Annotated in this window: 49 protein-coding genes, 4 tRNA genes and 1 pseudogene (1 of these 54 cut by a window edge); 18 read left to right on the top strand and 36 right to left on the bottom strand. The window is 37.9% G+C overall.

The window, feature by feature from the left end; genetic code table 11:
- The 17 genes from rplX to rpsL all read right to left on the bottom strand — a co-directional run.
- Positions 1 to 195, bottom strand: the 5' portion of a protein-coding gene (gene rplX / locus ME1_RS00275) for a 50S ribosomal protein L24 (RefSeq protein WP_004861873.1). It extends 120 nt beyond the left edge of the window; only the first 195 of its 315 coding nucleotides appear in the window; its start codon is at positions 193 to 195; its stop codon lies off the left edge, out of view.
- Positions 196 to 205: 10 nt separating this feature from the next.
- On the bottom strand, positions 206 to 574 hold the full coding sequence (gene rplN / locus ME1_RS00270) for a 50S ribosomal protein L14 (RefSeq protein ID WP_004859184.1): 369 nt from the start codon (positions 572 to 574) through the stop codon (positions 206 to 208).
- Between the two features lie 144 nt (positions 575 to 718).
- Positions 719 to 958, bottom strand: a complete 240-nt coding sequence (rpsQ, locus tag ME1_RS00265) for a 30S ribosomal protein S17 (protein WP_004861871.1) — start codon at positions 956 to 958, stop codon at positions 719 to 721.
- Between the two features lie 11 nt (positions 959 to 969).
- Positions 970 to 1,170 (bottom strand): 50S ribosomal protein L29, encoded by a 201-nt coding sequence (gene rpmC, locus ME1_RS00260; RefSeq protein WP_004861868.1) that lies wholly within the window; start codon positions 1,168 to 1,170, stop codon positions 970 to 972.
- 12 nt (positions 1,171 to 1,182) lie between these two features.
- The gene (rplP, locus tag ME1_RS00255) at positions 1,183 to 1,596 is read right to left on the bottom strand and encodes a 50S ribosomal protein L16 (RefSeq protein ID WP_004861866.1); all 414 of its coding nucleotides are present in this window, start codon (positions 1,594 to 1,596) and stop codon (positions 1,183 to 1,185) included.
- Between the two features lie 36 nt (positions 1,597 to 1,632).
- The gene (gene rpsC, locus ME1_RS00250) at positions 1,633 to 2,343 is read right to left on the bottom strand and encodes a 30S ribosomal protein S3 (protein WP_004861864.1); all 711 of its coding nucleotides are present in this window, start codon (positions 2,341 to 2,343) and stop codon (positions 1,633 to 1,635) included.
- Entirely contained in the window at positions 2,343 to 2,732 is a 390-nt protein-coding gene (rplV, locus tag ME1_RS00245) for a 50S ribosomal protein L22 (RefSeq protein ID WP_004861862.1), read from the bottom strand. Before rplV ends, rpsC begins: the two co-directional genes overlap by 1 nt.
- 2 nt (positions 2,733 to 2,734) lie before the next feature.
- Entirely contained in the window at positions 2,735 to 3,013 is a 279-nt protein-coding gene (gene rpsS, locus ME1_RS00240) for a 30S ribosomal protein S19 (protein WP_004855734.1), read from the bottom strand.
- Between the two features lie 15 nt (positions 3,014 to 3,028).
- A complete protein-coding gene (gene rplB, locus ME1_RS00235; protein WP_004861859.1) occupies positions 3,029 to 3,862 on the bottom strand; it encodes a 50S ribosomal protein L2 in 834 nt (277 codons plus the stop codon).
- A gap of 21 nt (positions 3,863 to 3,883) precedes the next feature.
- Positions 3,884 to 4,177, bottom strand: coding sequence for a 50S ribosomal protein L23 (locus tag ME1_RS00230; protein ID WP_004861857.1), 294 nt, complete (start codon positions 4,175 to 4,177; stop codon positions 3,884 to 3,886).
- Complete coding sequence (gene rplD / locus ME1_RS00225) at positions 4,174 to 4,794, bottom strand: 50S ribosomal protein L4 (RefSeq protein ID WP_035009263.1); 621 nt, start codon at positions 4,792 to 4,794, stop codon at positions 4,174 to 4,176. The genes ME1_RS00230 and rplD overlap by 4 nt, the downstream gene beginning before the upstream one ends.
- Entirely contained in the window at positions 4,794 to 5,534 is a 741-nt protein-coding gene (gene rplC, locus ME1_RS00220) for a 50S ribosomal protein L3 (protein ID WP_004861851.1), read from the bottom strand. The genes rplD and rplC overlap by 1 nt, the downstream gene beginning before the upstream one ends.
- 27 nt (positions 5,535 to 5,561) lie before the next feature.
- Complete coding sequence (gene rpsJ, locus ME1_RS00215; protein ID WP_004855744.1) at positions 5,562 to 5,870, bottom strand: 30S ribosomal protein S10; 309 nt, start codon at positions 5,868 to 5,870, stop codon at positions 5,562 to 5,564.
- 66 nt (positions 5,871 to 5,936) lie between these two features.
- Positions 5,937 to 7,112, bottom strand: coding sequence for an elongation factor Tu (gene tuf / locus ME1_RS00210; protein ID WP_004861849.1), 1,176 nt, complete (start codon positions 7,110 to 7,112; stop codon positions 5,937 to 5,939).
- A gap of 61 nt (positions 7,113 to 7,173) precedes the next feature.
- Positions 7,174 to 9,258, bottom strand: coding sequence for an elongation factor G (gene fusA, locus ME1_RS00205; protein ID WP_004861844.1), 2,085 nt, complete (start codon positions 9,256 to 9,258; stop codon positions 7,174 to 7,176).
- Between the two features lie 26 nt (positions 9,259 to 9,284).
- Positions 9,285 to 9,755, bottom strand: coding sequence for a 30S ribosomal protein S7 (gene rpsG / locus ME1_RS00200; protein ID WP_004861835.1), 471 nt, complete (start codon positions 9,753 to 9,755; stop codon positions 9,285 to 9,287).
- An 18-nt stretch (positions 9,756 to 9,773) separates the two neighbouring features.
- Complete coding sequence (gene rpsL / locus ME1_RS00195) at positions 9,774 to 10,145, bottom strand: 30S ribosomal protein S12 (RefSeq protein ID WP_004859227.1); 372 nt, start codon at positions 10,143 to 10,145, stop codon at positions 9,774 to 9,776.
- 512 nt (positions 10,146 to 10,657) lie between these two features.
- Between rpsL and xth the strand changes: the two genes are divergently transcribed.
- The 5 genes from xth (at position 10,658) to ME1_RS00170 (ending at position 14,793) form a co-directional block, all read left to right on the top strand.
- Complete coding sequence (gene xth / locus ME1_RS00190) at positions 10,658 to 11,440, top strand: exodeoxyribonuclease III (RefSeq protein ID WP_035009314.1); 783 nt, start codon at positions 10,658 to 10,660, stop codon at positions 11,438 to 11,440.
- 132 nt (positions 11,441 to 11,572) lie between these two features.
- Positions 11,573 to 12,478 (top strand): transporter substrate-binding domain-containing protein, encoded by a 906-nt coding sequence (locus tag ME1_RS00185; RefSeq protein WP_004861828.1) that lies wholly within the window; start codon positions 11,573 to 11,575, stop codon positions 12,476 to 12,478.
- A gap of 84 nt (positions 12,479 to 12,562) precedes the next feature.
- On the top strand, positions 12,563 to 13,315 hold the full coding sequence (locus ME1_RS00180; RefSeq protein WP_004861823.1) for an amino acid ABC transporter permease: 753 nt from the start codon (positions 12,563 to 12,565) through the stop codon (positions 13,313 to 13,315).
- 2 nt (positions 13,316 to 13,317) lie between these two features.
- Positions 13,318 to 14,034, top strand: coding sequence for an amino acid ABC transporter permease (locus tag ME1_RS00175; RefSeq protein ID WP_004861821.1), 717 nt, complete (start codon positions 13,318 to 13,320; stop codon positions 14,032 to 14,034).
- A 12-nt stretch (positions 14,035 to 14,046) separates the two neighbouring features.
- Positions 14,047 to 14,793, top strand: coding sequence for an amino acid ABC transporter ATP-binding protein (locus ME1_RS00170; protein WP_004861818.1), 747 nt, complete (start codon positions 14,047 to 14,049; stop codon positions 14,791 to 14,793).
- A 98-nt stretch (positions 14,794 to 14,891) separates the two neighbouring features.
- On the opposite strand, the gene ME1_RS00165 is transcribed toward ME1_RS00170, so the two are convergent.
- From ME1_RS00165 to ME1_RS00140, 6 genes are all read right to left on the bottom strand, one after another.
- Entirely contained in the window at positions 14,892 to 15,683 is a 792-nt protein-coding gene (locus ME1_RS00165) for a tetratricopeptide repeat protein (protein ID WP_004861815.1), read from the bottom strand.
- A gap of 481 nt (positions 15,684 to 16,164) precedes the next feature.
- Entirely contained in the window at positions 16,165 to 18,888 is a 2,724-nt protein-coding gene (locus ME1_RS00160) for a valine--tRNA ligase (RefSeq protein WP_004861813.1), read from the bottom strand.
- Between the two features lie 161 nt (positions 18,889 to 19,049).
- The gene (locus ME1_RS00155; RefSeq protein WP_004861811.1) at positions 19,050 to 19,616 is read right to left on the bottom strand and encodes a DUF2497 domain-containing protein; all 567 of its coding nucleotides are present in this window, start codon (positions 19,614 to 19,616) and stop codon (positions 19,050 to 19,052) included.
- A 256-nt stretch (positions 19,617 to 19,872) separates the two neighbouring features.
- On the bottom strand, positions 19,873 to 21,198 hold the full coding sequence (locus tag ME1_RS00150; RefSeq protein ID WP_004861809.1) for a TolC family outer membrane protein: 1,326 nt from the start codon (positions 21,196 to 21,198) through the stop codon (positions 19,873 to 19,875).
- A gap of 33 nt (positions 21,199 to 21,231) precedes the next feature.
- Positions 21,232 to 21,906, bottom strand: a complete 675-nt coding sequence (locus ME1_RS00145) for a protein-L-isoaspartate O-methyltransferase family protein (protein WP_004861805.1) — start codon at positions 21,904 to 21,906, stop codon at positions 21,232 to 21,234.
- Between the two features lie 209 nt (positions 21,907 to 22,115).
- Positions 22,116 to 22,189 (bottom strand) — tRNA-Cys (locus ME1_RS00140).
- Positions 22,190 to 22,377: 188 nt separating this feature from the next.
- Between ME1_RS00140 and ME1_RS00135 the strand changes: the two genes are divergently transcribed.
- A tRNA-Asn gene (locus ME1_RS00135) sits at positions 22,378 to 22,452 on the top strand.
- A gap of 753 nt (positions 22,453 to 23,205) precedes the next feature.
- On the opposite strand, the gene ME1_RS00130 is transcribed toward ME1_RS00135, so the two are convergent.
- From ME1_RS00130 to ilvA, 3 genes are all read right to left on the bottom strand, one after another.
- Positions 23,206 to 24,588, bottom strand: coding sequence for a DEAD/DEAH box helicase (locus ME1_RS00130; RefSeq protein ID WP_196792803.1), 1,383 nt, complete (start codon positions 24,586 to 24,588; stop codon positions 23,206 to 23,208).
- Between the two features lie 309 nt (positions 24,589 to 24,897).
- Complete coding sequence (locus ME1_RS00125) at positions 24,898 to 25,428, bottom strand: hypothetical protein (RefSeq protein WP_004861799.1); 531 nt, start codon at positions 25,426 to 25,428, stop codon at positions 24,898 to 24,900.
- A gap of 47 nt (positions 25,429 to 25,475) precedes the next feature.
- Positions 25,476 to 26,753: a threonine ammonia-lyase IlvA gene (gene ilvA / locus ME1_RS00120; RefSeq protein WP_004861797.1), complete on the bottom strand. Its 1,278-nt coding sequence runs from the start codon at positions 26,751 to 26,753 to the stop codon at positions 25,476 to 25,478.
- 147 nt (positions 26,754 to 26,900) lie between these two features.
- Here ilvA and ME1_RS00115 point away from each other — a divergent pair.
- Positions 26,901 to 26,986 (top strand) — tRNA-Leu (locus tag ME1_RS00115).
- Positions 26,987 to 27,288: 302 nt separating this feature from the next.
- Here the strand turns inward: ME1_RS00115 and ME1_RS00110 are convergent.
- The 3 genes from ME1_RS00110 to ME1_RS00095 all read right to left on the bottom strand — a co-directional run bounded on the left by ME1_RS00110 (position 27,289) and on the right by ME1_RS00095 (position 31,559).
- Positions 27,289 to 28,152 carry an outer membrane protein gene (locus ME1_RS00110; protein ID WP_004861794.1) on the bottom strand — a complete coding sequence of 288 codons (864 nt, stop codon included), beginning with the start codon at positions 28,150 to 28,152 and terminating at the stop codon, positions 27,289 to 27,291.
- Between the two features lie 771 nt (positions 28,153 to 28,923).
- Positions 28,924 to 29,196 carry a hypothetical protein gene (locus ME1_RS00100; protein ID WP_004861792.1) on the bottom strand — a complete coding sequence of 91 codons (273 nt, stop codon included), beginning with the start codon at positions 29,194 to 29,196 and terminating at the stop codon, positions 28,924 to 28,926.
- Positions 29,190 to 31,559: a mechanosensitive ion channel domain-containing protein gene (locus ME1_RS00095; RefSeq protein WP_004861789.1), complete on the bottom strand. Its 2,370-nt coding sequence runs from the start codon at positions 31,557 to 31,559 to the stop codon at positions 29,190 to 29,192. The genes ME1_RS00100 and ME1_RS00095 overlap by 7 nt, the downstream gene beginning before the upstream one ends.
- A gap of 182 nt (positions 31,560 to 31,741) precedes the next feature.
- On the opposite strand from ME1_RS00095, the gene ME1_RS08205 reads away from it, so the two are divergent.
- The 4 genes from ME1_RS08205 to ME1_RS00075 all read left to right on the top strand — a co-directional run bounded on the left by ME1_RS08205 (position 31,742) and on the right by ME1_RS00075 (position 37,527).
- Entirely contained in the window at positions 31,742 to 32,116 is a 375-nt protein-coding gene (locus tag ME1_RS08205; RefSeq protein ID WP_004861785.1) for a hypothetical protein, read from the top strand.
- 74 nt (positions 32,117 to 32,190) lie between these two features.
- Positions 32,191 to 34,704, top strand: coding sequence for a protein translocase subunit SecD (secD, locus tag ME1_RS00085; protein ID WP_004861783.1), 2,514 nt, complete (start codon positions 32,191 to 32,193; stop codon positions 34,702 to 34,704).
- Positions 34,705 to 34,804: 100 nt separating this feature from the next.
- The gene (locus ME1_RS00080) at positions 34,805 to 36,577 is read left to right on the top strand and encodes a cation:proton antiporter domain-containing protein (protein ID WP_004861780.1); all 1,773 of its coding nucleotides are present in this window, start codon (positions 34,805 to 34,807) and stop codon (positions 36,575 to 36,577) included.
- Complete coding sequence (locus ME1_RS00075; protein ID WP_004861777.1) at positions 36,574 to 37,527, top strand: lysylphosphatidylglycerol synthase transmembrane domain-containing protein; 954 nt, start codon at positions 36,574 to 36,576, stop codon at positions 37,525 to 37,527. The genes ME1_RS00080 and ME1_RS00075 overlap by 4 nt, the downstream gene beginning before the upstream one ends.
- A 328-nt stretch (positions 37,528 to 37,855) precedes the next feature.
- Here the strand turns inward: ME1_RS00075 and ME1_RS00070 are convergent, their stop codons facing one another.
- The gene (locus tag ME1_RS00070) at positions 37,856 to 39,409 is read right to left on the bottom strand and encodes a TerC family protein (protein ID WP_035009256.1); all 1,554 of its coding nucleotides are present in this window, start codon (positions 39,407 to 39,409) and stop codon (positions 37,856 to 37,858) included.
- Between the two features lie 455 nt (positions 39,410 to 39,864).
- Between ME1_RS00070 and ME1_RS00065 the strand changes: the two genes are divergently transcribed.
- Positions 39,865 to 39,940 (top strand) — tRNA-Lys (locus ME1_RS00065).
- Between the two features lie 321 nt (positions 39,941 to 40,261).
- Here ME1_RS00065 and ME1_RS08200 read toward each other — a convergent pair.
- Together ME1_RS08200 and ME1_RS08195 are read right to left on the bottom strand one after the other, a co-directional pair.
- Positions 40,262 to 40,686: pseudogene (locus tag ME1_RS08200) on the bottom strand (late control protein); the annotation flags it as partial.
- Between the two features lie 660 nt (positions 40,687 to 41,346).
- Positions 41,347 to 41,775, bottom strand: coding sequence for an MFS transporter (locus tag ME1_RS08195; protein ID WP_004861769.1), 429 nt, complete (start codon positions 41,773 to 41,775; stop codon positions 41,347 to 41,349).
- Between the two features lie 682 nt (positions 41,776 to 42,457).
- Here ME1_RS08195 and ME1_RS00055 point away from each other — a divergent pair.
- From ME1_RS00055 to parE, 4 genes are all read left to right on the top strand, one after another.
- On the top strand, positions 42,458 to 43,102 hold the full coding sequence (locus ME1_RS00055) for a LemA family protein (protein ID WP_004861762.1): 645 nt from the start codon (positions 42,458 to 42,460) through the stop codon (positions 43,100 to 43,102).
- On the top strand, positions 43,102 to 43,953 hold the full coding sequence (locus ME1_RS00050; RefSeq protein ID WP_004861759.1) for a TPM domain-containing protein: 852 nt from the start codon (positions 43,102 to 43,104) through the stop codon (positions 43,951 to 43,953). The genes ME1_RS00055 and ME1_RS00050 overlap by 1 nt, the downstream gene beginning before the upstream one ends.
- A 147-nt stretch (positions 43,954 to 44,100) precedes the next feature.
- Complete coding sequence (gene lipB / locus ME1_RS00045) at positions 44,101 to 44,838, top strand: lipoyl(octanoyl) transferase LipB (RefSeq protein WP_004861756.1); 738 nt, start codon at positions 44,101 to 44,103, stop codon at positions 44,836 to 44,838.
- A gap of 80 nt (positions 44,839 to 44,918) precedes the next feature.
- On the top strand, positions 44,919 to 46,985 hold the full coding sequence (gene parE / locus ME1_RS00040) for a DNA topoisomerase IV subunit B (RefSeq protein ID WP_004861752.1): 2,067 nt from the start codon (positions 44,919 to 44,921) through the stop codon (positions 46,983 to 46,985).
- Between the two features lie 19 nt (positions 46,986 to 47,004).
- Here parE and recJ read toward each other — a convergent pair whose 3' ends face one another.
- Complete coding sequence (recJ, locus tag ME1_RS00035; protein ID WP_004861747.1) at positions 47,005 to 48,789, bottom strand: single-stranded-DNA-specific exonuclease RecJ; 1,785 nt, start codon at positions 48,787 to 48,789, stop codon at positions 47,005 to 47,007.
- A gap of 292 nt (positions 48,790 to 49,081) precedes the next feature.
- Between recJ and rplM the strand changes: the two genes are divergently transcribed.
- On the top strand, positions 49,082 to 49,546 hold the full coding sequence (rplM, locus tag ME1_RS00030; RefSeq protein ID WP_004861744.1) for a 50S ribosomal protein L13: 465 nt from the start codon (positions 49,082 to 49,084) through the stop codon (positions 49,544 to 49,546).
- 2 nt (positions 49,547 to 49,548) lie between these two features.
- Positions 49,549 to 50,034 carry a 30S ribosomal protein S9 gene (rpsI, locus tag ME1_RS00025; protein ID WP_004861743.1) on the top strand — a complete coding sequence of 162 codons (486 nt, stop codon included), beginning with the start codon at positions 49,549 to 49,551 and terminating at the stop codon, positions 50,032 to 50,034.
- A 314-nt stretch (positions 50,035 to 50,348) separates the two neighbouring features.
- On the opposite strand, the gene ME1_RS00020 is transcribed toward rpsI, so the two are convergent.
- The 3 genes from ME1_RS00020 to ME1_RS00010 all read right to left on the bottom strand — a co-directional run bounded on the left by ME1_RS00020 (position 50,349) and on the right by ME1_RS00010 (position 56,455).
- A complete protein-coding gene (locus ME1_RS00020; RefSeq protein ID WP_004861740.1) occupies positions 50,349 to 50,714 on the bottom strand; it encodes a response regulator in 366 nt (121 codons plus the stop codon).
- Positions 50,715 to 52,596: 1,882 nt separating this feature from the next.
- A complete protein-coding gene (locus tag ME1_RS00015) occupies positions 52,597 to 55,317 on the bottom strand; it encodes an autotransporter family protein (protein WP_004861732.1) in 2,721 nt (906 codons plus the stop codon).
- A gap of 724 nt (positions 55,318 to 56,041) precedes the next feature.
- Complete coding sequence (locus ME1_RS00010; RefSeq protein WP_004861727.1) at positions 56,042 to 56,455, bottom strand: hypothetical protein; 414 nt, start codon at positions 56,453 to 56,455, stop codon at positions 56,042 to 56,044.
- Positions 56,456 to 57,671: the final 1,216 nt, after the last annotated feature.

Genomic DNA, 57,671 nt, shown 5'->3' with positions numbered 1-57,671 from the left:
TAGATGAATTGGAGCTTCTTTAGAAACAATTCCAGCTTCTTGCTTTTGCGTTTGACGTTGATGACGTTTAATCATATTAACCCCACGAACAAAAGCTTTATTCTCCTTTGGATTCACCTTAATTACTTCACCACTACATCCTTTATCCTTACCGGATAAAACAACGACTTTATCACCTTTTCGAATCTTTTGCATAACACACTCCTTATAAGACTTCAGGAGCGAGCGAAATGATCTTCATATGATTCCTACCACGAAGTTCGCGAGGAACTGGTCCAAAGATACGCGTACCGATCGGCTCTTTCTTATTATCCACTAAAACAGCAGCATTCCCATCAAAACGAATAACACTACCATCTGCGCGACGAATATCTTTAGCAGTACGAACCACTACAGCTTTCATCACATCACCTTTTTTAACACGGCCACGAGGAATAGCATCCTTAACCGAAACAACAATAATGTCGCCGACCGAAGCATATTTTCGCTTTGAACCGCCTAACACCTTGATGCACATGACACGACGGGCACCGGAATTATCGGCAACGTCGAGGTTTGTTTGCATCTGAATCATGACTGGCCACCTTCTCTTAACATTTATATCCGGTCATGCCTCTAACACCCCGGATTTGCCTGCCAAATAACGATAAAGCTATTGCTCTAAATCTATCAACGGAAAAAGTCCACTGTTAAATTTTACAACAATAAACCTAATGAACTACGCTACATTGCTTTTAACAACAATCCAACGTTTATCTTTCGAAATTGGTTTAGATTCCTGAATAGAAATTTGATCCCCAATCTTGAACTGGTTGTTCTCGTCATGCGCCTTATATTTCTTAGACTGCCGAACAGTCTTTTTAAGAAGCGGATGAGAATAACGGCGCTCCACTTTAACAACGACAGTTTTATCACTCTTGTCACTAACGACAACACCCTGCAAAATGCGTTTAGGCATCTCTTGTTTCCTTAAACCTTACTTTCGTTTATCTTCTGACGAAGAAAAGTTTTAACACGCGCAATATCACGACGAACCTGCCTAACACGTGCAGTCTTTTCCAATTGACCTGTTGCCTTTTGAAAGCGCAAATTAAATTGCTCTTTCTTTAACTTAGCCAATTCATCTTTCATTTGGTCGAGCGTTTGCGCCCGAAATTCTGTGGCTCTCATCGCTTAACCTCTTTATTCAGCAATACGCTGTACGAAACGCGTCTTAATAGGCAATTTTGCAGCACCCAATCTTAATGCTTCACGCGCTACATCTTCAGGAACCCCATCAAGCTCAAACATGACGCGCCCAGGCGCAACACGCGTAGCCCAATAATCAACGCTTCCCTTACCCTTACCCATACGTACTTCGGTCGGCTTAGATGTGACCGGAAGATCCGGAAAAATACGAATCCACACACGACCAGAACGTTTCATATAACGCGTAATCGCACGACGCGCTGCCTCAATTTGGCGGGCAGTAATTCTCTCCGGCTCAACAGCCTTCAAACCGTAAGCACCGAAATTCAAATCCGTACCACCTTTCGAAACACCGTGAATACGGCCTTTGAACTGTTTACGGAACTTTGTGCGCTTTGGCTGCAACATTGCTCTCTACTCCAAATTCTAGTTCATTCACAAAAACTAAGCACTTTCGCGGCGACGATTCGATGAAGAACCAGAATGATCAGCCTCCGTAGCACGACGCTCTGAAGCCATCGGATCATGCTCGAGAATCTCACCTTTAAAGACCCACACCTTAACACCACAAATACCATAAGCAGTCTTAGCTTCTGCTGTACCGTAATCAACATCAGAACGCAAGGTATGAAGTGGAACACGACCTTCACGGTACCACTCCATACGAGCAATTTCAGCGCCACCAAGACGACCAGAACAGTTGATACGAATTCCCTCTGCTCCAAGACGCATAGCTGATTGAACTGCTCGCTTCATTGCACGTCGAAAAGCAACACGACGTTCTAACTGCTGAGCAATTGATTGCGCAATAATCGTAGCATCAATTTCAGGCTTACGAATTTCCACAATATTCAATGAAGTCTCAGCATTTGTCATTTCTGAAAGCTTACGGCGAAGCTTTTCGATATCAGCACCTTTTTTACCAATAATCAAGCCCGGACGAGCCGAATGAATCGTCACACGACATTTCTTATGAGGACGCTCGATAACAACCTTAGAGATAGCTGCTTGCTTCAACTCTTCAAGCACATACAAGCGAATTTTTAAATCCTCATGAAGAAGACGTCCATACTCACCACTATCAGCATACCAACGGGAATCCCAGGTCCGATTAACTCCAAGACGAAGTCCTATTGGATTGATCTTCTGACCCATTATGCGGCCTCCACTTTTTCGGTAACTTCACGAACAATAATAGTAAGATGCGAAAACGGACGTTCAATCCGACTAGCGCGTCCACGACCACGAACATGGAAACGCTTCATCACTATCGACTTACCAACATAGGCTTCTGCAACAATGAGCGAATCAATATCAAGATCGTGGTTATTCTCTGCATTTGCAATCGCCGATTCAAGAGTTTTTTTCACAGTCCCAGCAATACGTTTACGTGAGAACGTCAAATCAGCTAGCGCCATATTAACTTTCTTACCACGAATCATCGCAGCAACTAAATTAAGCTTTTGCGGACTAACACGAATTGTCCGCGTGACGGCTTTTGCTTCATTATCCTTAAGCTGGCGCGGAACTTTAGCTTTTCCCATTCCTACTTCCTCTTCGCTTTCTTGTCTGCACCATGCCCATAATAAGTCCGGGTGGGAGCGAACTCACCAAATTTATGACCAACCATCTCTTCAGAAACAGAAACAGGAATATGCTTATTGCCGTTGTAAACACCAAAAGTTAAGCCAACAAATTGTGGTAAAATAGTAGAGCGACGACTCCATATTTTAATGACCTCATTGCGCCCACTTGCACGGACCTTTTCTGCTTTTCCAAGAAGATAGCCGTCAACAAACGGACCTTTCCAAACTGAACGAACCACTTCAGACTACCTTTCTCATTTCTTGCGCTGATGACGCGTACGCATAATAAACTTATCAGTGGCTTTATTGGAGCGCGTACGCTTACCTTTCGTAGGTTTACCCCAAGGAGACACTGGATGACGCCCCCCTGATGTACGACCTTCACCACCACCATGTGGATGATCAACGGGGTTCATAGCAACACCACGAACATGTGGGCGCTTACCACGCCAACGTGACCGACCTGCCTTACCATCATTAATATTCCCATGATCAGGATTTGAAACAGCGCCAACAGTTGCAAAACAACTACTAGATACCAAACGCTGTTCTCCAGAATTCAAACGAAGAATAGCCATCCCCTGATCCCGTCCAACCAATTGCGCATAAGTACCAGCTGAACGAGCGATTTGACCACCCTTACCCGGTTTCATTTCAACATTATGAATAATTGTACCCACCGGCATATTACCAAGTGGCATAGCATTGCCTGGTTTAACATCAACATTTGAACCAGCTATAACCGAATCACCAACACCAAGACGCTGTGGCGCAAGAATATAACCTAATTGTCCATCCTCATAGCGAATTAACGCAATAAAAGCAGTCCGATTTGGATCATATTCCAAACGCTCTACTTTTGCAGTAACATCACGTTTAAGACGCTTAAAATCAACAAACCGATAACTACGCTTATGTCCACCACCCTGAAAACGAGCAGTAACTCGGCCGCGATTATTACGGCCACCTTTTGATGATAAGCCCTCAGTTAACGCTTTTACAGGCTTACCTTTATAAAGGCAAGAACGATCCACAATAACAAGTTGACGTTGCCCGGCTGTAGTTGGATTAAAGTGCTTAAGTGCCATTATTCTTATCTCCGAGCCTCTTTAAAGACCTGTCGAAACGTCGATAGACTGACCACTGGCCAGTGTCACGATCGCTTTTTTGACATCACTCTGCCGACCAACAATACCTTTGAAACGTTTCACTTTACCCTTTCGGACTATTGTGTTGACTGCCTTAACTTTAACGCTAAAAAGCGCTTCAACAGCAGCTTTAATTTCAGGCTTTGTTGCTTTCGGCGCGACATTAAAAGCAACTTGATTATACTCAGAAATCATAGTCGACTTTTCAGTAATAATTGGACTAACAATTATATCATAGTGGCGAAGATCTGTCATTTAAAACGCTCCTCAAGAGCCTCGACAGCTGCTTTTGACAAAACAAGTTTGCTGCGACGCAAAATATCATAAACATTAATCCCCTGAATTGGTAAAACATCAATATTAGGAATATTAGATGCTGCGCGAGAAAAATTAATATCAATCTCTTTGCCACCAACTAAGAGAGCATTATTGAATCCAAGCTTAGAAAAACTGGAAACAAGCATCTTTGTTTTAGCATCCTTAACACTTAGATCATCAACAACAATTAAATCATTTGCCTTTAATTTTGCTGACAATGCAAGACGCACTCCAAGTGCACGAACTTTTTTAGGAAGATCACACGCATGACTACGGAATACCGGACCATGTGCCTTACCACCACCTCGAAACTGTGGTGCACGAGCAGACGAGTGTCGAGCACGACCAGTTCCCTTTTGTTTAAACATCTTTGCCCCTGTTCGTGAAACATCAGACCGCCCCTGCGATTGATGTGTTCCCTGTTGACGACGTGCAAGCTGCCAACGAACAACACGTTGCAAAATATCCTCACGCGGAACAAGACCAAAAATACCCTCAGAAACTTTTAACTTACCAGCTTCATTACCATCAAGGGTTTTAACTACAATATCCATCATTCGGCTCCCTCAGTTTCAGAGGTTTCCATCACTGGAGCAACCATTTCTGTTTTTTCTTTCGCAAGATGGCGAATACCAGCAGGCTTAGGCGCATTATCAGGAAGAGGTCTTTTTACAGCATCCCGCACCAAAATCCAAGCACCCTTAGAGCCGGAAACAGCACCACGCACTAAAAGCAAACCACGTTCAACATCCGTAGAAACAACCTCAATATTCTGTGTTGTTACACGGACCTGCCCCATATGGCCAGCCATTTTTTTACCTTTAAACACCTTACCTGGATCCTGACACTGTCCTGTCGAACCATGAGCACGATGTGTGATTGAGTTACCATGAGAAGCACGATGTCCACCAAAATTATGCCGCTTCATAACACCAGCAAAACCTTTACCGATACTCGTACCTGTTACATCAACCCTCTGCCCCGGAACAAAATGTTCCACTGTAATCTCAGTACCAACATCAAGAAGATTGTCGGGACTCACACGAAACTCTGCTATTTTAGCTTTTGGCTCAACCGAAGCCTTAGCAAAATGCCCACGAAGAGCTTGCGTAGTATTCTTAACCTTGGCAAAGCCTACACCTAACTGAACAGCAGTATAGCCATTCTTCTCAACTGTACGCTGAGCAATAACTTGACAATTCTCCAAACGAAGTACTGTTACCGGTACATGCTCACCAGCTTCATTATAAATACGGGTCATGCCCAGCTTCTGTGCTATTACACCTGAACGCATCGGGTCTGTTCCTTCTGTCCTCAAACCTCAGAGCTTAATCTCTACATCCACACCAGCAGAAAGATCGAGCTTCATAAGCGCATCCACTGTTTGCGGTGTTGGATCAACAATATCAAGAAGACGCTTATGTGTACGCATTTCAAATTGCTCACGACTCTTCTTATCGATGTGCGGCCCACGATTGACTGTAAACTTCTCAATCCGCGTTGGTAGCGGAATAGGACCACGGACATTTGCACCAGTACGCTTTGCAGTCGACACAATCTCGCGTGTCGATGCATCAAGAATTCTGTGATCAAATGCTTTCAAGCGAATGCGGATATTTTGACTGTTCATGCTCTTTTATTTCCTTGTCACGCAAAACGCCTTTTACAACAAAGACGTTTTATCAATAACCATTCCTTACTCAATGATCTTAGAAACGATACCAGCACCAACAGTACGACCACCTTCGCGAATAGCAAAACGAAGCTTTTCTTCCATGGCAATCGGAACTATCAAAGAAACATCCATCGCAACATTATCTCCAGGCATAACCATTTCTGTTCCTTCTGGAAGCGTTACTATCCCCGTCACATCCGTTGTACGGAAGTAAAATTGAGGACGATAATTCGTGAAAAACGGTGTATGACGACCACCTTCATCTTTCGTTAAGATGTAAGCTTCTGCTTTAAAGCGCGTATGAGGAGTAACTGATCCAGGCTTCGCAAGAACCTGTCCACGCTCAATCCCTTCGCGATCAACTCCACGAAGAAGAGCGCCAATGTTATCACCAGCTTGACCTTGATCTAAAAGCTTGCGGAACATTTCAACGCCGGTAACCGTCGTCTTTGAAGTAGGACGAATACCTATAATCTCGATTTCTTCGCCAACTTTAATAATACCACGCTCAACACGACCAGTTACAACCGTACCGCGTCCAGAAATCGAAAAAACATCTTCAATCGGCATCAAAAACGGCTGATCAACAGGACGCTCTGGTGTTGGGATGTAATTATCAACTTCACTCATCAAAAGACGAACCGCATCTTCTCCAATGCTTTTATCTTTATCTTCAAGAGCTGCCAATGCAGACCCCTTAACCACTGGGATATCATCTCCTGGGAAATCATATTTTGACAAGAGTTCACGAACTTCAAGCTCAACAAGCTCCAGAAGCTCAGCATCATCAACCTGATCAACCTTATTAAGAAAAACAACAATCGCTGGAACACCAACTTGGCGCGCAAGCAAAATATGCTCACGTGTCTGAGGCATAGGACCATCCGCAGCAGAGACAACCAAAATCGCTCCATCCATTTGTGCTGCCCCTGTGATCATGTTTTTCACATAATCCGCGTGACCTGGGCAATCAACGTGCGCATAGTGCCGGCTCTCTGTTTCATACTCAACATGTGCCGTAGAAATAGTAATCCCACGCGCTCTTTCTTCTGGTGCCGCATCAATTTGGTCATACGCTTTAAATTCACCAAAATATTTCGTAATCGCTGCTGTTAATGACGTCTTGCCATGATCAACGTGACCAATTGTTCCGATATTAACATGTGGCTTCGTACGTTCAAATTTGCTCTTTGCCATTTGAGCTCTCCATTTTCTATCCAAATAAAGGACTAAGTTAAAAATTAATTATATAATCAAATTACGCGTATTTCTTTTGAATCTCCAAAGCAACAGCCGAAGGAACAGGCTCATAATGATCAAACTGCATTGTATATTGCGCACGCCCCTGACTCATCGAACGAAGAGTATTCACATAACCAAACATATTGGCCAAAGGAACCATTGCATTCACAACTGTAGCAATACCACGCGCCTCAGTCCCTGAAATTTGACCGCGACGAGAATTGAGATCACCAATAACATCACCAACATAATCTTCCGGCGTTACAACCTCTACCTTCATAATCGGTTCGAGAAGCTGCGCACCAGCTTTCTTTGCTCCATCACGAAAAGCCGCACGAGCAGCAATTTCAAAAGCCAAAACGGAAGAATCAACATCGTGATAACCACCATCAATCAGTGTAGCCTTTACACCAAGCATAGGGAAACCCGCAAGAGGCCCTGATCCCATAACGCTCTCGATACCCTTTTGAACACCAGGAATATATTCCTTAGGAACAGCACCACCAACAACCTTTGACTCAAAGACAAAATCATCACCGTCATGAGGTTCAAAAATAATTTTAACGCGAGCAAACTGCCCAGCACCACCAGATTGCTTCTTATGTGTATAATCAATTTCCGCCGTTTTGGTAATCGATTCACGATAAGCAACCTGAGGCTGCCCAATATTCGCTTCAACCTTAAATTCGCGCCGCATACGATCAACAATAATATCAAGGTGAAGCTCACCCATTCCAGCTATAATGGTTTGTCCTGATTCTTCATCAGATTTCACACGGAATGAAGGATCCTCAGCAGCCAAACGATTGAGAGCAATACCCATTTTTTCTTGGTCTGCCTTCGTTTTAGGTTCAATCGCAATTTCAATAACAGGCTCAGGAAAATCCATCCGCTCCAAAATAATAGGCTTTAAAGGATCGCAAAGGGTATCACCTGTTGTAGTCTCTTTAAGTCCTGCGAGAGCAACAATATCACCAGCAAACGCCTCCTCAATATCCTCACGAGAATTTGAGTGCATTTGAAGCATACGCCCCAAACGCTCTCTCTTTTTCTTCACGGTATTTTCGAGAGAAACACCTTTTTGAACCTTACCAGAATAAATGCGACAAAAAGTCAATGATCCCACAAACGGATCATTCATAATTTTAAAAGCAAGCATAGAAAGCGGAGCATCATCTGAAGATTCACGGGTTGCTTCAGACTCAGTTTTCACATCAACGCCACTAATTGCAGGAACATCAACCGGAGAAGGAAGATAAGAAACAACAGCATCCAAAAGCGGCTGAACACCTTTATTCTTAAAAGCAGTACCACAAAGAACTGGATGGAACTGAACCTCTATCGTCCCCTTACGAATAAGAGAAACAAGCTGCTCATTTGTTGGCATAACACCTTCCAAATAAGCCTCTGTTGCAGCCTCATCAACCTCAACTGCCATCTCAATTAATTTCTCGCGATACTCTTCTGCCTTCTCTTTCAAATCGGATGGAATCTCACCAACAACCGCCGAAGCACCAATGGAGCCATCCCATTTCAATGCCTTCATCTCAACAAGATCAACAACACCTTCGAAATCATTTTCAGCACCAATTGGCAATTGCAAAACAAGTGCTTTAGCCCCCAATCGCGAACCAACCATTTCTACACTGCGATAAAAATCAGCACCTATCTTATCCATTTTATTAACGAAGACCATACGCGGCACACGGTACTTCTCAGCCTGTCGCCAAACAGTTTCCGTCTGAGGTTCCACACCAGCATTTGCATCTAACAATGCTATCGCACCATCAAGAACTCGCAAAGAACGCTCAACTTCAATCGTAAAATCAACGTGCCCCGGCGTATCAATGATATTAAAACGCCGCTTCCGCCCATCACGCCCTTCCCAGAAGGTTGTCGTCGCAGCAGATGTAATCGTAATACCACGCTCCTGCTCTTGCTCCATCCAATCCATTGTAGAAGCACCATCATGGGTTTCACCAATCTTATGATTCTTACCCGTATAAAACAAAATACGCTCAGTCATAGTGGTCTTACCCGCATCAATATGCGCCATAATACCAAAATTACGATAATCTTCAATTTTATATTCGCGAGCCATTATACTTGCCTTATCCTTAAACACGCCTACCAGCGATAATGAGCGAATGCACGATTAGCCTCAGCCATACGATGAACATCCTCACGCTTCTTTACCGCAGAACCGCGATTATTAGCCGCATCCATCAACTCACCAGAAAGACGATCAATCATTGTCGTCTCATTCCGTCCACGAGCTGCCGAAATCAACCAGCGAATAGCAAGCGCCTGACGACGATCAGGACGAACATCTATCGGAACCTGATAAGTAGCACCACCAACACGCCGTGAACGAACCTCAATATGAGGAGAAACATTCTCCAACGCCTGATGAAACAGAGCCACAGGATCCGTCTTCACCTTCTTTTCCACAACCTCAAGCGCACCATAAACAATACGCTCAGCAACTGATTTTTTACCATCAAACATAATGGCATTCATAAATTTCGTAATAACCAAATCACCAAACTTGGGATCAGGATTAATTTCACGTTTTTCTGCTCTATGGCGACGGGACATTAGCTTTGTCTCTCAATATTATTTTGGACGCTTCGCGCCATATTTTGAACGACGCTGTTTACGATTCTTGACACCCTGCGTATCAAGCAAACCACGAATAATGTGATAACGAACTCCTGGCAAATCCTTCACACGACCACCCCGAATCATTACAACAGAGTGCTCTTGAAGATTATGCCCCTCTCCAGGAATATAACCTATCACTTCAAATCCATTTGTCAAACGGACTTTAGCAACTTTACGAAGTGCAGAATTCGGTTTTTTCGGTGTCGTTGTATAGACACGCGTACAAACCCCACGTTTCTGCGGATTCGACTGAAGAGCAGGAACCTTATTACGCTTAACTGGCGCTACACGCGGCTTGCGAATCAACTGGTTTACGGTAGGCATACAACCTTCCTCTTTTTGATCTACGTTCGTTTTGCCCAATTGGGCTTTTCTACATTCCATTTATTTCGACAGAATCAAAATAAACACCTAAGCTTACACACAAAATCGGGCACGCCTGTTATAAACAGCTTACCCGATTACAAGCAGAGAAGGCACGAGCCTTTTGCACTGGCATTTGCTTTTAATCTTTTATAAAACCCGTTTAAATGACTTCTCGAGTAAAGCCCCGAAATCACCAATCACTCTCACACTGGTTATAGTGATCTCTAATAGCGAGAACATATACATTCGTCAAGAACTAAACATCAGAAAGTTTAAAAATAAAAAAATAAATTAAATTATAAGACTTTAGTTTGGATTTTACAGAAGTTCTTGATAAATTAAATTCCCATAGTAGTATCTCTACACAAAGAAGAACAGCAATGTGATTAAAGAGTACAAGTCTTGGAGATATTTATAGGACATTTTAACGATGCAAAAAAACAGCACCGATAATATTTAAGATGAGTGCCATGAAAATAGTAACGTGGAATATTGCTGGAATAAAAGCGCGGCATGAAACATTGTGTCAATGGTTACAGCAAAACCAACCCGATATAGTCTGTCTACAAGAAATAAAAAGTACCGATGAAAATTTCCCCCGCAGTGCAATTGAAGGCTTAGGGTATCATATAGAAACACACGGACAAAAAAGTTTTAATGGGGTTGCGATTCTCTCTAAAAAAACACCTGATGAAGTCATCCGCCGATTACCGGGCAATGATAATGATGAACAAACCCGATACATTGAAGCCGTTTACTCAACAAATAAAGGCGTTATCCGTGTTGCATCCCTCTATTTGCCAAATGGAAACCCTATTACAAGCGAAAAATATCCTTATAAAATAGAATGGATGGAAAGATTGTATGCACATGCAAAATCATTGCTTGCATATGAAGAACCCCTTGTCCTAGCTGGTGATTATAATGTCATCCCTACCCCATTAGACGCAAAAAATCCTCAAGAATGGAATCATGATGCCTTATTCCTTCCACAAACAAGACAAGCCTTCCAACGCATTATTCATTTAGGTTTTTATGATGCTATTCGTAATGTCACAGAAACTCCCTCATTCAGTTTCTGGGATTTTCAAGCTGGTGCATGGCAGAAAAATAATGGAATTCGCATTGATCACTTGCTATTGTCACCAGAAGCTGTTGATCAACTTATCTGTGCCTATAGCCAAAAAGAAGTAAGAGGGTATCAAAAACCATCGGACCATACTCCTGTTTGGGCACATCTTAATTTCAATTAACGAGAGTACAACAGCTGATTTATTGAGATAAAAAAATATCCCATCTCAAATATAATTCGTGCTACATCGTGCTTGACAATATATCTTAAACAATAAAACAAGAACAAAAAATATAAATGAATGGAGGACATAATGAAAAAGTCATTGTTAATATTTATTGCAGCAACGGCTATTGGGCTCACAAGTATAGCACACGCTGAAAATGATACACTTGAAAAAATAAAAAAAACAGGAGAGGTCACGCTGGGTGTTCGCGAATCATCAGGTTTAGCCTATGCCCTAGGTAATGATAAATATGTAGGTTTTCACACAGAGATGGCAGAGCGTATTGTTGACGATATTTCAAAAAAAATTGGTAAGCCAATCAAAATTCATTATCTTCCCATCACATCGCAAAATAGAATCCCTCTCTTAAAAAATAGCACTTATGATTTTGAATGTGGTTCAACAACAAATGATATTGCGCGCAGTAAAGAAGCCGCATTTGCTTATACCACTTACGTTGAAGAAGTTCGAATTGCTGTAAAGAAAAACTCCAACATTAAATCTCTTGATGATTTAAATGGAAAAACAGTTGCAACCACTACTGGTACAACATCTGTTCGGCTTATCCGCAAAAATAAGCGTGCAAAAAATATTCACTTTAATGTTGTAAAAGGCAAAGATCATGGAGACAGTTTCTTATTATTAGAATCTGGCCGTGCGGATGCATTTGTTATGGATGCTTCAATTCTTGCAGGGCTTATTGCAAAATCAAAAAAGCCATCCGATTATGTCATTCTTGATCCAGTGCTTTCAGTCGAACCAATCGCTTGTATGCTCCGATTAAATGACAAAAACTTTGAAAAAGAAATCAATGACAGTATTGTGCGCCAAATCAAAAATGAATCACTTGAAAAACTTTACGATAAATGGTTTATGAAACCAATTCCGCCCGCAAATACTATTGTTAACCTTCCTTTATCTCAAGCAACAAAATATGCTTGGGAGCATCCCAATAATAAACCTCGTGAAAACTATACAGAAAATAAATTATAAAATTCAAAAAACAACCACACTCTTTGAAAATTGAGTGTGGTTATGTTTTGGTTCATTTTTTAATAAATTCAGGAAAATCAATTAATGGACTTTTCTTTTCTTTGTACAGATGATCTTACCCAAACGTTCGTGGCTGGATGCCTTGGAACTCCTGGTGTGCGTCATACCTACTTAGATACACTGCTTGATGGCTTAAAAAATACGGTGATATTGTCTGTTTCTTCACTAATCTTAGCTGTATTTTTTGGTATCATTATAGGAACAATACGCACCCTACCAAACACTTCCATGATCCGTTGCCTATTGCGTTCTATCGGAAGTATCTGGGTAGAGATTATGCGTAACATTCCTTTGCTTGTACAAGTATTTTTATGGTATTTTGTTGTGCCTAAAATTTATCCACCAGCGATGAACTTTTCGCCTATTCTCCTCATAACATGTGCCTTAGGCTTCTTTACATCCGCCCGCATTGCAGAACAGGTTCGCTCAGGGATTGAGTCCATTCCTTCTGGACAACGCTACGCAGCTATGGCAATGGGATTTACAACCTATCAAATTTATCGCTATATCATATTACCGCGTGCTATGCGTACAATCATGCCACCGCTTACTTCAGAAGCAATGGGTATTGTGAAGAATTCATCTATAGCATTTGCCGTTTCGATAAATGAATTGATGCAATTTCAGTACCAAACAATTGAAGAAGTAAGTCATGTTTATGAAAACTATTTAATTGTCACGATTCTTTATATTTTTATAGCTTTGTTCGTTTTCATCATCATGACAATTATTGAGCAAATGCTCAAAATTCCTAATGTTCAAACGGGGGAACACTGAAGATGATAAATTTCATAACCTCGAAGTTTGAATTTTCTTTTCCTTTCAATTTTTCAGACTTTGATTTTTCATTTTTCACTTTTGATATATTCTGTTCTTATATTCTGTCAGGTTTACTCTTTAGTGTTTTTTTAACCATTTTTGCAACGATATTAGGACTTATCTTCGGCACTCTCTTAGCAATGATGCGGCTTTCTTCTATGAAACTGCTCTCTTGGCTTGCGATAATTTACATAACTGCCATGCGTTCAATACCGCTTGTTATGGTTATCTTATGGTTTTTTGTCCTTTTACCTTTCCTAACTGGAACATCAATTGGTGCAAATAAATCAGCGCTCATCACCTTCACTGCATTTGAAACCGCTTATTTTGCCGAAATTATGCGTGCTGGTATAAATTCTGTTGCGCAAGGACAAAAACATGCAGGGCAAGCGCTCGGAATGACATATTGGCAAAATATGTACATTGTCATTCTTCCCCAAGCTTTTAGAGATATGTTGCCAGTTTTCTTAACCCAAGTTATTATTCTCTTTCAGGATACAACACTTGTTTATGCAATCAGTGGACATAGCCTTTTGAATGGTTTTGATATTGTTGCTAACAATTTCGGTGTAAAGCAAGAAGCCTATATCTTAGCAGCTATTTTCTATTTTGTTATCTGTTTTACACTTTCACAGATAGTCGTATATCTACAGAAAAAAATATCCATTATTCGCTAATAGGAAGAAAAAATGTCTACTCATATGATCGAAATAAAAAATGTTTCCAACTGGTATGGCGAAATTAATGTTCTTAAAAACTGCACAACCAATATCAACAAAGGAGAAGTTGTTGTGGTTTGTGGACCATCCGGTTCAGGTAAATCAACACTCATTAAAACCATTAACGCTCTCGTCCCTTTTCAAAAAGGTGAAATTTGGATTAATGGAACACCTGTTCATTCAAAAAAAACGAATTTGCCTAAATTGCGTAGTCAGGTGGGAATGGTATTTCAACACTTCGAACTTTTCCCCCATCTATCTGTCACGGAAAATTTAACAATTGCACAAATCAAAGTCTTAAAGCGCAGCAAAAAAGAAGCACTTGAACGTGGTTTGTTATATCTTGAACGCGTTGGGCTCATCGATCATAAAAATAAATATCCTGGTCAATTATCTGGGGGTCAGCAGCAACGCGTTGCTATCGCGCGTGCTTTAACTATGGATCCGCTTGTTATGCTTTTTGATGAACCAACATCTGCTCTAGATCCTGAAATGGTGGGTGAAGTGCTCGATGTCATGATCAGCTTAGCAGAAGAAGGTATGACGATGATTTGTGTAACACATGAAATGGGATTTGCGCAAAAAGTCTCTGAACGTGTTATTTTCATGGATCAAGGAAAAATTCTTGAAGACTGCTCATCTAAAGAGTTCTTTTCTGATCCACAAGCCAGAACACCGCGTGCACAAGATTTTTTGTCTAAAATCCTTAGCCATTAGGAGTCATATTATAATCCAGAGTCACCTGATTATAAGCTCAAACAATGAGCGATTAGAATCTAGTATCAGATACACAGGAAAATATTGTAATAAGATATTCAAAAACTGTTATTTTTTAAAATATCACCAGCCAGTGAGAGTGCTTTACGCTTTTCAAATTCATCACAAAGGGCGAAAGCATTCTCTTGTAGAGGAGCAATCCAATCTCGATCTTTTGCATTAGCTTTTTGATAGGCTACTGTTAACATTGCTGTGCCGCGAACAATTTTTCCTTCCTGAATCAGCATATTTCCAAGCATTGCTTGAGCTGGAGGATTTCCCTTTTTTGCTGAAAGCTGAAACCATCGTGCTGCCTGTACAAGGTTTTTCTCTCTTCCCTCACCCTTTAAAAACATCTTTCCTAAATGGTACTGAGCTTTAGAATTTCCATAATTCATCGCAGCCTGCATATAAAGGCGAGCAGCGTAAGAAGGATTAGGTTTTACAGGTGACTGAGGGATACCTTTTTTTATATACCCAGCAAGCCTAACCAATGCATCAGAAACATAGCTTGCATCCTCTGAACCTAGATCAACACCCTTTTCAACGATAGATGCAAAAAAATTGTATGCCTTATAATCATCTTCAGGGACACCATCACCCTCTGCATAAATAGAGCCAAGCTTCCAGCGCGCATCAATATTTCCCATATCGGCTGCACAACGTAACGCTGAAAGTGCCTGATTTATTTGCCCATTTTTATAAGCAGACATACCGCGTTTTAAAAAATAAAATGAATCATTAGTAACTTTTTTCCCACTATTTACATCTATGACGTAAGCAGTAGAAAGAACACCCCCAACAGTAATAATAAGGGCAACTTTTTGCCAAAACTTAAACCTTTTTACCATCTAAATCTCCCCCCATTATCTCATTTTCAATCATTACTTTTACTACAAAATTCTTTTTATGAATTCAGAATCTTTTCAGTAAAAGAAGAAACTCTGAATATAAGAATGCTAACAGAAAGATAAATAAATGGAAATCGCAAAAAATATTGCCTTAAAATAATCTTTTATTCTTATATGTAACAAATTGATTTTTAATCATAAACAACAGTTTTGTATTTTATAATAGATCACTTGGATATTATAGCGTTTGGGTATTTCAACATTCTTATTCTGAAATAACAGAAACCGCTTAAAAGAGAAATTATGTGTTCTAAAAAGGAATTTTAAAATGCATGAAATATTAAGAAACCGTTTAAATGTTAAAAACGGTAAGCAACATTAAAAATAAATATAAAAACTTATTTTATCAATGTAAAAATGATAAAGTTCCGTTGTCTTTCCATGATAACATTCACGAGAAAAACAGGGAATAAAAGACCAATTACGTCAAGCGTTCTAAAGCAACAGATATTTTCTTGTGTGCAGCATGCAATTCTATAATCCTGTCACGCTCAATCTCAACAATTTCCGGTTTTGCATTTGCTACAAATTTAGGATTGTTTAATTTAACCGATATTTTTTCAATATCCTGTTCAATTTTTCTCATATCTTTCATCAAACGAGCACGTTCAGCTTCCAAATCAATCAACTGCCCCAATGGTAAACAAAAAATCGCCTCTCCCAAAATCATTTGTGCTGATATAGCCGGAACCTTATCAGAGAAATGAATTGTTTCAATACGCGCTAACTTCTTAAGAAGAGTATCATAGCGCTGCACACGATCTTGTGTTATTTCCCCTCCTTCTACAATAACAAGAGGTGCTAATGTTCCTGCGGGAATATTCATTTCAAAACGCACAGACCGAATTCCACTAACCACATCAATAAGCCAATTAATATCAGCGGCGGATTCTTCATCTGCAAACATTTCTTCTGGCCACTGTATCAATGCCAACATATCTGTACGCTTCATGCTTGGCGTTTCTGTAAGAGACCACAACTCCTCTGTCATATGAGGCATAAAAGGATGAAGAAGCTTATAAACCTCATCTAAAACCCAAGCGGTACAAGCCTGAGCCTCATTTTTAGCCTCCTCATTTGAACCTTGAAATATAGGTTTGAGAAGTTCCAAATACCAGTCACAGAGTGTATTCCAAATAAAGCGGTAAAGTGCACTGGCAGATTCATTAAATTTATAATTTTCAATACCAATAGTTACTGCTGAAGCAGTTTTAGATAACTCTGTCAAAATCCAACGATTAAGCGCAAGTTTTGCTTTTTCTGGCTTAAAATCTGGATCATGCTTAACACCGTTCATCTTTGCAAATCGGGTAGCATTCCATAATTTCGTAGAAAAATTACGATAACCTGCAATACGGGAAGGATCAAGTTTGACATCACGACCTTGCGCCGCCATAATAGCCAAAGTAAAACGGAGTGCATCTGCACTGTATTGATCAATGAGCTCCAATGGATCAATAATATTCCCCTTCGACTTTGACATCTTTGCTCCCTTCTGATCTCGGACCAAAGCGTGCACATAAACCGTTGGGAAAGGAACTTCACCCATAAAGTGCAGTCCCATCATCATCATACGCGCGACCCAGAAAAAGATGATATCAAACCCTGTAACCGATAGAGATGTTGGATAAAAGGTAGCTAATTCAGGCGTTTTATTTGGCCAACCTAGTGTTGAAAAAGGCCAAAGAGCAGAAGAAAACCATGTATCTAAGACATCTTCATCACGGGTTAATTCAACCACTTCGCCATAATGAGAGAGAGCCGCAGACAAAGCTTCTTCTTCACTTTTTTCAACAAAAACCGTACCATCAGGACCATACCAAGCCGGTATTTGATGTCCCCACCATAATTGCCGCGAAATGCACCAAGGTTGAATATTTTGCATCCAATTGAAATAGGTTTTCTTCCAACTATCAGGCACAAATTGTGTTTTCCCGCAACGAACAGCCTCTATCGCTGGCTTAGCTAATTCCGCTGCATGAACATACCATTGATCTGTCAAGAATGGTTCAATAGGTACCCCACTACGATCCCCATGAGGAACAGTGTGTGGATGATCATCAACCGCTGCTAAATATCCTCCCTCTTCCATCAAAGAAACGATACGATCACGTGCAAAAAAACGGTCAGATTGATCTAAATTTTCCACTAAGAGCTTTAATTCATCTGATAAAATCAAACCCTCAAAAAATGCTTCATTCTCACGAAGAAAAATCTCAGCCTTTTTTGTAAAAATATTGATCAAACGTAGATTGTTGCGCTGCCCTACTTCAAAATCATTAAAATCATGTGCAGGTGTAATTTTTACAGCACCACTCCCTGCATCAGGATCTGCGTAAGAATCACCAACAATTAATAACCTACGCCCAACAAGCGGCAAGATAGCATTTTGGCCTATAAGATTTTTATAACGATCATCTTCAGGATTAACTGCAATTCCCGTATCACCAAGCATTGTTTCTGGACGTGTTGTCGCCACTGTTATAAAAGTTGTAGCATCACTCGGATCAAAAACTTTACCTTCAAGTGGATATCTAAAATGCCACAAATGACCATTGATCTCTTTTTGCTCAACTTCAAGATCTGAAATAGCCGTTAGCAATTTAGGATCCCAATTAACTAAGCGCTTATCTCTATATATCAACCCTTGCTTATAAAGCGTGACAAAAACCTCACGAACAGCCTGGGACAAACCTTCATCCATTGTAAACCGCTCACGCGACCAATCACACGAAACACCCAGTCGACGTAACTGGTTTGCAATAATTCCACCCGCCTCATGACGCCATTCCCAAATCCGCTCAACAAATTTTTCTCTCCCCATTTCTTGGCGCGTTGGCTCTTGACGCTCTGCCAGTTGACGCTCAACAACCATTTGCGTAGCAATCCCAGCATGATCCATACCTGGCTGCCATAACACATTCTTACCCCGCATCCGCTGAAACCGAACCATAATATCTTGGATTGTCGTATTCAGTGCGTGTCCCATATGAAGTGAGCCGGTAACATTGGGAGGCGGAAGCATAACACAAAAGGGTTCTGCATCACTTTTTGAACCTGCTCCCGCTTCAAAAGCACCACGAGCCTCCCATCTTTTTGCGACCCGTTGCTCTATAGAAGCAGCATCATAGTTTTTCTCTAACATTCTACCCACCCATATAACGCCGCTAAAAAATGCAGGACATGATCTAAAATCCGATCATATTCCCTAAAAACCTCATCTATTGATATCACGCTTGCAAAACTGCAAACAGAATCTCATATAAAATTAAAATGGAAAGCGCAAAAGTAATAAAAAACAAATAATTAAGAGGATTTCTTAATTGCTTTAACAATTTCTTCACGCAAAATATTCTCAAGCAAAACAGGTAATTTACATTGTAACCATTCTGCTATAGCTGGACGCAATACATCCTTTGCAATTTGCTCCGCAGAAGAAAGACAATATTCAGACAATTCTACACGAGTCGTCGCTCTACTTCCAGCCTGAGAAACACGGTTCTCATCACCGTATTCTTTTGTTTTATGTACAGGGTGCTGTTCTTCAGAAGAAAGCTTCACCTTTTGCATATTCACGCCAACCGTACTATTTTCTGCCTCTACATTCTCTTTTTCTTGCATGGACAAAGAAGCCTGGTTTTCAGAAGAAAGGCCAATACGATCAGCCAAAGCTTTCATTGCATCATCAACAGATAAGGTCGTCTCATAACCACCTTTCGATGTTTCTTCTAAACGATCTGCAGAGGTATTCATTGTACCACCTTCATTTAAAAAGTGATCAGGTTGAACCGCATTTTCTTCGATTATTTCACGAATAGATGTCAAAATTTCATCCATACTTGGCTCACGTAACACGCTTGAACTCTGTACCATACTTATAAACCTCTCAAAGACGCAACAAAAAACAGAATCACATTTTTAGTGTAAGCAAAAGAATCATAAGATCAACACATCTCCCACTATATTTTCAAAGGTGCCTGTCATGAATAAGGCGCTACACACAACTTTCTTTGTTTATAAAACAAAACTCTAGACTATGTTTTCTAAACCAGGCCCCACTATCGATTAACTGCCCCCCATTACAGACTAAAATTATTTGCAAATTTAATTTAAAAATTACTTTTATGCATTATCGGATATATTTAACCGTTTTTAAACCTAAATAATTTGCAGTCAATTTACCAATGGAAGATTGAACGCTATAGCTCGCAACAACAGCATTACGCTCTGCTGTAGCAAGTGCAATTTGCGCATTAATCAACTGAGTACGAGAATTTAAAACATCCAATGTTGTTGCTTGCCCCACACGATTTTCTTGGACACGCCCCTTAAGAGCAATTTCAGCAGCACGAACACTCTCGCGATAAGCAACGACAGATGCGCGAGCACCCTCCAACTGAAACCAAGCAGAAGTAAGTGCTTGTCTTGTACTACTCTGAGCTAAATCAAGCTGAAGATGAGCCTGCCCAAGTTGTTCCTTAGATTGGCGAATTTGAGCAGACGTACGCCCACCTTCAAAAATAGGAACACTCACTGATAATCCTATTGATTTAGAAACACCATCCTCCCCAGCACCACTGTAAATACGATTATAAGATGCTGTTGCAGAAAAATCAACTTTAGGGAGCAACGATCCTTCTTTCGCCTTTACATTGTAAAGTCCTGCATCAACCAAATATTTTGCATAAAGAATTGCTGGATGCATAAGTACACTCAGTTGGTAAGCAGCATCAAGATTGATCGGCAAATCTTTTGCCACTGGTGGACGCTGTAATTTCTCAGGATCAAAACCAATAACTTGTCTATAGGCTGCTTCTGCTGATTTTACATCAGCACGTGCAAGACTCAGTTCTGAAACAGCTACAGAACGAGCAGCTTGAGCTTGAGAAAGATCAACACGCCCTCCTTCTCCCACATCAAATTTTGCTTTATTCGAACGAACTTGCTCTTCAAGAGCAGCCAAATTTTCTCTACGAAGATCAGCAATACGGCGCGCTTGATACACATTAGCATAGGCTGTTACAGTGTCGAGAAACGTATTTTGCTCAGCATTACGAAGATACTCACGCTGTGCCTGTAACTTAACCTGAGCTGAAGAAAACATGTTCTGCGTGATAAAACCATCGAATAATCTTTGATTTAATCTTATTCCTATAGATCCAGAAGTGGTATAAGGACCCGCCATGGACTTACTCCGCCCATAGCTTCCAACCCCTTCAATTTGTGGTAAGAGCCCAGACCGTGCAATAACCACATCATCACTCGATATACGCACAGCAGCACGTTCACTCTTTAACTTAGTATTGTGTATATAAGCTTTAGCAAAAGCATCCATCAATGTTTCAGCACAAACAGATCCTGAGAATAAAACACTCAAAACCAGCAACAAACTTGCCTGAAATTTCTTGTTTATTTTGAACACACTACACACAATAACAAACCCCACATTAATCATAAAATTATCTTTTACTTACAAACAAAACAAACACTAAAATATAAAATCAGGCGTTTTTAAAAAACCAAGCAAACCTTTTACAGCAAGATTAAAAGCTCGACGCGATGCAATGAGGCCATCTTCTTTTACATAAATCCGTGCAACACCGGAATTACCATGTCCTTCAACCACAACAAGACGTCCACCATCTCTCATTTGATCAAAGATACCCTCCGGAATAAAATCAACAGAACCTTCGATGAAAATCAGATCATAAGCTCCTCCAGCAACATATCCCTGCTCCAAAGGTCCATGAACTACAACCACATTGTCACACTGATTACGCTTTAAAGCTTCAGCAGCACGTTCTGAAAGAGCTTTATTGCTTTCCAATGCAACCACAGCCCCTGCAAGTTTTGAAAGTAATGCTGCACAATAACCACTATTCGCACCAATATCTAAAACGATATCCGATGATTTTACAGCCGCAAGCTGAAGTAATTTTGCTAATGACGCAGGCCCCATAGAATAGCATGCTGGAAACCCATTTTGCGCCGGATATACAATAACATCGGTATCAAGATAACTCAAAGCTTTCATATCTTCTGGTACGAAATCTTCACGCGGTACCATTAAAAATGCTTCAAGAACTGATAAATCCGTTACATCTACTGTACGAATTTGATTGTCAACCATTTTGCGGCGAAGCTCTGCAAAATCTGCAACCATAACGACCCTCTTCTCCTACATACAACAAGAATACAACAAAACGGCGATAATGAGAACCTAAATCCTTTATTGCGGGTGTTACAAAAAAGCACGCTATAGTCAACAATTTGATTCTAACTGCAATATTTTTATGTAAAAGTGTTTTACCATGAAGGAAAGCAATTTACTTGCACATATTATCCTTAAAGACCATCTCATTTTAAATCAGCTGGAGGCCTCGCCCGGAATCGAACCGGGATACAAGGATTTGCAGTCCTCTGCGTAACCATTCCGCCACGAGGCCCCGTCAACAAACATATTAGAGTGTCAATAAGGGAAGGCAGCGCATCCGTCAAGCTATAGAAACCTTCTCTGTTCTTTTTTCCTCTTCTTCTGTAATTTATGGCATTTTTTTTAAAAAAAAGTAATTTTACTCTTTGCAAATCAGTATTGCTTTGCTATAGCCCTTGCAGTTAGATCATTGGGCACTGTTCCCCGGTAGCTCAGCGGTAGAGCAACCGGCTGTTAACCGGTTGGTCGCTGGTTCGAATCCGGCCCGGGGAGCCACTTTCTTTTTTATCCAAAATAACTTATTGATTCTCATATGTTTTTTTAAGGTGAGGGATGTGTGGATAAAAGTGAGGAAATAGGATTTCGAATATGCCCCTATAAAACACATTTTTTACAAAAAAATCTTTAAAGTTTTAACAAACACACCGGCATATAACAAACTGAACGAATCAGCTGAGAAATAAAGACTAAGGACATATTAGTGGATGATAGTCCCATACAACCAACATAGCAAAAAAATTCCGTAGCTTAGAAAACTATGGAGTACATTAAATCTTTAAGTCTAAATTTATCCTGTTTCAAATACCATTCCAGTATAAGCTACACTGCATTCTGTTTCTTTAAATTACAATGTATGTTGCACAAAGGCAAAGTCTACCGATATTTTCTGCATATGCATTAAAATCCAATTGTAGCTAAGTGAATACTTATAAGATTTTTATCAACCATAACGTTCTCTTCTTTAGAAGTCAGATAAGGAAATAAAACGTATCTTTTATTTAAATGCAGCAAAAGATATATAAATAGAGTTTTCGAAGTCTCTTCTAAAGCGCAGTTGGATGATGATTTTTCTTCAAGATGGTTTTATTGATACCATACATCCAAACTGTTCTCACTTTCTAAAAGTTAAAATTTTTGAATTCCTCTCTTATTGAGCAAGAGCGCTCTTTATATTGCTCTTGCTATCTTTCAAACTGAGAAGAAATAAAAAAGAAAAAAATATTCCGCTATCTTTTCTAAAAATTGTCCTCAAGCAGCTTTCTTCACTGACTTGCGAAAACGAAAAGGCTTCGCACGCTTTGCTGCTACTTTTGCTTTTTTGTGTCCTTCATTAGGAGATGAAGATTTTTTACCCTGTAACTGTCCCGCTCTATCTTTACAATTTGAAAATCGCTTCTGACGTTTAGGTTTTCTAAAATGGAGTTCCTTACTGTTTTCTTTCTCTCCACCTTCTAACACAATCGACTTTTCCGGAAAAGCAGCAAACTGTTCTGGAACAGTTTCACGTACTAATCGTATACGAGTCAAGCGCTCTATAGCGCGCAACCGCGCGCCCTCAGCGCCTTCATCAAAAAGTGTTATCGCTTCACCAGAAGCACCATTTCGTCCTGTACGACCGATACGATGCACATAACTTTCAGCTTCATCTGGTAAATCATAATTAATAACATGGCTTATTCCTGGTATATCAATACCGCGCGCTGCAATATCTGTTGCAACAAGGATCTGTACAGCTCTTTCACGAAAAGCTTTTAAAGCAGACTGCCGAGCATTTTGTGATTTATTTCCGTGAATTGTTGCCACAGAATACCCGCTCTTTTCTAAACTACGTGTGACAGCATCAGCACCGTGTTTAGTCCGAGTAAAAACAATCACGGAAGCAAAAACCGGATTTGTTAAAAGTTTGCATAAAACATTCTTCTTTTCACGCGTAGAAACACAATATAACTTTTGGATGATCTCCGCCGCTGTTGTCCCTTGAGGAGAAACCTCTATTTTTACTGGATCATTGAGCAAACACTTTGCAAGTCCAGTAATTTCTTTCGGCATTGTTGCAGAAAAAAGTGCTGTCTGACGCTCTTGGTGCAAAAGTTTTGCAATGTGCCGTACATCATTAATAAACCCCATGTCTAACATACGATCTGCTTCATCCAGAACTAAAAAACGAGATTGAGAAAGATTAATGCATTTTTCACGTACAAGATCTCTTAAACGCCCTGGCGTTGCTATCAAAACATCCACCCCTGCATTCATGCGCTTAATTTGTTTTAAACGTGATACTCCACCAAAAACAAGACAGGTCGAAAGATGTGTTCCTTTCGCAACAGCACGAATTGTTTCATCAACCTGAACAGCAAGTTCACGTGTAGGAACCAAAATCAAAGCGCGCGCAGTTTTAGGGGAACGTTGATCACCCAAAGTCAAAATCTGACTTAAAATAGGTAAACCAAATGCCAAGGTCTTTCCAGAACCTGTCTGCGCAATCCCTAACACATCATGCCCTTTTAACATCACGGGAATAGCTTGTTCCTGAATAGGCTTAGGTTTGCTCATACCAGCAATGAGCAAGTTCTTAATTAAAAGAGTAGATAAACCCAACTTTATGAAAATATTTTCTTTATTATTCAAAATAAAATCTTTCCTCAGCTCAACAACTCTAAACAAGTAACAAGCTAAATTCTGTTCCTCAAGAATCCGCGCAAAAGAGATCTTGATATTTTAAATTTGTGAAGCAACGCTTGAAAGAGCGATTTGCGCAACCCGTGAGCACCTTGAAATCAAGGTAAAGGCACATAAATCTTACTTATATAAATCTTAATTTATAAAGAGCCAGTAAACCAGCTTAAACACCTTTTTAAGTATTATCGTTGGAATATAATAAAAAAGCAAGAACTTTGAGAAAGTTATTTCTCATAACCAAGAAAACAATATCTTAATCGTTTATTTCTTTACTATGATTTCCTTCGGCAAAAGCACCCTATTAAAATCAGGATAAATCTCTAGAAAAACTGGATTCTGTATAGTTTTCTGACCACCATAGATCAAATACCATTGCGTTTTATCAAAAATTGCCAAAGTTTTATATTGAATGACACGATCACTCATCTCAAGAATCGTCGGAATCAAAGCATAAAAGGTTCCTTTATTGGTTTGCAAATAATCTATATTTTTTTCATCTAAATGATAAGCACCCGAAGGCAAATTCTCAAATTGAGCATGCAGCTGTTCAAGAAAACTGTGACGTAAACTATCCTCTGTCTTATTCAATCGGCGCGCCATTTCTTTGTAAAGCCGATCGGGCATATAAGCAGAAAGAGGTGCAAAATTCCCATTTCTTACAGCATGATTGACATCAACAACTAGTCTTGAAAGTTCAGCTTTTTGTATTGTTTCTAGCTCAGATGCTACACTCTGTTTATCAACATTTAAAAACAAAAACAGTCCTAATAAAAAATAAAAAACAGACTTCATTTCCAATATCTCTCATTTTTGTAAAATTTCAGCTTTTCATCAATTTTTCAAATGACAAAATCAAACAGTGTTTGATCGTCGGTAATATCACGATAGCGCCAACCTAAAACTTGAAACTTTTTCTCTAAGAGACAAAAATTATCGTATTTTTTTGTTTCAATTGCGATCAATACAGAACCAAAGCTTCTAGACGATTTTTTAAGATATTCAAAGCGCACGATATCATCATCAGGAGAGAGTTGAGCAAGAAAATGACGTAATGCACCAGGATGTTGCGGAAAACTAAAAATAAAATACTTTCTCAAGCCTTGAAAACGCAGAGAGCGCTCTTTAATATCTGGCAAACGCTCAAAATCTAAATTACCACCCGAAATAACGAGAAGGATTTTTTTTCCTTTCAACTCTTGAGGGGGAAGACTCTTAAGAGCATCGATTGATAAAGCCCCTGCCGGTTCCAAGACCACACCTTCAACATTAAGCATTTCAACCATTGTAGAACAAATACGATTTTCAGGAACTGTAATAACAGTATCAGGTGAAAATTGCTTAAGCATCGTATAATTTAACGCACCAATTTCCGCCACAGCAGCACCATCTACAAATGTATCGATATTTTCAAGTTTGACACGCTTTCCACTCTTCAAACAAGCAAGCAAACTTGCAGCTCCTTGCGGTTCAACAAAACGAATCTCTGTTTTCCAACCATATTCATGTAAAAACTTACTCACACCACTAGCCAAACCACCACCACCTACAGGTACAATGATTAAATCTGGCGCACTCTCCCCATTGAGTTTTTTCCATTGTAAAACAGCCTCACTGAGAATCGTCGCTTGCCCTGTAATAATGCGAACATCGTCAAAAGGCGGAGCCATGATACCACCACCTTGTGAGACGAAAGACTGTGCTGCTGCATAACATTGATCAAATGTTTCACCAACTAAACGAATATCAACAAACTCTTTACCAAAAATGCGTGTCTTATCAATTTTCTGTTGCGGAGTCGTCACAGGCATAAAAATCACGCCTTTACGTTTAAAATAGCGACAAACAAAAGAAACGCCTTGCGCATGATTCCCTGCTGAGGCACAAACGAATGCAGAATCTTGAGATATCTTATCAAGCATTTCTGAAACAAAATTAAAGGCACCGCGAATCTTATATGATCGCACTGGTGTTAAATCTTCACGTTTTAAATAAATTTCTGCATCATATTTTTGACTCAGAAAATCATTTCTCTGAAGTGGTGTTTCAGCAAACACATTATGCAAAGCCACCATAGCTTTATTGACGTCTCGAATAAATTTACTCATAACACCGGTCATTTCATGCTTTGTTAATATTACACAGGCTTCTTCTAGCTCTAAAGGCAAACATTGTCAGTCAAAAATTGAATAAAATACGAAAAGTTCTGCTCTTAATCATTAATTCTTGATTCAACAAAAGATATAGCTTATGAGAGAGCTCATATCGCGGACGTGATGAAATCGGTAAACATAGCAGACTTAAAATCTGCCGGTCTAAGACCTTGCGGGTTCAAGTCCCGCCGTCCGCACCACCCACCGGAAGTGGATTTTCCCTTTAATAGCTTAGAGAATGACAAATTGAGCTGCTTCAGCAGTTTCTATAATGCGTTTTTGCTACCAAATAGCTCCATAATAACAATTTCAATTGCGAATCATAATTTCTTTTTGAGCATGCTATTTTAGTAGTACCAAGAATCTCACAGCTCTTCCGCTCCTCACCACAAGCAATTTAAAATCGATGCCCTCCTTTCTACCATAAAGGATAATATTTTATGGACAGCAAAAAAGGCCCTATCAAAAGATAGGACCTCTTAAAGCAATTATCTCACAAAAATTAGAATTTGTAAGCTAAACCAATACGCAAATCATTCGTTTTATAATTAAGTTCAATCTCATCTTTAAATTTCTTTTTACCAAAATCTGAATAACGATATTCTGCACGCGCAATAACTTTATCTGTCACTGCAAAGTCAACACCCCCACCAAGAGTATACCCAATCATTGCTCTTGTAACATCTGAAGTAGCATTAAAGGGATCTGCTCCCGTAATTGACGTCGATAAAATATCTTGAAACTTTCCATAAGCAACACCACCAGAGACATAAGGCATAATACGACCAGCAGAATAACCAACACGCACTCGTGTAGCACCATTCCATTTTTGTTTTAAAGTATGAGTAAAAGTTATACTGCTTTTCTCTGCACTTTCACCTGCTCTTGTCTTAGCTTTCATTACATAACTCTGAGCTTTCTTTTCCACACTTCCTGCAACTTCACTTGCCTCAGATTCTTCACTCTTAAAAAGAGTTTTTGTATCTTTTCGGCCAATTAAAAGGAGATCCGTATCAATTCCCCAAATAAAATGATTACCAAGATCAAAATTGATACCTGCATAAAAACCACCTGTAAAACCAGAAGGTTCAGGCATATACTTTTTCTCGATGGATCTCCACTCTTTCTTTCGAGCACCCTCATCAGGATGAAGAGGAATATCAACATCAGGTATAAGTGCAGAGGCTTTACTCGAAAAACCACCAATTTGGCCTCCGAAATAAAAACCTGCCCAAGAAAAAGGTGGAGAAACAATAACTGATGAAGCAACATGTTCTGGCTGTTCAGACATCACCACATCTGCTGCCTGTACCATAGAAGCTGAAACAAAAGCAAAAACGGATGCTGTTATAAATTTTGTATTCATAAAATTATACCCCACTGCTATTATTTAAATATAATGAAAAATCATATCTAACAAAAACAAAGTACTATAAAATATTATGCTTTAAATTTACTATACTTATCTGTCTTTACCTTAAAAATTAAGTTTAGTAAATAAATTTTAATAAACTTTAATATTTTATAACAATAAATACTTGAAATATAAAATTTATATAAAAAATAAGTTATATTATCTTTTAAAGTAATAAAAAATTGATACTTCTATCACAAAACATATCCAATAAAAATTTTTAAACTTTTAACTTTTTTATAAAATATTCATTTTTTATAAAATCATCATATTAAATTAAATGATATATAACTTTTATTTCAACATTATTTACAATAATATTTATATAAATATCTTAAAAAACAAATTACATTGTTGAAATGTATAATTTACTTAAATTATTTATGTAAGTTATAACAAAAAATGAATAACAAAAACATTTATCGTATAATCATGAAATCATTTTATACGCACAATATTTCAACAAATATTATTGAAGGAAAAAAAACAACTGATTTTATTTCAGTTGTTTGCTTTTTACAAAAATATAAAGATTCTTATATTGAAAACACAATTTTAAATACCGCACATAGAAAAAGCTACCTACCCCACTTCCTCAATGTGAAATCTCACACTAAAATCATACTTTTCCACCAACTTCTCATTATAACATTTTTCAACAAGTCCAAGAATAATATCTTTGCTTTTCTAAATCTTATTCTGTAATCAAAATCTTAAACAATTTTATTTAAAAATTGCTCTACCTTCACTGATTTCTATATTATCCTCTGCCTTGATTGCAAAACGATCTTTATTAGGAAAAGTGATAAAACACCCCTTCATACAAATCGTAGCCGTTTGATGTGCATTCAGCGAAATATTTAAGGGGATACTCCCTTCAACAACGATAAGAGATTGTACCTTTAAATCAGTATTTCTTACAGTTGCTGCAAAAGTGGTTAAAGTTAAAATATCCAACAGAATAACCGCAATAAAAACATACATACATCTTAACATTCCAAGATTCCTTCCTCAACAAAACGTTTATATAATATAAAACGAAGAGCATTGGTCACCTTAGAAGGTGAAGTAATATTAGGTACATAAATAGCCAAATTAAATGAAAATTTTTTACTATCAAATGCAGTAAAACTCACCTGCGGTGCAGGATTTTTTAATATTCCTTCTGTTGCGGACGCAATTTCTAGCAGAATTTCAACAACACGCTCTGGAGCAAGATGAGAAGAAACAGTAAGAGGAATATCAATCCGCCCCATTTTACTCCGTCGAGTCCAATTACTGACATTATTATTGAGAAGACATGAATTAGGAATAATAATCGTCTTGCGCTGAAATGTTTCCAATTCCGTTGCACGTATACTAATACGTTTGACAATACCACCCACCGATCCAGATTCTACATAATCTCCTAGTTTAAACGGTCTTCCAACCAAAATAATAAGCCCAGATACAAAATTTTGAACAATATTCTGTAAACCAAAACCTATACCAAGCGAAAGCCCACCAGCGATGAGAGCAAAATTTCTAAGATCCAAACCTGCCATTGACAATCCTATCAAAGCAGACACAACAACACCAGCATAACTTATAACCGTTTTGATAGAATTACGCACACCAGTATCGAATTCTCCATGCGCCAATATCGTGCCATCCAACCAACCAATAAATTGACGAATGACGAAAAAACAGGCGGAAAAAACAACAATTCCTATGAAGAGAGAAATCAAAGAAATAGATACATTTCCAATTTGAAAACCGGTCATCAACTGCCACAATACGGCTCTCAAATCAGAGTATGAAAAACCAAACTGCACGGCAATTGGCATTGCGCAAAATACAATAACAAACAAATTGAGAAAAATACTCAAAACACCCCCTAATTGATTCATCGTTTTCTCTTCTAAATGCAACCATTGCATCAAAGTATGGCCAACAATCGTTTTCATAAATTGGCCTTTAGTACCAAGTGCTTGTGAACTTTTTATCCCCAAATACATTAAAACTAAAAATGCACCACCAATGATAATTTGCTGCATAATAAAGCACGCCAAACCAACATAACCTAAAAAATTCAACACAATGAGCAATAATCCTAATAAAATGAAGGAAATGCGTATATAAAATGGCCAAAAGTGTAGTTTTCTTTCTTCATCCTGCAAACGCCCACGTCTGAAACGCAAAGGGACATATGCAATGACAAAAAGCAGCATCGCTACAAGAAAAACAGCAATAAAACTTTTCGCAATTGTCAGAGATAGAGAAGCTGAAATTATTTGATAAATACTATCGAAGACAGCATCAAGTGCCAAGATTCCACCTAAAAAAGTAAGTAAAATCACCAATTGATATGACGCTGACGGTGTAATATTGAAAAGATGCGGCGTATCTGATGATAAAAGAACAACTGCTAAACGATTAATCAAAAAGACTAAAATAATTTGATACCCTATCGTATCAAATACTATCGTGAGCTTTCCTGGATCCAAACTAAAACTATGAAACAAAAATAATACAAGATAAACGCAAACAACACATATCAGCGAAGGAAGAAGAACGGAAATAAAAGCAACGAATAAACGTTGTAAATACGATATTTCCTCATTGTTTTTGGCAAAATGAGTGTGCACATGTGCAAGAACTTTACGAGAAAAACAAGAAAGTCCCAAGGCAATAAAAAATGGAATTAAAAAAGAAAGAAAGAATTGTAACAGTTTGAAATAAAATATGAAATTCCACCAAGAACTCAATAAAAAAAGAAAATCAGATGAAGCCTCTTTTGTTTTCTCAATAATATGTTTAACCATTGGGATCGAAAACTCAAGCTTGTGCGTAAGTGTACGTTTAAAAAGCTCTCGAGATTGAGAAATAGCAAGTTCGGATATTCTATTTGTAGCCAAAAAGATTGCTTCAAACCGAAGCGCGAGACTATTAATCTTAGCTTTTTTCTCTATCAAGTGAGAATGCTCCTCATCTGTCTTTTTTACGTTTTCTGAGTGACTACGGAGCTCTGTTAATTGATCAAGAAGTGCATTGATATCATTAAGAGGAGCACGCAAAACAAATGCCGCTTCTAAAGCACGTTTACTGATATCTTGTGCACGCAAGCGCAGTTCTGTCAAAGCACGCTCATCTTCTATTTTATTTTCAAAATCTCTTTTTAAAGCTTCCGTATTTTGTTCAAGATTCTTAATAATAAACTGTTGTTGTTGAAGAATTTCATCAATTGACTGAGAAGTGATTGCTTGTTCGACGATTGCATTTTGTGACCAAAGCTGCCCCCATGCACAAAAGCTAAATATAAAGATAATCCCAGAAATAAAGAAAACGATGCGCGATTTTTTTCCAAAAAATGAATACATATCTGCCTTAGATCTATAAAGAGGAATCTATCCCCCTCTTTTAGAAAATATGGGATGAAAAAAATATTTTCAACTTTTATAAAATAATCTTATAAAAGCTTCCCCTTATCCTATAATACTGGTAATAAGAGAATGATCACCTGTAAGCTATGAACTCAACAAATTAAAGAAGGCACTCTAACATGTTTTTTTTGCACCTCTCTTGCAAAAAAGAAAATTTTCTCCCCTTTACAATGTGGTTTCTTCTGTCAAGTTTTAGCGTGTTATTGACAAGCAACCTAGGGGAACGTGCTTATTTAATCAAAAGGCCGCAAGAAAATAATATTGTTAAAACGGATGTGATTTATCCACAAAATAAGCGTGAACAATTGAATGTTACAAGCACTGAAAACACAAAGTTCATAACACTCCATACAAATCCTGTTTTACCTATTAATAATTTTCAAAACACCTTAGCATTGAGCCTCTTTCTCATAATTATCGTAGTTATTTACACACAACTTAAAACCCCTCAAACTCAATATTTTTCAAATAAACGCGCGCCTCCTCTTGCTTGAATTATAAAACCATCATCTTAATCTCTGCCTTTAACTTTAATACTCTTATAAATTGTCTATTAGCGGAATATATTATGCGCACACCCGGTTGGTTAACTACTCTTTATTGTTTTATCCTTTTGAGCAGCATTTATGTTGCCTTGCCCAATTTATTTTCACCAGAACAGGTTAAAAACACACAATTCTTAACCGATACCCGTGTAACACTTGGGCTTGACCTTCAAGGAGGCTCTTCTCTTCTCCTCGAAGTTGATAGCAAAACGTTAAAACGCGATCAATTACACATAGTTTTAGCAAATGTGCGTAATACACTCCGTGAAAAACAAATCCCTACATCGAGTGTTCGTATCATCGAAAATAGCGTCGTTGCAGTTATTTCTGATCCATTACAAACTGAAAAAGCACTCTCTGCTTTGAAGACATTGATAACTCCCATACACAATAGCTTTGGCACTACAGCGCATGATATCGCTATCAGTTCTCAAAATGAAACTATCCGTGTCATATTAACTGAAGCTGGTATGAAAGATCGTATAAGCAATGCTATTGAACAAAGCTTAGAAATCATTCGTCGCCGTATAGATCAAGTTGGTGTTACTGAGCCGGCCATCCAAAAGGTAGGAACTGATCGTATTATGGTTCAATTACCAGGATTACAAGATCCAAAACAACTGCGTGATCTTTTAGGCACAACGGCTAAAATGTCCTTTCATCTGGTGCCCTCTAATGTAGATATCAATACTCCACCTCCAGGTGTTTCAATCCTTCCTGGATATACTGATGAAACGCAACACTACGCAATTTATGATCAAATTGCCTTAGATGGAAATGTTCTGAAAGATGCCCGTGCAGGTTTCGACCCGCAAATGCCAGGACGTTCTATTATTTCATTCACCATGAATTCTGCTGGTGCAAAGACATTTGCGGAAATAACACGACAAAATATTAACCGTCCTTTTGCAATCGTTCTTGACAATAAGGTTTTGACTGCCCCTACTATCAATAGTGTTATTCCCAATGGACAAGGTCAAATTACAGGGAACTTTGACCCTAAAGAAGCTTCGACTTTAGCTGCTCTCCTCCGCGCTGGTTCCTTACCTGCACCACTCACTGTGATTGAAGAGAGAACTGTAGGTCCAAATCTTGGTGCTGACGCGATCCGAATGGGGCTTTATACTGGCATAATCGGCTTCTTTCTTGTTACAATTTTTATTTTTCTTCTCTACAGAGTTTGGGGGATCATTGCGAATATAGCGCTAGCACTCCACACTATTTTAACATTTGCTGCACTAAGTCTCTTGGGCGCGACACTCACCCTGCCGGGTATTGCTGGCATTATTTTAGGCATCGGTATCGCCGTTGATGCCAATATTCTCATCAATGAGCGTATTCGTGAAGAAAGCCGAAAAGGTGTCAGCGCCTTTGCAGCTCTAGACCGTGGATTTAAGCACGCCTTTGCGACCATTGTTGATGCCAATGTTACGGCAATTATTGCAACTATTTTACTGTTTTGGTTTGGTACCGGTCCTGTCCGCGGTTTTGCTGTCACAATGTTGCTTGGTATTATCATCTCCATGTTCACAAATATCACTATTGTGCGCATCATGATGATTTGGGTAATCCGTAAATGGAAAATTAAAACTCTGCATCTTCACTCTGCTTTCAATATCATCCCACAAAATACATCTTTTCACTTTATGAAAGCGCGCTTCGTCGGTATTGGTGTCTCAATTGTTTTATCACTTGCTTCAGTTTTTCTGTTTTTTAAGCCTGGCTTAAACTTTGGAATTGATTTCATTGGTGGAAGCCAAATGAGTATTACCACAAAAGCACCAGCAAACTTAGCAACTTTGCGTTCTAAGCTTTCTACCCTTAACATTGGTGAAATTACACTACAAAATATTGACAATGCAAACACTGTTCTAATTCGTATGCAGAAACAAAGTGGCAGTGAAGCACAACAAAGCGTTGCCATTGATAAGGTCAAAACAGCCGTACACACCATCTATCCAGATGCCACATTCGATCAAATAGAGGTTGTTGGTCCAAAAATTTCAGGTGAGCTTGCCACAGCTGCATTTACTGCTGTTATTCTCGCGGCAATTGCTATGTCCCTCTATATATGGTTGCGTTTCGAATGGTTCTTTGCCGTTGGAGCAATTGTAACACTCATTTTAGACACCACAAAAATGATTGGTTTTTTTGCTTTATTTCAATTTGATTTCAATTTAACGGCTATCGCTGCTCTTTTAACAATTGTTGGTTATTCGATAAATGATAAGGTAGTTGTCTACGACCGAATGCGCGAAAATATGCGTCTTTATAAAAAAATGCAGTTGCGCGAACTCATTGATCTCTCAATTAACCAAGTTCTTGTTCGCTGCCTTTTTACATCAGCGACCACAGTTCTCGCTATGTTACCTATGGCGATATGGGGTGGGAGTGCTGTCCATAATTTTGCAGTTCCCATGGTCTTTGGAATTATTATTGCAACATCGTCCTCTATCTTTATTGCCGCTCCTATTTTACTCCTGCTAGGGAATTGGTGGCAAGAACGAAATCATCGTAAAAACACTCAATTAAAATAAAAATACCATGCTTATTCATAGACCATCCTTTTTCTTTTCATAAAAAAATTACACTCATTTCAACTCACTCATTATTTTAATACAAAGTCGTAAATAATCCATGCTCCATGATACACCACTGATTACAACTATTGTTGCAGGTTTATGTTTAGCATTTCTTTTAGGAATGGTTGCTAGCCGCTTGCGTATTTCACCACTCGTGGGATACTTATTAGCAGGTGTTATTGTAGGGCCCAACACAGGCGGCTTTAAAATAGATTCTGTTATTATCAACCAACTCGCTGAAATTGGTGTGATTTTGCTGATGTTTGGTGTGGGACTCCATTTTTCATTAAAAGATCTTTTATCTGTAAGAGCTATTGCTATCCCTGCTGCCATTGCACAGATGGCATTTTCTACTTTTCTAGGCTTATGTCTTGGTCTGATCATGGGGTGGGGATTTAGCGGTAGTTTGGTCTTTGGTTTAGCTTTATCAATAGCAAGTACTGTTATCTTGCTACGTGCTTTGCAGGAACGCCATCTGATTGAAACAGAAAAAGGGCGCATTGCGGTTGGCTGGTTGATTATTGAAGATTTAGCGATGGTTCTTATACTTGTTCTCATACCATCACTAGCAAACATCCTTGGCAATACAAAAAAAGAAGCGGTTGATCCTCTTGTTCAATGGTTAGATTTAAGCATTGGAGGAATTTTTGGTCTTACCATCTTGAAAGTGCTTATTTTTATTGCCCTTATGCTTATTATTGGACGGCGTGTTATCCCGTGGTTGTTAAAAGTGAGTGCACAATCGGGATCACGTGAGTTATTTCGCCTTAGCGTCTTTGCTATTGCACTAGGAGTAGCGTTCGGAGCAGCCCATTTATTTGGTGTTTCTCTTTCTCTTGGTGCTTTTTTTGCAGGAATGGTTATGAGTGAATCAGAATTGAGCCATCGTGCAGCAGAAGAATCCTTACCACTACGAGATGCATTTTCTGTTCTCTTCTTTGTTTCTGTAGGCATGTTATTTGACCCAGGAAAACTATTGACTCATTTTTTCCCTCTCTTAGCAACACTTTCCATTATTATATTAGGAAAATCTGTTATTGCATTTTTCATCGTTAAAGCTTTTCGTTATTCTAATGCAACCGCTTTAACAATTTCTGCAAGCCTTGCCCAAATCGGAGAATTTTCTTTTATCCTTGCAGGTTTAAGTTTGAGTTTAGGACTTTTAAACAACGATGCTCATGATTTAATCCTTGGAGGTGCGATTCTTTCTATTTTGCTCAATCCCCTTGTTTTCATTGCCTGTGATAAAATTAAAAAACGACTAGAAAATTTTCCTACAAATTTACAAGATACACAAACAACTATTGATATTGATCCGCAAGATTCTGACCACGATTTTTTACCAACAACTTTAAAAACGAACCATATCGTGATTATTGGCTACGGACGTATTGGTAAATCTGTTGCATTATCTTTAATAAACAGAGGTGAACCTATAGTAATTGTCGAAGAATCAAAACGCCTCGCGGATAAAGCAATTGCAGACGGTTTCGAGGTGATTTGTGGTAATATTATTCAACAAGAAATAATGAACGCAGCAAATATAAGTGATGCATATAAAATTGTTATTACAATGCGCAGTACCATTGAAGTAGGAGAATGTATAGTGAATATACGTGATATAAAGAAGGATATTCAGATAATCACGCATGCATTATCCGATGTAGAAACAACTTATCTCATTGATTTAGGTGCAAATGTTGTAGTAACGGATGATGAGGAAATTGCCAATGGTATTATTGAGCATATAGCAGGACAAAGATCTGTCAAAAATATGCACAATCATGAATTAAATTTGAGAAAACATGAAATGGGTAAAGAAGCGTGAAAATAAAGCAATTTATATGGCCATTTGTTGGTATCCTAGCAATGCTGATTTCTATCCGCATTCTTTATGTAAAGCTCTCGGCCATTTCTTTTGGTGATGTACTGGAACGCTTAAGTAATTTAAATGCACAAGACTGGTTATTAGCCTGTTTGTGCTCTCTTCTAGCTTATGCTGCTCTTGCTGGGTATGATCGAATTGCCTTGCAACATCTTGGCCATAAAATTTCTTGGATTTTTATTGCTATATGTTCATTTACTACTTATGCACTTTCGCATAATATTGGCGCTTCCGTTTTTTCTGGTGCAGTCGTACGCTATCGCGCCTATAAAATGAAAGGATTAAATGGAACAGAAATCGCAATATTGGTAGGTTTTTGTTCTTTTACTTTTGTGATAGGCACAATCTTACTTTTTGGGATTGTTTTAATTCTGAAACCAGAAATTATTACTCTCATTCATAATGATCTTCCTGAATGGCTTGGAACAACAATTGGTGCAATTCTGCTCAGCTTTATAGCACTTTATACTTTTGGCAGCTGGCTTCAATTAAAACCCTTACACTTAGGAAAAAAAGTTCAGCTTTCCTATCCACAACTGAAAATAGTCATTCAACAGCTTTTCATTAGCCCTTTAGAGCTTTTAGGAGCAGCAGGAATTATATATGCTGTTCTCCCGCACACTACAGATGTTCATTTTATTTCTGTGCTCGGTGTGTTTCTCGCATCTTTCACAATAACTCTTCTTTCCAATGCCCCTGCTGGAGGAATTGGCGTTCTGGAAGCTTTATTCATAACAGGTATGCCCAGTGTAAATCCAACTGATGTTGTTGCAGCACTTATTGTATTTAGAATGCTTTATTTGATTATACCGCTCATCATTTCATTATTTGTTGTAGCAATTTTTGAAACGCAACAATATTGGAAACGGAGCCCCAAAACACCACCTGAATAAATAAAGGGAAATCATAGCTTTCTTTTTTCGTGCACGTGTAAACAATAACAACTGCACAGAATTTAATCCTGTATATCAATCAAAAACCGTTATCTTTTTTATATTAACTCCTGGAGAGCTTTTCATACCAATCTGCATGGTACAAAATACACAAGGATATTTAATATTATCATTCTTCTTCAAAAAATCATTCATAAACCCATCAACCAAATTCCTGTATAGAAGAACAACTGCTTCTGTAACTGTTCAATAGTGATCAAGATTACTATTTTATAAGAGAGTGTGTTTTTCTATCACCTTACTTATAAAATAATATACTTTTTTCTGGTTACACAAGTGGGGAAATAAGGATTTTAGATAAATTCCGGCGATCCATTTCGATAACTTTAAAGCACAAACCATCAGTTTCAAAGCTTTCCCCCTCATTCGGCAAATGACCAAACCGCCAAAGCATAAATCCTGCCAAAGTAGTATAACGGTCTGCTTCATCAACAAGATTACACCCAAGGTAACTACTTAAACGACGGATATCAGCATATCCTTCAACAAGAAGACTTCCATTTTCAAGTTGTTCTGCTATCATAGGCTCTTCATCATCATCAGGAAAATCACCTGCGATGGCTTCAAGAATGTCCGTTGGTGTTGCAATTCCTTCAAAAGATCCATGTTCATCAACAATAATTGCCAGCTGAATCGAGGAATGGCGCAATTGCTCCATCAACCTTAAAACACTTGTATTTTCATGAACGACGAGTGGTTCTCGCATGGCTTTTTTCCAATTGATCTTTTTTCCCTCAGCCAAATTTAAAAGAAGATCTTTTGTCAAAGCAACACCAACAAATTCGTCCACTTTTTCACGTGCAAGAATTAAGCGGCTATGTTTAACCTGTTGTAGTTCTTCACGCATTTCATTCTCATCACTATTTAAATCCAGCCACTCAATCTCGTTGCGCGGCGACATAATAGAGCGAACAGGACGATCTGCCAAATCGAGAACACCACGAATCATCTCTTTTTCTTCCGGTCTAAATAACTCAGAAGCTGCGGCCTGTTCAGCAATGACATCTACAGTCTCACCAAGATTACCCTCTTTGTTTCCCCCACCTAAAAGTCTTAAAACAGCATCAGCTGTTCGATCACGTAGATCATTTGTTGTAATCATCTTCTCACGATTACGACGCCCAATTTGATTAAAAGCTTCAATAAGAACGGAAAAACCAATAGCAGCGTACAAATATCCTTTTGGAATATGAAAGCCAAATCCTTCAACAATGAGCGTAAAGCCTATCATCATCAAAAAGCCAAGACAAAGAATTACAATAGTGGAATGACGATTGATAAAACGCATAAGCACGCCAGATCCACACATCATCACCCCCATAGCAGCAATAACTGCTATATACATAACCACTGCCTGTTCTTTGGCAATCATACCTGTTGCAGTAATAATACTATCTAAAGAAAAAACAGCATCCAGCACCACGATTTGCACAATGACCTGCCAAAAAACCGCATAAGCAATACCTGTTTTTCTTTCATGCGATACTCCTTCTAATCTTTCATGTAATTCTAGCGTTGCCTTTGCCAGCAAAAAAATCCCACCACCGATTAAAATAAGACTATGCCAACTAAAGAGAAAAGATGAGAATGAAAAAATGATCGTATCAAGATTCATCACCCATCCAATAACCGTGAGAAGAAAAAGCCGCATAACTAATGCTAAAGTGAGGCCTATCAAGCGCGCACGATCACGCAAATGCAGTGGCAATTTTTCAGCTAAAATTGCAATAAAGATGAGGTTATCTATTCCTAAAACAATTTCAAGAAAAACCAACGTGACCAAGCCAAACCACGCATGGGGATCAGTGATCCAATCCATCATAGTTCACCCTTTAAAAACCTAAAAGTGCGCAATTGATAAAACAGATTCATGAGCTTTCATTCGCACAATTGATCAAGAAAATTGCGTGCAAAAAAACCGCGTTAGCAGAAAGAAAAGTACTTCCTAGACGCGTACAGTTATTGATAAAATTTACAAAATAATACAACAGCCTAAACTTCTTACAATCACAAGAAGGCTCTTCTGAATTTTTCTCGGGCATTACGCTCGACGATCCTCCAACTATAGTCCCATAATAATCAGAACATTTATTTATAGAGTTTTTTATAATGGGTCTATTTTTATATAAGATCAAGAGGTTTTGTATCATATTTTTAACTGTATAACCAATCTAGCTACAGACTTTAGCATTTTCAGATAAAAAATAAGAAAATCATCTAGACTTCCTTCTTTAGGAACGTTATAGAATTTCCCACTCTTACCTTTTAAGAAGCCTTGGGTGATTAGCTCAGTCGGTAGAGCAGCTGACTCTTAATCAGCGGGTCGTGGGTTCGATCCCCTCATCACCCACCACACATTTTAAACTTCATGTAACTTGTTGATTTTCCATATATTTTTTAAGGCGAGTGTAGCTTGCCACTAGGTTTTGTATAATTTAACACTAGGTTTTGTACCAATTTATTTTTCAAAGGTTTTTAAAGGGGCTCTCAAAAGGAGAAAAGACTTTTCAAAAGTTATTTAAAATCTCTTTAATAGAATCTTTTTAAAACGCGCAATTTGAGATGATCAACTCCTTAGCTGCTGTTACACTATTTAAACCATACAAATAAAATAGAGTAATATATTTTTGCGTAAATCGACTGAAGTTTTTTTGCATCTTGAATACATCATTAGGAAATAAGAGGTTTTAATGGTGCTGTATTGGGTCCGTAGCTCGAGGGTACATTCCCAGCTGGAACAGTCATGTTTATAAAGTCGAGTGCCGGTAAACTGTTTCCACTTAAAATAAAAACTTATTGTCCTTGATTTAAAAACGCGCTTGCATGCGCTCAGCAAGGTGTGTTTTCAAATCAACCTCCGATTGATCGGTGCGGACGATATAAGGTAATTTTTTTAGCGAACTTTTGATTAATTTTCACCTGATAGCCATGGCGCTTGGCTAAAATTTCAACAATCTCGCCAACGATGATTTGCTTATCCATCAGAGCGCTTTTGCCACAAAGGCGCAAAATCTTTCCCTCCCTGTCTCCCGAACTGACAATAAACTTGGCAACAAAACATCCCCCTCTGAAACCACATGAAATACTCGTTATAATGATAAATGCATATTCTCACTGAGATTTTTTTAGAGTTCCTTCTAAAAAACACACTGCAAACAAATAAATAGATACCCAAAATGTAAACTAGGGACAAAAAGCCAAATATATTTACCATATACGCACTAAGGTAAAAGAATACCAATAGGCTAAGCCTTCCAACAGTTGACAGAAAAGATTCATATGTGGCCCTAAGATTATCGCTAATGCTATCGTGCAGGACGACTTCTACACGAAGAGATGTGTACTTAATTAAATAAAAAATCATACAGACTAAAAGAACAGCAATTTCTTTTCTTGGATCAAAGAAAGCAGCTGTAAAAATCATAGAAGCTGAAAGAAACAGCAATAAAACAAAATTCATCCTCTCACTCAGTTTTGTAAAGAGAAAACTCGCCAATAGCTGGGAAAACAATATAAGAGAAAATATCACACCAAGATAAAAATAAGCGAAAAATAAAAACATAGAGAGATATAAGGAACTTTAACAAAAATAGATAACATCTCTCTTGCGTCAGAAATTAAAGAATTGGCTTTTCTTAACTTTTGCTCTCCTTTGAGATCATCCAAAAAAAAATAAACCAAATATTGTTGTCATCATCATTAAAAATGCAGAGATATACCATATATATTGACGAGAGTAATCGGCAAAATATGCACCTATCAAACTAAATATAAACATGCCAATGTAATTATATTGAGAACTTGAACCAAGTACTTTTTTAGTAGATGTAAGTTTTGTTTTCGCATATTGAACAAGTAAAGCATTATAGGCCCAGCAATCAATGTAAGTGATAATGCATTAAAAAATTCTGCCAAAAGAAAACCACTAAAGCTTGTAGAAACTCCCATGAGAAATAGCCATGTGGCTGCAAAAGCTGCCGCTAAAATGATAGATAACTTATAACTTTTTCTATCTGCAAAATATCCAAGAGGAATATCTGTCACCATCATAATAAAAGCTTGAAATGACTTAATGATACCTATATCGATAAGAGTTAACCCTTTCTCAAACATATAAAATACAATAAAAGCGCCTGTTAAAATCCTTATACCGTTAAATAAAAATCCAAACGCTAATATACTCGCCATTTATTCCCCAATAACGCCGATAAAGTAATCAATGCATCACTTTAATATAAAAATTTATCTTTTATTACAAATATGGCAACAGCCGCTATACGGATCTCCAGTCCTATCAATTTGATATCCGGAAAAATTAATGAATAATGTCCTTATCCATAATTTGACATTTATCAAAATCCGTTAAATATTTCACTGCCTCAAGAGCAGCCAAAGAACCAGCAACCACGTTATACGGGTCTATCAAAGTATTCATATAGTTTTTCTTAATATTCTTAACAAATGCAAACGCATTGTCATCCCTCATATGGTTTTGATTCACACATGCATAACATCTGGTTTTACCTGGAATAATCAGTGGCTCAATAATAACATTTGCCGTGGCCGAACCGGCATATAACAGCGCGCGCCATCTTGAAGGCAGCTTGGCTCATCAAATGAAAAAGATTGGATACATCAACCGTAGCAATCCATTTTTAAATGAGATCAAGTAAAGATTTAAAAAATCCGTTAATTGTATTATGCGTGCCATGGATGCCTAAATCTACAACAACATATCGTCCTGAAAGAATAAACAAACATCGCTTGTAAACGCTCAATTTCTGAAGAATGCCTTTTTATAAAATTAAAAATACTTTTCACAAAAAAGATATATCCTATATATACATAAAATAACTGTGGAGATATTTTTATGTTAAATTTACAAACTGCTTCAATGATACTTACTTATTCTATGGTTAAAATGTTAAGACGATTTTCAATCGCTCTTTTTTTAGTATTTTTAATACCATTTTTAAGTGGCTGTGGATTTAATACGATACCAACAAATGAAGAAAAAGCACACGCGGCATGGAGTGAAGTTCTGAACCAGTACCAGCGTCGTGCAGATCTCATTCCTAATCTTGTAGAAACTGTCAAAGCTTATGCAGCTCATGAACAAGCTGTTTTTACAAATGTTATTGAAGCACGTGCCAAAGCAACGCAAGTAAATATTAATGCCGATATGTTAAATAATCCAGAACTCATGAAGCAATATCTCAACAATCAAGCAAATTTATCAAGCGCACTGTCACGTCTTATGGCTGTTGTCGAAAACTATCCTGATCTTAAAGCAAATCAGAATTTTCTTGCTCTGCAATCGCAATTAGAAGGAACTGAAAATCGTATCTCTGTTGCACGCCGTGATTATATTGAAACCGTACGTATCTATAATACTGCTCTCAAAACAATGCCCACGATGATTTGGGCAAAACTATGGTTTCGTGATGCTAAACCTATGCCAACATTTACGATTGACACCAATAGCCAACAAGCACCAAAGGTCCATTTTAATTAATGAAATCGTTTCGACATTCTATGCAACGCAGTGTTCTTCCATTCTTATGGGCTTTTTTGAGTGCTCTATATCTGGTTATTGCACTGGGGAGTGTCACTTACGCGCAGATCAAATTTCCTCCCTTAACTGGCTATGTTAACGATGTTGCTCATTTGCTTGATAATACAACAAAGCAAAACTTAACAGAAAAACTGACTGAACTCGAAGAGAAAACTGGAGATCAAATTGTTATTGTAACTCTCCCTACCCTTTCAGGGTATGATATAGAGACATATAGCAATTCTCTTTTCCGCACATGGAGATTAGGTCAAAAACAGCTCAATAACGGTGTATTGCTTGTCATTGCACCGAACGAACGCGCAGTGCGTATTGAAGTAGGGTATGGTTTGGAAGGAGAGCTAACAGATGCACTTTCTTCAGTTATCATTAATACTTTTGCTCTTCCCAATTTTCGTGAAGGGAATTATCAAAAAGGCGTGATTGAAACAGTTCATGCAATTACCAACGTTATTACAGAAAGTGATTCTGAATTTTCTTTTAGAATCAGAGAAAAGGCTAAAATTGTTGAAGAGCAACGTAAACAAGCTGAAAAAGAACAAATGATCATCAATGCAATTATGATTTTAGTCTTTTTTATAATGATTGGTTTGCCTGTTCTTGCAATGATTTTTGGAAAAAAAGTAGGCCAACAGAAATATCTCTGGATGGGTATCATCTTCACACCTTGGTTTCTTAACTTAAGAACCGGCGGCAGATATTCTAGTGGAAGATTTGGTGGTCCTTCAGGTGGAGGAGGTTTCAGAGGCGGAGGTGGATCATCAGGCGGTGGTGGTGCAACAGGAAGATGGTAAAATGCGTGTAGATTTATAGACGTAATAATTTATTTTAAATAAAACTTATTATTCTATTATCTCAATTTTAATAAATAACTTCCTATCTTTCTCTGTAATTCTTTTTCTGATCCAATACGAACTCGAATACCAGCGTAGATATTGCTCATGGCATATGAATTGAAACATACTGATCGTAATCACTTACCACATCATTTTAAAACAATCCCCGGAAATCCACCAGTAGAATGGAAAGTAAGTCATAACTTGGTCGAATATCCTGAAGCACTACGTTATATGCAAGAGCGTGTAGAAAACATTCTTGCAAAAAACGCGCATGAACAAGTTTGGCTTCTTGAACATCCTTCTCTTTATACAGCTGGTACAAGTGCGAATAAAAAAGATCTTTTAGCACCTCACTTATTTCCTGTTTATGAAGCAGGACGTGGCGGAGAATTTACATATCATGGTCCAGGACAACGTATTGCTTATATTATGCTTGATCTTAAACGCCGCAAACAAGATATCCGTGCTTTTATTAGTGCATTAGAAGAATGGATCATACAAACCCTTGCAAAATTTAATATCAGAGGTGAACGTCGTGAAGAGCGTGTTGGCGTCTGGGTTCAACGATCCAATTGTACATCCACACAAAACCTCCTCTCTTCAGAAGATAAAATCGCAGCAATTGGCATTCGAGTACGCAAATGGGTAAGTTTTCATGGAGTTTCCATCAATGTGAATCCTAATTTAGCGCATTACTCAGGGATTGTTCCCTGTGGGATTACAAAGCACGGTGTAACCAGTTTTCTTGATTTAGGTTTTCCTATCACAATGCATGACATTGATATTGCTCTGAAACAAACATTTGAACAAATTTTTGGTCCAACAATTGATGTTTCCTAAGTGCATTGATTTTTAAATAAAAAACAGGCATAAAATTTATTTAATAAAGATTTATTTTATGAGGTGGATAATCAAACGGCATGAGCGATAACAATAAGGATCTTTTCAGTATTTTAAATAATGCCGAATCTCGGTTAAATACAAAAGAAAAAAATCTGCCATCCCCTGTGAACTCAGAAGTAATGAGTTCGAAAAAAAATACGAAGGAAACGCAAGAAGACGACTATAATGCCCTCTCTATTCGAGTTCTTGAAGGCTTAGAGCCTGTACGTTTACGTCCTGGAATGTATATTGGTGGAACGGATAGCAAGGCGCTGCATCATTTGTTTGCCGAAATCATTGACAACGCTATGGATGAAGCCGTTGCTGGTTATGCGGACTTAATTGATGTATCGTTAGATAAAGATGGTTATTTAACGGTTACAGATAATGGGCGCGGTATTCCTATTGAAAATCATCCTCAAATGCCTGACAAATCTACTCTTGAAGTCATCATGACGCAACTCCATTCAGGTGGAAAATTCGATGACAAAGCCTATCAAACTGCTGGTGGGCTACATGGAGTAGGAATTTCTGTCGTCAATGCTCTTTCTGATGATATGGAAGTCGAAGTAGCACGAGATCGAAAACTCTATCGTCAACGCTTCTCACGCGGTATTCCTCAAACTGGATTGGAAAATTTAGGTGATGTTTATAATCGTCGTGGCACACGCGTTCGTTTCCACCCTGATAGTAAAATTTTTGGTGAAAAAGCAGCTTTTGATCCAGAAAAAATTTATAAGATGGCACGCTCCAAGGCCTATCTTTTTGGCGGCGTAAAAATTCGATGGAATTGTGATCCTATCATCCTTGAAGGCACAAAAAATATTCCTGAAAAAGCTGTTTTCCATTTCCCCGATGGGCTTAAAGACTACTTACTCTCATCATTGAAAGATGAATATCGAGTAACATCAGAGATTTTTTCTGGCAAAACAAAACACTGTAATGGCCATGGATCTGTTGAATGGGCTATTGCTTGGCATGGTGGCGATGCTTGTGTACAGTCTTACTGTAATACCATTCCTACCGGAGAAGGAGGAACCCACGAAATAGGACTGCGACAAGCTCTTTTGCGCGGATTGAAATCCTATGGTGAGTTAATAGGAAACAAACGTGCTGCTATCATTACCTCTGATGATGTTATGATTTCAACAGCTGCAATACTTTCAGTTTTCATCAGAAATCCTGAATTTGTTGGACAAACCAAAAACCGATTAGCAACAATTGAAGCACAGCGTATCGTTGAGAATGCAATACGTGATCCTTTCGATCATTGGCTAACTAATTCTCCACAAGAATCAACAAAACTCCTTGATTGGGTTATTGAACGTGCTGAAGAACGCGTAAAACGGCGTCAAGATAGAGAAATAAATCGTAAAACAGCTGTCCGTAAATTACGTCTGCCTGGCAAACTCGCGGATTGTAGCCAAAACTGTGCTGCTGGTGCTGAATTGTTCATTGTTGAAGGTGATTCTGCTGGTGGTTCGGCTAAACAAGCGCGGAACAGAGCAAACCAAGCAATTTTACCTCTTCGTGGAAAAATCTTAAATGTAGCCAGTGCTGCACATGAAAAAATGAACTCAAGCCAAACAATTGGTGATCTTATACTTGCTCTTGGATGTGGAACGCGCTCTAAATATCGTGAAAAAGATCTCAGATATGAACGTATTATTATTATGACGGATGCAGATGTCGATGGTGCTCATATTGCCTCACTCCTCATCACCTTCTTTTTTCAAGAGATGCCCGATCTTATTCGTCAAGGACATTTATACCTTGCCGTGCCTCCCCTTTACCGAATATCGCAAGGAGGAAAGGTCGCTTATGCACGTGACGATACCCATAAAGATGAATTGCTCAGAACTGAATTTACTGGAAAAGCTAAAATCGAAATTGGACGTTTCAAAGGGCTTGGTGAAATGCGCGCTGAGCAACTTAAAGAAACGACTATGCACCCTCAAAAACGTACACTGCTACGTGTTTCTATTGATGCGATGGAAATGCAAGAAACTAAAGATACCGTAGAAAGTCTCATGGGAACAAAACCAGAAGCGCGGTTTCGTTTTATCCAAGAAAATTCTACTTTTGCCTCCAATCTAGACATTTAATTTTCAAAAAATATCCTTCTCAAACCACGGCTGCTGCATCAATCACGCGCAGTTGTGGGGTAATCGTTCCATTCCAATAATTTAAACTAAGATTACCAGCCAAATGGATCATTTCACCAATATTTTCAGAAAGAAAATGACCAAGCGATGTTCCCACAGCACGAAAAGCTATTCCTTGCAGTTTTTTTCCTTCAATATTAGAGACAACGAGGCGCAGATGCCCTTTACCAACCTCACACAGATTAATTAACCTGTGAGAGGGAAGAACAAAAACAGGGGTAGCATTTCCTGAACCAAATGGCCCTGCTTTTTCAATCATCTCAAAAAGTGCTTGATTAGCACCAGAAGCAGAAAGGCAACCATCTATCCTCAGAGATTTTTCAGCACGCAACTGCGAAACCATTAAAGAGACTTTTTCTTCTAACCATTCTCGAAAAATTTCAATTTTTGTCGCTTGGATTGTGATCCCTGCTGCCATGCTATGCCCTCCCCCTTTTTCTAATAAATTTAATGTAACAGCCTCACGAACAAGTGCACCTAAATCTACGCCGTTAATTGAACGTCCAGACCCCACACCACTTCCATCTTCTTTCAAAGCGATTGCAAAAACAGGACAAAAAAAACGCTCTTTTAAGCGGGATGCAAGAATTCCAATAATTCCCGGATGCCATTCTGCATGAGCAATCACAAGTGACAGCGGCATTTCTCGATTTTGATAAAGAGAATCAATATAAGATTCTGCTTGCGCTAATTGGATGCCCTCCATTTCTTGGCGTTCTTGATTAAGCTGATCCAATTGTTCTGCTATTCTGTTAGCTTCATCTTTATCCTCACAGCTAAGCAAACGTGCTCCCAAAGCTTGATCACCAATACGCCCTCCCGCATTAATTCTAGGACCTAACAAAAAACCTAAATGAAAACTATTAAGTGGCTCACCAATACGCGCAACCTTTGTTAAAGCCAGTATTCCGTGATTATGCATGGAACGAGCAACTTGGAGCCCTTTAACCACAAAAGCACGATTAACACCTTGTAGAGGCACAACATCACAGATGGTAGCCAATGCAACAAGATCAAGCATACTGAGAAGGTCAGGAAGTGTTCCTTCAAACTTCTTCTTTTTCAATAGATGATTAACCCATGCTAATGTGACAAAAACAACGCCAGCAGCACATAAATGCCCTTGTCCAGAAGAATCATCAGGGCGATTAGGATTAACAAGAGCAACGGCTTCTTGATGGACCTCAGACATTTGATGATGGTCTAAAACGACCACATCGGCACCTGCAAGCCTTACCGCTTTTACTGCATCTGGGCTGTTCGCGCCACAATCAACTGTAATAATTAAACGAGCTCCTTCTTGCACAAGCATCTTCATTGCTTGTTCATTAGGACCATATCCTTCAACAATACGATCAGGAATATAAATTATTACTTCGGCACCAAAATAGCGTAGAAAGCGTGCTACGAGTGCTGAAGAACAAGCACCATCAACGTCATAATCCCCAAAAACCGCAACTTTCTCTTGATTCAGAATAGCCTTAACAATGCGCTCTGCTGCGCATTGCATATCCACAAAACTTTCCGGATCAGGCATGAGCGAACGCAACGTTGGATCGATAAAAGCAACGGCTTCGGATTCGTCCACATCTCTTGCTGAGAGAACACGAGCTAACGCATCTGGAAAACCAAATTTTTGAGAAATAGCATGCGCATTATTCACCCCTTGAACATCAAGAGCATCTAACCAAGCTTGACCACAAGCAGAAGATTTAACATTGAGAAAATAACGGGACCGCTGCATTACTGTTTATTTTACAATGGAAGCTAATAAAATACAATCGAGAGTTAGAGATCTCACACTCTTTTACAACATCCATTCAACTTAAACTATGCAACAGCACTTCCCGATATATGGTATTATAATACCTCAATTATAAAGCACTGTTTTATAAGTTTTTATTTTCTCTTGACGTAAATCAAAAGACATTATATCAGAGCCAATAGTACGCGTTAAATATTTCGCTATGATAACAATTTTCAACGCAAAACAACAAAAGCACCCTTTCTAAAGGGTCTCAATAAAGGATACTTCTATGGCAACTTTTTCACAAAAGCCAACTGAAGTGGTGAAAAAATGGGTTATTATTGACGCAGAGAACCTTGTTTTAGGTCGTCTTGCTACGTTTGTTGCTAACCGCTTACGAGGCAAACATAAAGCTACATTTACTCCACATGTCGATGACGGTGACAATGTTATTGTGATTAATGCAGACAAAATATCTCTCACCGGCAAGAAATATACAGACAAAAAATATTATTGGCATACCGGCTATATTGGTGGAATCAAAGAACGTACAGCACGTCAGATTCTTGAAGGCCGTTTTCCTGAACGTGTTGTTGAAAAAGCTGTGGAGCGCATGATTCCTCGTGGACCACTTGGTCGTCGCCAGTTGAAGAATCTACGTGTTTATGCTGGGAGCCAACACCCGCATGCGGCACAACAGCCCGAAGCTCTTGACGTTGGTGCTTTAAACCGCAAAAACAAAAGGATTGCTTAATTATGGCTGAAATTAATTCTCTTTCTGAGCTTAGCGTGGTAACAAATATTGCAGAAGCTCATGAAAATGTCGCTCCTGTCCATGTGCAAAAGCTTGATTCACAAGGGCGTGCTTATGCAACAGGAAAACGTAAAGATGCCGTTGCTCGCGTATGGATCAAACCTGGTTCTGGAAAAATTATCATTAACAATAAGGAATTCGATCAATATTTTGCGCGTCCTGTTCTAAGAATGATTCTTCGTCAGCCAATCGTTGCAACAAATAGGGATACGCAATTTGATATTGTTGCAACTGTTGCAGGTGGAGGTCTTTCTGGACAAGCTGGTGCTGTACGTCATGGTATTTCTAAAGCTCTAACCTATTACGAGCCAGAGCTTCGTGCGATCTTGAAAAAGGGAGGCTTTCTCACCCGTGATAGCCGTGTTGTTGAGCGTAAAAAATACGGTAAAGCGAAAGCGCGTCGTTCTTTCCAATTCTCAAAGCGCTAATTTCATTTTTCGTGCAATACAAAAAGCCCCGTTTGCGGGGCTTTTTTTGCTTACTAAAGCAGATTAAAAAAAACATAGCGATCAATTTATATTTGTTAGGAGAAAGTAGAAATATAAAACGATAAACTTCTTTTGAAATAAGAACTAAGAAGAAATTGTTCTAAAAAATTTCATACCCTCGATTTCAATTTTTAGAATCTATACTTTGCTCATTCAGAGATATCCATGCGCTCGTTCAAAAAGACCTCTGCAATATAACTTTAGTTACATCAGGAGCTTTACAATATCTTTTTCTATCATCATTTAACAAAGTTTCAGTCTAAGAAGTGCTTTACCATTGTAATAAAATGAGGAACGGAAATAGGCTTCGACATATATTCTTCACATCCACTTGCACGAATTCGTTCTTCATCCCCTTTCATAGCAAAAGCAGTTACAGCAACAACGGGGATAGATCTAAGTTCCTCATCCTCTTTTAATTGTTTAATAACGTCGATTCCCGATACCTCCGGTAACTGGATATCTACAAGGATAAGGGAAGGCATTGATGAACGCGCTAAATCCAAAGCGATAAGACCATTACGCGTTTCAACTGTTTCATAGCCACTCGCCTCTACAAGATCACGGAATAACTTCATATTCAGTTCATTATCTTCCACGATCATAACTTTTTTTGACATTCGTATAATTCCACCCTTTTTAGATAAAATATAGACTAATACACCTCACCTCTAGCTTAAGATAAAATGATAAAAAAAATTGTAAACCAGAAAGAAATTAAATAATTCCCGATAAAAGCATTTTTTCGCACATATTTGTAATGCTAAGCGTGATGCTTCTTCAATTCATAAAAAGGAGGCCTACAATAGCTCATAGATTTTATTGGTATTATTTTTTGAATTGACCAAAGCTATAAATATCAAAATCAACACATAAGCCTTTTTACCTTATAAAGACATAAAAATGCAAATAAGTTCAACTGCCAACTTTTGAAAAGAAAAATTTAAATAAGGTTGAACCGCATAGACTGTTTGCTCTGTAAGCAATCAGTATTTTGTAAATTAATTCAAAAGTGTTTGTTTGCTGTAACATTTTGTTATCTTAGACGCTTTTGTTATACATCAATACAGCTATTGGATAAAAAATCAGAAAAAAGGTTATCTATGGGATTTTAAACAGATCATACAATGTAATTAATGCATTTTAAAATGCAAAAGCGGTAGCAATACTAGAAAATGAAAAGTTTTATTATAAATGCTCATTTTCTTCTCGGCATTTACTGGCTTCAGTTTACCCTTTATCTTTTTAGCCAAAATTTAAAAAAACAATTTATTAATATTTTAAACTGATAAATAAATTATATACAAAATAATAACATAAATTATACTTATAAAATATGATAATAAAAAGTATTATAAAAATAACGAAACAATAAAATTAATATTATTAAAGACTTTTTTAATAATATTTTTTAATATATTCATTATTATCATAATATATTTCAAATAAAGATATAAATATAACTAAATTACATACTGACAAAATAAATAATTAATAATAGTTAAATTACCAATAACACAAAATTTCTAAATTAAAGTATAATATTATAGATTAATTTATTTTTACTAAAATATATTTCCATAAAAATATGTAAACATATTTAATTAATAATATGTCTAACATAACATTACTATAACTTTATAGATATATTTCTAAATATTTCATAAATTGTTTTAGAAAATATAAGCATGATGCACTGCTCCCCCTATTAAAGCGCCATTTATAACGCCACCACCGCTGCACTTAATTCCATACCCTCTGCAGCAAACAACACAATAAGCGGTGAACTTTTGCACCACCTGTTGCAACTGTCTCAATAGATCCTCCTATCTCTGCCTTAACTGCCCTGTTGATTTTTTCTCATCCCAGTAACCCGAAGGACTATATGAAACCTGTGAAACACGCGGTGAGCTTAAACTACCCATTTTTATCCCCCTTATTATCTATTAAGCCCCTTTATTATCTATTAAGAATGTATCATTATAATACGGATAATTTGTTATCATGTTGTCTATAATGTCCTCTAGCTCTCTTTCGGACATATAGAGGCTTATTGAGCTAATCCAGCTTACATGAGAATTTTTGTCTCGCATTTGCACCCTCACAGCCTCTCCTTATCTTCTTTATGCATTTAACAAGTGAGAGAACTGTTTAAACATATCCGAATTAATATGTTTCTATAAGCAAATATATTCCATGATATAATAAAATTATGTAATAGTATAAACAATATAATACACATTTTTAAGTATTTTTTATTAATAACCGCAAACACAAAAACTCATATAGTTATTGCCATAAATATATACCTTATAGGCTCTTGATAAGATTGCATTACCAAAAGTAAAAAAACATTTTAAAATGCAACTGTCTTCAAATACAAAACAAATGACATCAGTGAATCCTTCTCTTTATTTCTTAAGAAGATATGCTGTAAATATAAGATTTCCTTATATATCTATCTCATTTGTGACGAAGGATTCTAGCTTTTCCAAATTAATTTTAAAAACGATAGCGCACCCCACCAGAAAAACGAATTCCAGAAAAACCAGCCTTGGTAAGCTTATGCTGATAGATCAGATCACTGTGAAGCGTAATCTGTGAAGAGAGTTGTGAATGAATACCCAATCCCGTTTCTAAAGAAGAACCGAAAGCACCCAACTGAAAAGCATCTTTAAAATGCACAGATTGTTTTTTTTCAAAACTATGTGCAAAATGAAGCTTCCCATAGAAAGAAATGCTGCGATCCTCTTTAGAGGTTGCAAGTGTTTTAGTTAAACGTCCACCAATGCGCATCATCCATTGACTAGATTTCCCTATCTCAATATCAAAGTTATCAACATCACGGACATTATCAAACCGGAGATGTTGATAAATAAGCTGAACCTGCGGATCAAAAACAAGATCTTTATACCCTGCTATAAATGCTTTACCCGCAGACAAAGAAACATTCAAAGGATTCCCTTTTAATGTTGCTGTCTTGCCCCTTGTAGAGGTGAGAACATCACCTTTAAATAAACCATAGGATAAAAGTCCATCCACATAAAAACCAGTATCATATTCCACACTACCATACGCTGTCATTAACCATTTATGAAATGGACTTTTTTGACTTTGTTTAACATCTCGAGGGTGCAAAGACATTTTGCCATAAGTCCCCATAATTCCAAAAGACGTTGTACTATATGCATTCTCAATTGGTTTCAATGAAATACCCGCTTCTATGGCATGATAATCAAGATCACCCCCATAACCATATTCAAGCCTGGAAAGATCTGAAATATAGTGATAACTTCCACCATAACCACGAACTGATAAAGCAAGAGCCTTATCACTTTCTAACGACGCATTAGAAGAAGATCGCATAATTTCCAATCTTTTGCTTTGGTTGCTGATATCCATCAATCCAGTATGAAATAAGGCACTCGGCAAGAGAAGATATATTGAAACTTGCGGAACAACATCCCTTATTTTTGACACAAAATGAGGTTGTATATATTTAGCTTCGAGGCGAAAATCCCAAAAATCTGCATCACCTTTAACTAATCTTTGAGCAGTACGTGCATTCCCAAGAGAAGAACTTGGACCATACGCATGGAGATAGTATTGGTAAGGTAATCCTCCCCATGTGATATAAGGACTACTTAGCTGAAAAGAATCCTCCTCTGTTTTTCCAGAAACTTGAATCAATGAAATACTGTGCGTATTTTCATTGTCTGCTGCTTTCCCTTGATTTCCTAAAATAAACTGCACATGGACTGTCGTTTTTCCAGAAACATCACCATGAATCAAAAGCCTATCAGTCTTCTGTTTATTGAGCGAACCATCACTATTGAGAAATGTATTAAGATAAAGATGTGCATTCCCCTGTGCACTATAAACTTCTTCCTCTCCATTTCCAATACGAAGTGTCTGATACTCTTCGTCCGTTGGGAGGTCGAAAGCAATAGTACTATCAGAAAGTTTTACAAACGAAAGAGAGGAAATGACACGGTTCGAGTCCTGCAAATTTATCGCTTTTCTCTTCGTTAACAACCATTTTGAATCCCCTGTCAAATAAAGCTCAGCAGTAGAATCATCGGCAACGCGGGTCCCTCCTATCAGTGAAGAAGATTCAACTAACACCGCCATAGAAGATCTCTTTTCAGCTGTTAACAACAAATCTCCAGAGATCTTTGTACCTTCTGTGACGCCAATATAACCACTACTCTTATGACTATGAATAGCCGTACCATCTGGAACTTCAAAAGTCGTCTTTTTTAAAAAGATCATTCCTTGTTGGTAGTCATTATCTCCTTTGTCCATATCAAAATGCAGACCATGCTTGTTACCTGTCAGCGTAATTTTTGAATTCTCAATATTAATCCGAGAAACTAAAAGAGGCCCTTCCTCTCCAGCATTTGACTGCGTGTTAACATCTAATCCAATCCAAAAACCACGAACATCGCTAGCAACAACATTGCTATTCTTTAGAGAAAGAGAACCGTTCTGATTTACATTGAAAACTGCATGAATATCGCTATCTTCTTCATTTATTTTTTTACCCTTTGAAGTAATGGCAACACCATCTAAAGTCACCTGCCCCCTTATTCCTACATAAGCCGCAGCAGCATCTGTCACATCAATCGCTCCACCTGACATCTTAATACTTGCATCAACACCACTAAAAAGAGCCGCTTCTTGGTCGCTATCCTGACTTTCAACTTTAATTTTTGTATCTGTTAAAATAACAGATGCCCCTTGTTTATCTGCATGAACACCTAGTTGAGTAACCTCTACCGATCCACGATTAATCTCAATCGTTCCACTCTCAGCCTTGAGTCCTGTAGAAAAAACCTTTAAAGTTGAATCGCTTAAAATAACCTTTCCACTTTGTGAAGCAACTACACCATAGCTATCTTCTATATTATTGGTAGTTTCAACTTTCACACGCATTGCGCGGATAATTGTATTTTGTTGCTGTGCAACTATAGCAGCTGACGATAGAAAAGAATTATCATCCCCATTTTTTTCTTCAGAGGGCATCATAAACTGATATGCTTTATCAGCAATTATATGCTCTGTACCATCACTGCATCTATAAGGTAATTTGCTCTCATCACATGAAAGCAAAACGGACGAACGAGAACGTGCCTCAACATTTTCTATGTTGGATAAGAAAGAAAAAACAGTCCCTATAAAAACACAGGAATATAAACGATTTTTAGATACTTTGATAAGCATTCTTTTTCAAACTTTCTTTCTTCTCAAAAAAAACAAAAATACAGGCAAAAAAGAATATTTACAGTTCACCTCACTACGTATGTTACGCATAATACGTTTCGTATTTTATGTAAAGCGAGAATAAAGAAACATCGTTGCTCATATTCATGAACAATAATAAAAATCAGCAGGAAAATAGCCTTAATAAGTTTATAATGATAGAAACTACGCACAAGATAAAATAACACGCATTTCTTCTCTAGCTCTCTTTGTTAGAAAGTGAAAATCTGAAAAATGTCCATACTCAATACATATATCTAATTTCCATTTTAAATCTTGCAATTTATACTAGAATCCTGCTTGCTCACACATTCATAAATTAAAACATATTCACGCAGATATAGGTTCATATCTTCAGAAAAAAGCTAGAGTAATATTCGGCTACATTTTAAGACTGCTTTTTAATTGTGAACTTATGAACACTTAAGCTTTTCCCACAATGCTAGAGCCGATAGAAGAAACTAGTAGCCCATTCCACATAAAGCTATCGCACTCAAAGAATTTTATGATTTTCTTTTGAAGAGATGTGTTTACAATAAAATAGCTCAAAAGCCTGTTGATATTTTTCTACTTATCTTTGGAAACAAGAAACACAGTATTTTTATGGTAGAATGAGGAAACAATCCCGCCATTCTAAGCAAAAGTAAGAAGATCGGGATTGTTGTTTTATAACCAGCAGAAAAATCTAAGGTTGGCATTCCGGCTGATCTGTATTTTCTTTACAATAAGGACTATTCAAACGTTTTTCGACACTTCTCTGAGGAATGACAGCATCAGGTTGACAAATAGGAAGATTATCAGCTTTATACTTCTCACACCATTTCACCGCCCCCAATCTATGATGGAAACCTGCTTGTATCAAGCAAGCATCAAAAGATGCATCCGCGTTGATTTTTTCATAGGTGTTCGAGTAACTTTCTAAAGAAAGACCTGAAAGGGACGGCATTCCACATTCTAGCAATGCTTTTTTTATCTCAAGCTCATCTGCACCAGGCTTTTCCCACACATCTACAGCCGTTAGAGGAGCCTGATCTGAACCACATCCAGTCATAGTGAACAAAACTATCCCAGTGAATAACAATTTTAAGATTTGTTTCATTTTTTTCTTCCTGAATCATTTGAATAAGTTGATACACGGTGAAATGATCATACACATTTTACAGATCTCATTATATCCATAAAAAACACAGACCCTAGAAAAACCTTTCAATATTTTTCCATTCTCTGTATTTACATCACTATCAGAGTGGATCTTATAGAAGATATAAGAATTTTTACCAATATTTACACTAACAATGTCGTATTCTTATGAATTTCTAAGCTGATATAGTTTTTCTTGTCTTTACCAACTCATTTAATGTATTTTCCACGGTTTGTACATTCGAATCTGACCCATAAAACGAATCTCTGTTTTATCTGCTATCCCATGAATACCATGTTTTTTTAAATCCAGAAAACATCTGCCCACTGTCATGTTACCCACGGGGTTATGCATCAATATTTATACCAGAATTACCGTAGGGATACACTAAATCTTCCATCTCCCCAAATTTTGTATCTCTTTTGTCAAGTTACTTTAGTCACCAAAATCACTTTTCCTTTATTTCTGATAAATTTCTATTCCAAATTCTACTTCTCCTATTTCAGCTTGTGGGAAGTCTGTAAAAGAAAGAAGATCATTTTTATTATCAGCAACCTAAACCTTATAGCGCACCACATCGTCTGGCGAGATAAAAATGCCATTATAGAACATATGGTAATGCCATCAGAGCCTGCTTTTAGCTACGGCTCTTCTTCAGCTGTTAAATAATGATATTAAGGAAATGTATCTTTCATCTTCTAAAAATTTTTCATTATCTTTTAGAAAAATCTGATATGGTATCACTACACTATCCTCTTACAAAAAAACAAAGGGAGTGATTAATTAAAAACTCCTCAAAAAAATGAAGAAGAACGGTATCTTAGTGAATACAGAAAGCGATAAAATGCTAAATGGTTTTGATTGCTTTAAAAGCATCTCAGCAAAAATCCTGAATTTCACTTATTCTCTGATGTCTTACCTGTAAGCCACCCAATAACCGCCCCCTTATTACAGCTTGTAAAAAACAATGATAACTGGCTATCAGAAAGATTGGGAATGAACCCCATACAATGCGTATTTTTCAGCCCATATCGATATGAGAAAAGAGGTTGTTTCCATAATTATATTTTTCCTATACAAAAAGAGTGTGAAAAACTTTCCTTGTATATATATAATAAATTGATTTTTATAATCTTTTTTAAGGTTCGGGATGCGTAAATAAAAGTATGGGAAT

The organism is Bartonella vinsonii subsp. arupensis OK-94-513 (genome assembly GCF_000278235.1).
Taxonomy (GTDB): domain Bacteria; phylum Pseudomonadota; class Alphaproteobacteria; order Rhizobiales; family Rhizobiaceae; genus Bartonella; species Bartonella arupensis.
This window is presented reverse-complemented; position numbering and strand designations above follow the sequence as displayed.

Bases quoted from the DNA above. Each gene is read 5' to 3' on its own strand.
- rplN (WP_004859184.1), bottom strand. From the start codon at position 574: ATGATTCAGATGCAAACAAACCTCGACGTTGCCGATAATTCCGGTGCC.
- rpsQ (WP_004861871.1), bottom strand. From the start codon at position 958: ATGCCTAAACGCATTTTGCAGGGTGTTGTCGTTAGTGACAAGAGTGAT.
- rpmC (WP_004861868.1), bottom strand. From the start codon at position 1,170: ATGAGAGCCACAGAATTTCGGGCGCAAACGCTCGACCAAATGAAAGAT.
- rplP (WP_004861866.1), bottom strand. From the start codon at position 1,596: ATGTTGCAGCCAAAGCGCACAAAGTTCCGTAAACAGTTCAAAGGCCGT.
- rpsC (WP_004861864.1), bottom strand. From the start codon at position 2,343: ATGGGTCAGAAGATCAATCCAATAGGACTTCGTCTTGGAGTTAATCGG.
- rplV (WP_004861862.1), bottom strand. From the start codon at position 2,732: ATGGGAAAAGCTAAAGTTCCGCGCCAGCTTAAGGATAATGAAGCAAAA.
- rplB (WP_004861859.1), bottom strand. From the start codon at position 3,862: ATGGCACTTAAGCACTTTAATCCAACTACAGCCGGGCAACGTCAACTT.
- ME1_RS00230 (WP_004861857.1), bottom strand. From the start codon at position 4,177: ATGACAGATCTTCGCCACTATGATATAATTGTTAGTCCAATTATTACT.
- rplD (WP_035009263.1), bottom strand. From the start codon at position 4,794: ATGGATATTGTAGTTAAAACCCTTGATGGTAATGAAGCTGGTAAGTTA.
- rplC (WP_004861851.1), bottom strand. From the start codon at position 5,534: ATGCGTTCAGGTGTAATAGCACAGAAGCTGGGCATGACCCGTATTTAT.
- rpsJ (WP_004855744.1), bottom strand. From the start codon at position 5,870: ATGAACAGTCAAAATATCCGCATTCGCTTGAAAGCATTTGATCACAGA.
- tuf (WP_004861849.1), bottom strand. From the start codon at position 7,112: ATGGCAAAGAGCAAATTTGAACGTACGAAGCCACATGTTAATATCGGA.
- fusA (WP_004861844.1), bottom strand. From the start codon at position 9,258: ATGGCTCGCGAATATAAAATTGAAGATTATCGTAATTTTGGTATTATG.
- rpsG (WP_004861835.1), bottom strand. From the start codon at position 9,755: ATGTCCCGTCGCCATAGAGCAGAAAAACGTGAAATTAATCCTGATCCC.
- rpsL (WP_004859227.1), bottom strand. From the start codon at position 10,145: ATGCCTACCGTAAACCAGTTGATTCGCAAGCCGCGTGTAGCGCCAGTT.
- xth (WP_035009314.1), top strand. From the start codon at position 10,658: ATGAAAATAGTAACGTGGAATATTGCTGGAATAAAAGCGCGGCATGAA.
- ME1_RS00185 (WP_004861828.1), top strand. From the start codon at position 11,573: ATGAAAAAGTCATTGTTAATATTTATTGCAGCAACGGCTATTGGGCTC.
- ME1_RS00180 (WP_004861823.1), top strand. From the start codon at position 12,563: ATGGACTTTTCTTTTCTTTGTACAGATGATCTTACCCAAACGTTCGTG.
- ME1_RS00175 (WP_004861821.1), top strand. From the start codon at position 13,318: ATGATAAATTTCATAACCTCGAAGTTTGAATTTTCTTTTCCTTTCAAT.
- ME1_RS00170 (WP_004861818.1), top strand. From the start codon at position 14,047: ATGTCTACTCATATGATCGAAATAAAAAATGTTTCCAACTGGTATGGC.
- ME1_RS00165 (WP_004861815.1), bottom strand. From the start codon at position 15,683: ATGGTAAAAAGGTTTAAGTTTTGGCAAAAAGTTGCCCTTATTATTACT.
- ME1_RS00160 (WP_004861813.1), bottom strand. From the start codon at position 18,888: ATGTTAGAGAAAAACTATGATGCTGCTTCTATAGAGCAACGGGTCGCA.
- ME1_RS00155 (WP_004861811.1), bottom strand. From the start codon at position 19,616: ATGGTACAGAGTTCAAGCGTGTTACGTGAGCCAAGTATGGATGAAATT.
- ME1_RS00150 (WP_004861809.1), bottom strand. From the start codon at position 21,198: ATGATTAATGTGGGGTTTGTTATTGTGTGTAGTGTGTTCAAAATAAAC.
- ME1_RS00145 (WP_004861805.1), bottom strand. From the start codon at position 21,906: ATGGTTGCAGATTTTGCAGAGCTTCGCCGCAAAATGGTTGACAATCAA.
- ME1_RS00125 (WP_004861799.1), bottom strand. From the start codon at position 25,428: ATGAAGTCTGTTTTTTATTTTTTATTAGGACTGTTTTTGTTTTTAAAT.
- ilvA (WP_004861797.1), bottom strand. From the start codon at position 26,753: ATGACCGGTGTTATGAGTAAATTTATTCGAGACGTCAATAAAGCTATG.
- ME1_RS00110 (WP_004861794.1), bottom strand. From the start codon at position 28,152: ATGAATACAAAATTTATAACAGCATCCGTTTTTGCTTTTGTTTCAGCT.
- ME1_RS00100 (WP_004861792.1), bottom strand. From the start codon at position 29,196: ATGTTAAGATGTATGTATGTTTTTATTGCGGTTATTCTGTTGGATATT.
- ME1_RS00095 (WP_004861789.1), bottom strand. From the start codon at position 31,559: ATGTATTCATTTTTTGGAAAAAAATCGCGCATCGTTTTCTTTATTTCT.
- ME1_RS08205 (WP_004861785.1), top strand. From the start codon at position 31,742: ATGTTTTTTTTGCACCTCTCTTGCAAAAAAGAAAATTTTCTCCCCTTT.
- secD (WP_004861783.1), top strand. From the start codon at position 32,191: ATGCGCACACCCGGTTGGTTAACTACTCTTTATTGTTTTATCCTTTTG.
- ME1_RS00080 (WP_004861780.1), top strand. From the start codon at position 34,805: ATGCTCCATGATACACCACTGATTACAACTATTGTTGCAGGTTTATGT.
- ME1_RS00070 (WP_035009256.1), bottom strand. From the start codon at position 39,409: ATGATGGATTGGATCACTGATCCCCATGCGTGGTTTGGCTTGGTCACG.
- ME1_RS08195 (WP_004861769.1), bottom strand. From the start codon at position 41,775: ATGGCGAGTATATTAGCGTTTGGATTTTTATTTAACGGTATAAGGATT.
- ME1_RS00055 (WP_004861762.1), top strand. From the start codon at position 42,458: ATGTTAAATTTACAAACTGCTTCAATGATACTTACTTATTCTATGGTT.
- ME1_RS00050 (WP_004861759.1), top strand. From the start codon at position 43,102: ATGAAATCGTTTCGACATTCTATGCAACGCAGTGTTCTTCCATTCTTA.
- lipB (WP_004861756.1), top strand. From the start codon at position 44,101: ATGGCATATGAATTGAAACATACTGATCGTAATCACTTACCACATCAT.
- parE (WP_004861752.1), top strand. From the start codon at position 44,919: ATGAGCGATAACAATAAGGATCTTTTCAGTATTTTAAATAATGCCGAA.
- recJ (WP_004861747.1), bottom strand. From the start codon at position 48,789: ATGCAGCGGTCCCGTTATTTTCTCAATGTTAAATCTTCTGCTTGTGGT.
- rplM (WP_004861744.1), top strand. From the start codon at position 49,082: ATGGCAACTTTTTCACAAAAGCCAACTGAAGTGGTGAAAAAATGGGTT.
- rpsI (WP_004861743.1), top strand. From the start codon at position 49,549: ATGGCTGAAATTAATTCTCTTTCTGAGCTTAGCGTGGTAACAAATATT.
- ME1_RS00020 (WP_004861740.1), bottom strand. From the start codon at position 50,714: ATGTCAAAAAAAGTTATGATCGTGGAAGATAATGAACTGAATATGAAG.
- ME1_RS00015 (WP_004861732.1), bottom strand. From the start codon at position 55,317: ATGCTTATCAAAGTATCTAAAAATCGTTTATATTCCTGTGTTTTTATA.
- ME1_RS00010 (WP_004861727.1), bottom strand. From the start codon at position 56,455: ATGAAACAAATCTTAAAATTGTTATTCACTGGGATAGTTTTGTTCACT.